The 57,006-nt window shown below is 70.8% G+C and carries 49 protein-coding genes and 1 pseudogene (2 of these 50 only partly in view); 22 read left to right on the top strand and 28 right to left on the bottom strand.

Features of this window, described 5'->3' with window-relative positions; all coding sequences use genetic code 11:
• On the top strand, positions 1–161 hold the final stretch of the coding sequence (locus KS03_RS13080; protein ID WP_015876606.1) for a lactonase family protein. Its footprint begins 1,045 nt before the window's first position; 161 of the gene's 1,206 nt are visible here — the last part of the coding sequence; the start codon falls outside the window, past its left edge; its stop codon occupies positions 159–161.
• A gap of 218 nt (positions 162–379) precedes the next feature.
• On the opposite strand, the gene KS03_RS13075 is transcribed toward KS03_RS13080, so the two are convergent.
• Entirely contained in the window at positions 380–4,996 is a 4,617-nt protein-coding gene (locus KS03_RS13075; RefSeq protein WP_015876605.1) for a DNA translocase FtsK, read from the bottom strand.
• Positions 4,997–5,139: 143 nt separating this feature from the next.
• Complete coding sequence (locus tag KS03_RS13070; protein WP_015876604.1) at positions 5,140–5,715, bottom strand: META domain-containing protein; 576 nt, start codon at positions 5,713–5,715, stop codon at positions 5,140–5,142.
• A gap of 199 nt (positions 5,716–5,914) precedes the next feature.
• Between KS03_RS13070 and purT the strand changes: the two genes are divergently transcribed.
• The 4 genes from purT (at position 5,915) to KS03_RS13050 (ending at position 9,528) form a co-directional block, all read left to right on the top strand.
• The gene (gene purT, locus KS03_RS13065) at positions 5,915–7,129 is read left to right on the top strand and encodes a formate-dependent phosphoribosylglycinamide formyltransferase (protein ID WP_015876603.1); all 1,215 of its coding nucleotides are present in this window, start codon (positions 5,915–5,917) and stop codon (positions 7,127–7,129) included.
• Between the two features lie 96 nt (positions 7,130–7,225).
• Positions 7,226–7,387: a DUF6726 family protein gene (locus KS03_RS32280; RefSeq protein ID WP_015876602.1), complete on the top strand. Its 162-nt coding sequence runs from the start codon at positions 7,226–7,228 to the stop codon at positions 7,385–7,387.
• Positions 7,388–7,480: 93 nt separating this feature from the next.
• Complete coding sequence (locus tag KS03_RS13055) at positions 7,481–7,867, top strand: MliC family protein (protein ID WP_015876601.1); 387 nt, start codon at positions 7,481–7,483, stop codon at positions 7,865–7,867.
• 218 nt (positions 7,868–8,085) lie between these two features.
• Positions 8,086–9,528, top strand: a complete 1,443-nt coding sequence (locus tag KS03_RS13050; protein WP_015876600.1) for a DEAD/DEAH box helicase — start codon at positions 8,086–8,088, stop codon at positions 9,526–9,528.
• A gap of 174 nt (positions 9,529–9,702) precedes the next feature.
• Here KS03_RS13050 and gluQRS read toward each other — a convergent pair whose 3' ends face one another.
• Positions 9,703–10,617: a tRNA glutamyl-Q(34) synthetase GluQRS gene (gene gluQRS / locus KS03_RS13045; RefSeq protein ID WP_015876599.1), complete on the bottom strand. Its 915-nt coding sequence runs from the start codon at positions 10,615–10,617 to the stop codon at positions 9,703–9,705.
• Positions 10,614–11,498, bottom strand: a complete 885-nt coding sequence (locus KS03_RS13040) for a sulfurtransferase (protein WP_015876598.1) — start codon at positions 11,496–11,498, stop codon at positions 10,614–10,616. The genes gluQRS and KS03_RS13040 overlap by 4 nt, the downstream gene beginning before the upstream one ends.
• A 243-nt stretch (positions 11,499–11,741) precedes the next feature.
• Between KS03_RS13040 and dnaE the strand changes: the two genes are divergently transcribed.
• On the top strand, positions 11,742–15,290 hold the full coding sequence (gene dnaE, locus KS03_RS13035) for a DNA polymerase III subunit alpha (RefSeq protein ID WP_015876597.1): 3,549 nt from the start codon (positions 11,742–11,744) through the stop codon (positions 15,288–15,290).
• A gap of 87 nt (positions 15,291–15,377) precedes the next feature.
• Entirely contained in the window at positions 15,378–16,562 is a 1,185-nt protein-coding gene (locus KS03_RS13030; RefSeq protein ID WP_015876596.1) for a glycosyltransferase family 9 protein, read from the top strand.
• A gap of 81 nt (positions 16,563–16,643) precedes the next feature.
• Here KS03_RS13030 and KS03_RS13025 read toward each other — a convergent pair whose 3' ends face one another.
• From KS03_RS13025 to KS03_RS13015, 3 genes are all read right to left on the bottom strand, one after another.
• Entirely contained in the window at positions 16,644–17,924 is a 1,281-nt protein-coding gene (locus KS03_RS13025) for an O-antigen ligase family protein (RefSeq protein WP_015876595.1), read from the bottom strand.
• Between the two features lie 206 nt (positions 17,925–18,130).
• A complete protein-coding gene (locus KS03_RS13020; RefSeq protein WP_015876594.1) occupies positions 18,131–18,973 on the bottom strand; it encodes a glycosyltransferase family 2 protein in 843 nt (280 codons plus the stop codon).
• A gap of 121 nt (positions 18,974–19,094) precedes the next feature.
• On the bottom strand, positions 19,095–19,859 hold the full coding sequence (locus KS03_RS13015) for a glycosyltransferase family 2 protein (protein WP_015876593.1): 765 nt from the start codon (positions 19,857–19,859) through the stop codon (positions 19,095–19,097).
• A 201-nt stretch (positions 19,860–20,060) separates the two neighbouring features.
• Here KS03_RS13015 and msbA point away from each other — a divergent pair, with 201 nt between their 5' ends.
• Both msbA and KS03_RS13005 read left to right on the top strand, forming a co-directional pair.
• Positions 20,061–21,845 carry a lipid A export permease/ATP-binding protein MsbA gene (msbA, locus tag KS03_RS13010; protein WP_026051529.1) on the top strand — a complete coding sequence of 595 codons (1,785 nt, stop codon included), beginning with the start codon at positions 20,061–20,063 and terminating at the stop codon, positions 21,843–21,845.
• A gap of 142 nt (positions 21,846–21,987) precedes the next feature.
• Positions 21,988–22,401 (top strand): RcnB family protein, encoded by a 414-nt coding sequence (locus tag KS03_RS13005; RefSeq protein WP_015876591.1) that lies wholly within the window; start codon positions 21,988–21,990, stop codon positions 22,399–22,401.
• A gap of 223 nt (positions 22,402–22,624) precedes the next feature.
• Here the strand turns inward: KS03_RS13005 and KS03_RS13000 are convergent, their stop codons facing one another.
• From KS03_RS13000 to upp, 14 genes are all read right to left on the bottom strand, one after another.
• Positions 22,625–23,206, bottom strand: coding sequence for an FUSC family protein (locus KS03_RS13000; protein ID WP_015876590.1), 582 nt, complete (start codon positions 23,204–23,206; stop codon positions 22,625–22,627).
• 11 nt (positions 23,207–23,217) lie between these two features.
• On the bottom strand, positions 23,218–24,519 hold the full coding sequence (locus tag KS03_RS12995) for an MFS transporter (protein WP_015876589.1): 1,302 nt from the start codon (positions 24,517–24,519) through the stop codon (positions 23,218–23,220).
• On the bottom strand, positions 24,516–25,493 hold the full coding sequence (locus KS03_RS12990) for a PRC-barrel domain-containing protein (RefSeq protein ID WP_015876588.1): 978 nt from the start codon (positions 25,491–25,493) through the stop codon (positions 24,516–24,518). The genes KS03_RS12995 and KS03_RS12990 overlap by 4 nt, the downstream gene beginning before the upstream one ends.
• A 201-nt stretch (positions 25,494–25,694) precedes the next feature.
• Positions 25,695–26,024 carry a cold-shock protein gene (locus KS03_RS12985; protein ID WP_015876587.1) on the bottom strand — a complete coding sequence of 110 codons (330 nt, stop codon included), beginning with the start codon at positions 26,022–26,024 and terminating at the stop codon, positions 25,695–25,697.
• A gap of 262 nt (positions 26,025–26,286) precedes the next feature.
• Positions 26,287–26,589, bottom strand: coding sequence for a hypothetical protein (locus tag KS03_RS12980; RefSeq protein WP_015876586.1), 303 nt, complete (start codon positions 26,587–26,589; stop codon positions 26,287–26,289).
• Between the two features lie 269 nt (positions 26,590–26,858).
• Positions 26,859–28,328, bottom strand: a complete 1,470-nt coding sequence (gene rng, locus KS03_RS12975) for a ribonuclease G (protein WP_015876585.1) — start codon at positions 28,326–28,328, stop codon at positions 26,859–26,861.
• 7 nt (positions 28,329–28,335) lie between these two features.
• The gene (locus KS03_RS12970) at positions 28,336–28,977 is read right to left on the bottom strand and encodes a Maf family protein (protein ID WP_015876584.1); all 642 of its coding nucleotides are present in this window, start codon (positions 28,975–28,977) and stop codon (positions 28,336–28,338) included.
• A 40-nt stretch (positions 28,978–29,017) separates the two neighbouring features.
• Entirely contained in the window at positions 29,018–29,488 is a 471-nt protein-coding gene (rlmH, locus tag KS03_RS12965) for a 23S rRNA (pseudouridine(1915)-N(3))-methyltransferase RlmH (protein WP_015876583.1), read from the bottom strand.
• 47 nt (positions 29,489–29,535) lie between these two features.
• Positions 29,536–29,976, bottom strand: a complete 441-nt coding sequence (gene rsfS, locus KS03_RS12960; RefSeq protein WP_015876582.1) for a ribosome silencing factor — start codon at positions 29,974–29,976, stop codon at positions 29,536–29,538.
• A gap of 1 nt (position 29,977) precedes the next feature.
• Positions 29,978–30,739, bottom strand: a complete 762-nt coding sequence (locus tag KS03_RS12955; RefSeq protein WP_015876581.1) for a nicotinate-nucleotide adenylyltransferase — start codon at positions 30,737–30,739, stop codon at positions 29,978–29,980.
• Positions 30,730–31,653: an oxygen-dependent coproporphyrinogen oxidase gene (hemF, locus tag KS03_RS12950; protein ID WP_015876580.1), complete on the bottom strand. Its 924-nt coding sequence runs from the start codon at positions 31,651–31,653 to the stop codon at positions 30,730–30,732. Before hemF ends, KS03_RS12955 begins: the two co-directional genes overlap by 10 nt.
• Before the next feature lie 163 nt (positions 31,654–31,816).
• Positions 31,817–33,094, bottom strand: coding sequence for a phosphoribosylamine--glycine ligase (purD, locus tag KS03_RS12945; RefSeq protein ID WP_015876579.1), 1,278 nt, complete (start codon positions 33,092–33,094; stop codon positions 31,817–31,819).
• 107 nt (positions 33,095–33,201) lie between these two features.
• The gene (locus KS03_RS12940) at positions 33,202–33,930 is read right to left on the bottom strand and encodes a YebC/PmpR family DNA-binding transcriptional regulator (RefSeq protein ID WP_015876578.1); all 729 of its coding nucleotides are present in this window, start codon (positions 33,928–33,930) and stop codon (positions 33,202–33,204) included.
• Positions 33,931–34,213: 283 nt separating this feature from the next.
• Positions 34,214–34,864 carry a uracil phosphoribosyltransferase gene (gene upp / locus KS03_RS12935; RefSeq protein ID WP_015876577.1) on the bottom strand — a complete coding sequence of 217 codons (651 nt, stop codon included), beginning with the start codon at positions 34,862–34,864 and terminating at the stop codon, positions 34,214–34,216.
• A 223-nt stretch (positions 34,865–35,087) separates the two neighbouring features.
• Here upp and KS03_RS12930 point away from each other — a divergent pair, with 223 nt between their 5' ends.
• Complete coding sequence (locus tag KS03_RS12930) at positions 35,088–35,867, top strand: SDR family oxidoreductase (RefSeq protein ID WP_015876576.1); 780 nt, start codon at positions 35,088–35,090, stop codon at positions 35,865–35,867.
• Positions 35,868–35,996: 129 nt separating this feature from the next.
• Positions 35,997–36,380: a methylglyoxal synthase gene (locus tag KS03_RS12925; protein ID WP_015876575.1), complete on the top strand. Its 384-nt coding sequence runs from the start codon at positions 35,997–35,999 to the stop codon at positions 36,378–36,380.
• A gap of 40 nt (positions 36,381–36,420) precedes the next feature.
• Here KS03_RS12925 and KS03_RS12920 read toward each other — a convergent pair whose 3' ends face one another.
• The gene (locus tag KS03_RS12920; RefSeq protein ID WP_015876574.1) at positions 36,421–36,822 is read right to left on the bottom strand and encodes a hypothetical protein; all 402 of its coding nucleotides are present in this window, start codon (positions 36,820–36,822) and stop codon (positions 36,421–36,423) included.
• 259 nt (positions 36,823–37,081) lie between these two features.
• Here KS03_RS12920 and KS03_RS12915 point away from each other — a divergent pair, with 259 nt between their 5' ends.
• The 11 genes from KS03_RS12915 (at position 37,082) to KS03_RS12860 (ending at position 51,071) form a co-directional block, all read left to right on the top strand.
• Positions 37,082–38,056 (top strand): quinone oxidoreductase family protein, encoded by a 975-nt coding sequence (locus KS03_RS12915; protein WP_015876573.1) that lies wholly within the window; start codon positions 37,082–37,084, stop codon positions 38,054–38,056.
• Between the two features lie 275 nt (positions 38,057–38,331).
• Positions 38,332–38,424: a K(+)-transporting ATPase subunit F gene (gene kdpF, locus KS03_RS12905; RefSeq protein WP_035981539.1), complete on the top strand. Its 93-nt coding sequence runs from the start codon at positions 38,332–38,334 to the stop codon at positions 38,422–38,424.
• Entirely contained in the window at positions 38,421–40,229 is a 1,809-nt protein-coding gene (kdpA, locus tag KS03_RS12900) for a potassium-transporting ATPase subunit KdpA (RefSeq protein ID WP_015876571.1), read from the top strand. The genes kdpF and kdpA overlap by 4 nt, the downstream gene beginning before the upstream one ends.
• Before the next feature lie 98 nt (positions 40,230–40,327).
• Positions 40,328–42,412 carry a potassium-transporting ATPase subunit KdpB gene (gene kdpB, locus KS03_RS12895; protein WP_015876570.1) on the top strand — a complete coding sequence of 695 codons (2,085 nt, stop codon included), beginning with the start codon at positions 40,328–40,330 and terminating at the stop codon, positions 42,410–42,412.
• Between the two features lie 13 nt (positions 42,413–42,425).
• The gene (gene kdpC, locus KS03_RS12890; protein WP_015876569.1) at positions 42,426–43,007 is read left to right on the top strand and encodes a potassium-transporting ATPase subunit KdpC; all 582 of its coding nucleotides are present in this window, start codon (positions 42,426–42,428) and stop codon (positions 43,005–43,007) included.
• A 124-nt stretch (positions 43,008–43,131) separates the two neighbouring features.
• The gene (locus tag KS03_RS12885; protein ID WP_015876568.1) at positions 43,132–46,062 is read left to right on the top strand and encodes a sensor histidine kinase; all 2,931 of its coding nucleotides are present in this window, start codon (positions 43,132–43,134) and stop codon (positions 46,060–46,062) included.
• Positions 46,055–46,753: a two-component system response regulator KdpE gene (kdpE, locus tag KS03_RS12880; RefSeq protein ID WP_015876567.1), complete on the top strand. Its 699-nt coding sequence runs from the start codon at positions 46,055–46,057 to the stop codon at positions 46,751–46,753. Before KS03_RS12885 ends, kdpE begins: the two co-directional genes overlap by 8 nt.
• Positions 46,754–46,914: 161 nt before the next feature.
• A complete protein-coding gene (locus tag KS03_RS12875; RefSeq protein ID WP_015876566.1) occupies positions 46,915–47,235 on the top strand; it encodes a DMT family transporter in 321 nt (106 codons plus the stop codon).
• A 194-nt stretch (positions 47,236–47,429) separates the two neighbouring features.
• A complete protein-coding gene (locus KS03_RS12870) occupies positions 47,430–48,047 on the top strand; it encodes a DUF4126 domain-containing protein (RefSeq protein ID WP_015876565.1) in 618 nt (205 codons plus the stop codon).
• 83 nt (positions 48,048–48,130) lie between these two features.
• A complete protein-coding gene (locus KS03_RS12865; RefSeq protein ID WP_230674412.1) occupies positions 48,131–50,614 on the top strand; it encodes an ABC transporter permease in 2,484 nt (827 codons plus the stop codon).
• A gap of 40 nt (positions 50,615–50,654) precedes the next feature.
• Complete coding sequence (locus KS03_RS12860; RefSeq protein WP_015876563.1) at positions 50,655–51,071, top strand: group II truncated hemoglobin; 417 nt, start codon at positions 50,655–50,657, stop codon at positions 51,069–51,071.
• A 34-nt stretch (positions 51,072–51,105) separates the two neighbouring features.
• Here KS03_RS12860 and KS03_RS12855 read toward each other — a convergent pair whose 3' ends face one another.
• From KS03_RS12855 to KS03_RS12830, 6 genes and pseudogenes are all read right to left on the bottom strand, one after another.
• The gene (locus tag KS03_RS12855; RefSeq protein ID WP_015876562.1) at positions 51,106–52,971 is read right to left on the bottom strand and encodes an ArnT family glycosyltransferase; all 1,866 of its coding nucleotides are present in this window, start codon (positions 52,969–52,971) and stop codon (positions 51,106–51,108) included.
• Positions 52,972–53,328: 357 nt separating this feature from the next.
• Positions 53,329–53,907: pseudogene (locus tag KS03_RS29940) on the bottom strand (SDR family NAD(P)-dependent oxidoreductase).
• A 76-nt stretch (positions 53,908–53,983) separates the two neighbouring features.
• Positions 53,984–54,568, bottom strand: a complete 585-nt coding sequence (locus KS03_RS12845; RefSeq protein ID WP_015876561.1) for an LOG family protein — start codon at positions 54,566–54,568, stop codon at positions 53,984–53,986.
• A complete protein-coding gene (locus KS03_RS12840; protein WP_015876560.1) occupies positions 54,565–55,278 on the bottom strand; it encodes a TetR/AcrR family transcriptional regulator in 714 nt (237 codons plus the stop codon). Before KS03_RS12840 ends, KS03_RS12845 begins: the two co-directional genes overlap by 4 nt.
• Before the next feature lie 195 nt (positions 55,279–55,473).
• A complete protein-coding gene (locus KS03_RS12835; protein ID WP_015876559.1) occupies positions 55,474–56,031 on the bottom strand; it encodes a diacylglycerol kinase in 558 nt (185 codons plus the stop codon).
• An 8-nt stretch (positions 56,032–56,039) separates the two neighbouring features.
• Positions 56,040–57,006, bottom strand: the 3' portion of a protein-coding gene (locus tag KS03_RS12830; RefSeq protein ID WP_015876558.1) for a glycosyltransferase family 4 protein. The gene runs 68 nt beyond the window's last position; only the last 967 of its 1,035 coding nucleotides appear in the window; its start codon lies beyond the right edge, outside the window — the gene reads right to left on this strand; the stop codon is at positions 56,040–56,042.

Here is a 57,006-nt window from a genome sequence, read left to right as displayed (position 1 = left end):
TGATCGATCCGACCGGCAAGTGGCTGATCGTCGGCAACCAGGACAGCGGCAGCTTCTACGTGTTTCGCCGCGACATCGCGAGCGGGCGGCTCGACCCCGAGGCGCGCAAGGTCGCGCTGAGCCGGCCGGTCGACTTCAAGCTGGTGCCGGTGCAGCCGTGACGGCGCGCTGAGCGGCGGATGGTGCGCGCCGGCCCCCGGGAGGCTGGCCACTGCGGTGGCCGGCCTTTTTTATCGACCGCGGCGGCGCCGAAAAGGTTGCGGCGGCAAGCTCCGGACGCCTTGCCGGGGCCCGCGCCCGGGGCGGGGCAGGCGCGCCGCTGCAGCAATTTCGGTGCCTCGGCCGGGCGCGCGCGAACTCGCGCCGGCCGTCTCGCGGCTCATTCCGGCAGCGGCGGGGCGAGCACCTCACGGCTGCCGTTGATGCCCATCGGCGAGACGAGTCCCGCCGTTTCCATCTGCTCCACCAGGCGCGCGGCACGGTTGTAGCCGATGCGCAGCTGGCGCTGCACCGACGAGATCGACGCGCGCCGCGTGCGCACCACGAAGGCCACCGCTTCGTCGTAGAGCGGATCGGCCTCGGCGTCGGGCGCGTCGCCGAACAGGTCCTGCGGGCCGCCGCCTTCCGGCTGCGGGCCGTCGAGGATGCCTTCCTCGTATTGCGGCTCGCCGAACTGCTTCAGGTATTCGACGATGCGGTGGACCTCCTCGTCGGCCACGAACGCGCCGTGCACGCGCTGCGGATAGCCGGTGCCGGGCGGCAGGAACAGCATGTCGCCCTGGCCGAGCAGCGACTCGGCGCCCATCTGGTCGAGGATGGTGCGCGAGTCGATCTTCGACGACACCTGGAACGCCACGCGAGTCGGGATGTTGGCCTTGATGAGGCCGGTGATCACGTCGACCGACGGGCGCTGGGTGGCGAGGATCAGGTGGATGCCGGCCGCGCGCGCCTTCTGCGCGAGCCGCGCGATCAGTTCCTCGATCTTCTTGCCGGCCACCATCATCAGGTCGGCCAGTTCGTCGATCACCACCACGATCAGCGGCAGCGGCGAGAGCGGCTCGGGGTCCTCGGGCGTGAGCGAGAACGGGTTGCCGATCTTCTTTTCCTTGGCGGCCGCGTCGCGCAGCTTCTGGTTGAAGCTCGCGAGGTTGCGCACGCCCACCGCCGACATCAGCCGGTAGCGCTTCTCCATCTCGCCGACACACCAGTTCAGCGCGTTCGCGGCGAGCTTCATGTCGGTGACGACGGGCGCGAGCAGATGCGGAATGCCTTCGTAGACGGACAGTTCCAGCATCTTCGGGTCGATCATGATCAGGCGCACTTCCTCGGGCGTTGCCTTGTAGAGCAGCGAGGCGATCATCGCGTTGATCGCGACCGACTTGCCCGAGCCGGTGGTGCCGGCCACCAGCATGTGCGGCGCCTTGGCCAGGTCGGTGACCACCGGATTGCCGACGATGTCCTTGCCCATCGCGATCGTCAGCTGCGAGGCCGAGTGCTGGTACTGGCGCGAGGCGAGGATTTCGGACAGGCGGATCATCTGGCGCTTCGCGTTCGGCAGTTCGAGGCCCATGCAGGTCTTGCCGGGAATCGTCTCGACCACGCGGATCGAGGTCAGGCCGAGGCCGCGCGAGAGATCCTTCATGAGCCCGACGATCTGGCTGCCGCGCACGCCCAGTGCCGGCTCGATCTCGAAGCGCGTGATCACCGGGCCGGCCGACGCGCCGACCACCGTCACCGGCACCTTGAATTCCTGCAGGCGCTGCTCGATCACCTGGCCAGTCTGGGCGAGGTCTGCCTCGGAGATCGTTTCGATGTCGCCGGACGCCGGCTCGAGCAGATCGAGCGGCGGCAGTTCGACGTTCGAGGCGGCCGGGGCGCGGAATTCGAAGGCATTCGGCGCGGGCTGGCGCGCAGCGGCCTGCGGCACGGGCGGCGGCACGGCGATGGCCGGCTCGGGCTGCGCCGCGGGCGGCGGCGCGAAGCCGGGCGGCAGGCCGGGCGCCGCGGGCGGCGCTGCCGGCTCGTGCGCGGGTTCGTGCGCCGAGGCGGCAGCGCTGGCGTCGAACCGGGCCGGCATGACGGGGGCGAGGTGCGCGGGCGCGGGGGGGCGCGTCGCGACGAGCGGAGTGCTCAGAGTCTGCGCGGCCGCGGCGTCGGGCAGCGGCGTGCCGGCGGGCGGGCCGGCCGCGCCGCCCAGGAAGGTCGTCGGTGTCAGCGCGCCGGCCAGCGTGGCCACGCCGGGGAACGGTGCCGGGGTGGCGCCGGCTGCGTCGGCTGCGGTGCCGCCCGCCGCCGGCGGGCTTGCCGGCGCGGGTGCGGGCGCCGCGGCGCTGCCCGCGGCTGCCGTCGGCGCTGCCGCCATCCCTGCGGGCGCAGCCTGGGGCGCCGGCGTCACGACGATGGGGAGGGCTTCCCAGGGCGCAACGGCGCTGGCCGTCGGCGCTGCCGCGGCAGGCGTTGCCAGCGCCGTGGCCTCGTCGACCGCGGTGCTGCCGGGCTTGGGGGCCGGCAGCGGGGGCTGCGCTTGCGGGTTCGCCGGTTGCGCGATCGGGGCGGCCGTCGATGCAAGGGCTACGCCGAATGTCGGCACGGCTTTTCTCGCAGGCGCGGTTGCGGACGCATCGATACCGGATGCGGCCGCGCTTGACGAAGACGACAGGCCGACGCCCTTGGCGTCGCCGCCGGCCGCGGTTTCGACGCTCGACGAGGTCGGGGCCGGCGCGGTGGCGGCGAACGTCGAACCGCCCGGCACGGCCGGCGGGATCGGCGCGTTCGGCGCGGCGGGCGCGGCCGGTGGCATGGAGGCGGCGGCCGGAAACGTCCGAGTCGGGCCGTCCGGGCCGGCTGCCGGCATGGCCGTCGAGGCGCCGAAATCCGTCTTGTCGGGCGTAGCGGCGGACGTGGCGAACGCAGCCGGCACGATCGCACCGAGGGAGCCGGCCGCCGACGTCGCGGCGGCGGCCGGCTCCCAGCTCGTGGGGGCCGCCGGGCCGGTCGCGATCGGGGCGGGCGCCGGCGTTGCGGGCCCGCTGGTCAGGGCCGGCGTCGCGCCGCCCGACGATCGGGGCGGCGTGGTGGCGTTCGCCGCGAGCGGCGCCGGACTCGTGGCAGGGCCGGCCGCGGCCGTTGCTTGCGCTGCCGCCGCGGTGCCGGATGGGCTCGCGAGCGGCGCCGTCGGCGCGCAACTGGCCGGGGCGGCGGCCGATCCGCTGGCCGCGCTGGCCGTGCCCGCCGAGTGGGGCGCGGCGGCCGCGCCGGAGGGCGCCGCCCCGGCCGCAAGCGGTGACGGTGACGCGCTCGCGCCGCTCGCCGGTGCGCCGTCATTTTCCGCTCCCGTGCCGGCCGCCTCCTGCGTCGCGGAATCCAGGTGGCCGGGCAAAGGCTGCGCAGCGGGGGCGTTCGCGGCCGGCGCGCCGAACGTGACGGGCACCGCCCGCACCGGGGCGACATCCTGCCCGGCGGCGGCGGCCGGCCGGGCCGCCGCCACAGCGGAATCCGGCAGCGGGATACCCGCTGCGTCGGCGATCGGCATGAACGTGCCGACATCGATGACCGAATCGGCATCGAGATCCGCCGCAGCCTGGTGATCGCGTCGATCGGACGGTGCCGTCGATGCCACCGTTGCCGTATCCGCATCCATCCTCATCTCGAACGCGAGCGGCGCGTCCCCGCTGGTCGGCGGCACGGCCGCGTCGCCCGCGCTGGCCGGCGCGGCGCGCGTCGTGAACATGCCGGCGGCCTGCGCACTGCCGGCCGCTGCCGCGGCAGCCGGATCGCCGGCGTGCGCCGCCACCGTCGTGCCGGCCAGCGCGGCCCATTGCGCGGTGCTCGCGTCGATCGAGCGCAGCGTGTCCTGCAGGCTCGGCGATGGCGTGACCGGTTGCGCCGGCGCCTCGTTCCAGGCGTAGAGCGGGGCGCGGGCCGGCGGCGTCGGGCGCCGCCGCATGGCCGGATTGGCGGCCTGCGCAGTGGCCGCGGGCCGTGCCGGCGCGCGCGCGGGCGCTGCCGGCGCCGTGCCGGCGCGCGTCGGCGTCGATGCGTGCGGCGCTGCGGCCGATGGCGTGACGGCGGGCGGCACGAGCGGCGCCACCACCGGACGGATCGGTGCGGCGACCGGCGCCGCGCGGCGCGTGGACGGATAACGTTGCTGCAGCGTCTTCACCGCCTGCGCGGCCTGCACGGCCGACGACGCGACGTTGGGCGGCGCCGGCGGCATCGGGATCGACGACGGCACGAACGGCGGCGTGCCTGCCGGGCCGGCCGGCTTCGCGGCCTGAGCCGCCCCGGCGGCCCCGCCGGCCCGGGCGCCCGGGGCCGGGCGGCCCGCCGGGTTGAGCCATCCCGCCGGTGCCGACGGCTCGACCATCTGGCGTGGCGACGCGCTCGGCGCGCGCCAGCCGCGCGGTTCCTCGCGCCGTGGTTCGCGCCGGGTTTCGCGCTTCGCGTCCGGGCGCCACAGCGTCGGCCGCGCGAAGCGTCCGTTGCGTTGCGGCGCCATCGAATTGACGGTGTTGGCGGCCGACGGCTGCACCACGTCGGCGGCGCGGCGCACGCGGCGGTCCTCGTCGCGGTGCAGCGCGCTGCGCGGCAGGTCGGCGATGCCGCGCGGCTCGTCGTCGTCGCGGCGCCCGGCACGCCCGAGGCGCACGCCGAACGACGCGTCGAGCCAGTCGTTGGTGCTGCGCCAGTCGAGCCCGAACAGCCAGGGCAGCCCGGCGACGAGCAGCGCCACCATCACGAGCGGCGTGCCGATATGGCCGAACACGCGCTCGAAGCCGGCGGCGAGCAGATGGCCGAAGGCGTCGCTGGTGTCGCTGCCCGGCAGCGCGGTGGCGAGCGTGCAGCTCGCCACGAACACGCAGGCGAAGCCGAGCCAGAGGCGGATCGAGCCGCGTCCGGTGCGGCCGCCCGGCAGCATCGTCTTCACGAGCCGCCAGATCAGGGGGATGAACCAGACGGCCGACACGCCGAACCAGCCGAAAACTACCGTATGCATACCAGGAAACGTCGAGTCACGAGGACGGGCGCCACGCGCGGCCCGTCGGGGTTAAGCGGTCGAAGCATCCGCCGCCCGCGCGCGGGCGCCACATGCCGTAGAGGCGCGCGGCCGATCGTCCGGGCGCGCATCGGCTGGCGGGATTACGGAGCGTCGCGACGCGCGAATGTCAGCGTCGCGCCGCTGTCGGTCACGAGATAGAGCTGCTGCGGGGGCTGCATCTGCACGCCGGCCCTGGCGATGTGCGCGAGCGCGTCGAGATAGGCCGGCTCGATCCGCCCCGCCGGCCCGGCGCAGGCGCGACGCGTGCCGGCGAGCGGGCCGAAGCTGAGCAGGCCGTTCTTCACCATGTAGGTGCCGGCGTAGCGGTTGCAGCCGGCGAAGCCCGAGGCGCGGCGCACGCCGTCGGCCGTCGAGAACTGCAGCCGGATCGACTGATCCGACGCCGCGCCGGCGCCGTTCGCCCCGGTGCCGCCAGGCGGCAGCTCGCGCTGCGAGCCGTCGGCGTTGCGCCAGTTCGTGAGCTCCCAGCTGGTGTCGTCGATCAGCTGGATCGCGGCCGGATTGAACGGGTCGGACGGCGGCGCGGACGCATCGGGATGGGCGGGGATCGCGCAGGCGGTCAGCGCGCAGGCGGCCAGCGCGGCTGCGCCAAACGGTGCGCGCAGCGAACCGACGAAGCGCAGGCGCGCGGACAGGGCCGCGAAGTGGATTGGCATGGCCTCGTTCCTCGAATTCATCGTGATGCTGGCAAAGGCGTAAGAGTAACGCAGTCGGCGTGCGCTGGGCGAGCCGGCCCCCGGCGCCGGAAAATCTTGCGCGAGCCTGCTCCGCCGGCGGGGCCGGGCGTGGGCGCGTGTTAACATCGCGGCTCGATTGTCATCCTCTTTTCACCCCATTTTTTCAGCGGAAAATCTCATGCAGATCGGTCAGCGGCTCGGCACGCCGCTCTCGCCTTCCGCCACGCGCGTCATGCTGCTGGGCGCGGGCGAACTCGGCAAGGAAGTCATCATCGCGTTGCAGCGGCTCGGCGTGGAGGTGATCGCCGTCGATCGCTACGCGAACGCGCCCGGCCATCAGGTCGCCCACCGCGCGCACGTGATCGACATGACCGATGCCGCCGCGCTGCGCGCGCTCGTCGACGCCGAACAGCCGCACCTGATCGTGCCCGAGATCGAGGCGATCGCCACCGACGCGCTGGCCGCGATCGAGGCGGCCGGTGTCGCCGAGGTGATCCCGACCGCGCGCGCGACGCAGCTGACGATGAATCGCGAGGGCATCCGCCGCCTCGCCGCCGAGGAGCTCGGCCTGCCGACCTCGCGCTACGCGTTCGCGCAGTCGTTCGACGCATTCCGCGCGGCGGTGGCCGCGATCGGCTGTCCGTGCGTGGTGAAGCCGGTGATGTCGTCGTCGGGCAAGGGCCAGTCGGTCGTGAAGGGCGACGCCGATCTCGAGCCGGCCTGGCAGCACGCGATGGCGGGCGGACGCGTGAACCACGGCCGCGTGATCGTGGAGGGTTTCGTCGATTTCGACTACGAGATCACGCAGCTGACCGTGCGTGCGATCGATCCGGCCAGCGGCGAGACCCGCACCTATTTCTGCGATCCGGTCGGCCATCTGCAGGTGGCGGGCGACTACGTCGAATCGTGGCAGCCCCAGCCGATGAGCGAGGTGGCGCGGGAACGTTCGCGCCAGATCGCGCACCAAGTGACGACGGCGCTCGGCGGGCGCGGCCTGTTCGGTGTCGAGCTGTTCGTGCGCGGCGACCAGGTCTGGTTTTCCGAAGTCAGCCCGCGCCCGCACGACACGGGACTCGTCACGCTCGCCTCGCAGCGGCAGTCGGAGTTCGAGCTGCACGCGCGCGCCATCCTCGGCCTACCGGTCGATCCGACCCTGGGCTCGCCGGCGGCCTCGGCCGTGATCTACGGCGGTCTCGACGAGGCCGGCATCGCCTTCGAGGGCGTGGCCGAGGCGCTTGCCGTGCCGGGCGCGGAGCTGCGCCTGTTCGGCAAGCCGGAGAGTTTCGCGAAGCGGCGCATGGGCGTGGCGGTGGCGACCGGCGCCGATATCGACGAGGCGCGCGAGCGCGCGAAACGGGCGGCGGCGGCGGTGCGGCCGGTATCGGCACGCTAGCGGCGACGCGTCCGCGGCAGGCGCCACGACGTGCCGCGCGGGCAACATGAATCACAGGCCGACGCGGCGCGCGCCGCGCGGCCGGGGAGTGGCGAAATGAAATGGATGCTTATCGCGCTGCTGTGCCTGTCGGCGTCGGGCTGCGGCCTGGCGGCGGCGCCGTGCCGGGTCGCCTCGGCCGGCCTCAAGATCGTGCCGCTGGTCGGGCACGTGGCTGCCGCGCCGACCGATGCCTGCGCGGAGGTGATCGATCCCTGAGCGTTTCGCTCGCGTCCCGCACCGTTTCGCCTGCCGGGCCCGGATCGCCTGCCGGTTGCGGACTGCCCGGCACCCATTGAGGAAGGATTCGCCATGCACCAACGCATCATCTGCACGCTCTGCCTGCTGGCCGGCCTGGCCGGCGCACGGGCGGCGCTGGCCGCGCAGCTGACGGTGGAGGAAATCGATACCGACGCACGCACCGTCGCCACCTATCGCTGCGCGAACCAGCCGAAGCCGGTGCGCGTGGCTTACTGGCTGGCCCGCAACGGCCAGAGTTTCGCGCTGGTGCCGGTCGACGGCCGGCCGATGCTGTTCGTCGATACCGTGTCGGCCTCGGGCGCGCGCTACCAGGCCGGCCGCTACACCTGGTGGACCAAGGGGCCGACCGGCAACCTGACCGACGAGATCGCGGGGCCGTCCGCGCCGCCGCTGCTCGCCGACTGCGAGGAAATCAAGGCGAAGCGCGCGCCGCGCTGACGGTCCCACCGGGCTCGTTACGCGCCAGTGCTACAATATTGCCCTTTCCGTCGGCGTCCGGCCGAACGGGGCGGCGCGCCAGCCGAATCCGGTGGCGCGGCGGCGTCGCGCGGCGCGCCGCAGCAGGTCCGTCGTCATGTCCATCCGTTGTTCGCGCGGCCGCTGCCAGTCAGCCGGGCCGCGCTGGAATCCCCGCCGCGCCACTTGAGCGAAACGCCATGTCCGATTCAGCAGTCACGCCCGTCGATGCAACTTTCGATCAGTTCGGCCTCGCGCCCGACATTCTGAAGGCCATTGCGGACCAGGGCTACACGAAGCCCACGCCGATCCAGGCGAAAGCGATTCCGGTCGTGCTGTCCGGGCGCGACGTGATGGGCGCCGCGCAGACGGGCACCGGCAAGACCGCCAGCTTTTCGCTGCCGATCATCCAGCGGCTGCTGCCGCAGGCCAACACGAGCGCCTCGCCCGCGCGCCACCCGGTGCGCGCGCTGATCCTCACGCCGACGCGCGAGCTGGCCGACCAGGTGGCCGCCAACGTCCATTCCTATGCGAAGCACACGGCGCTGCGCAGCGCCGTGGTGTTCGGCGGTGTCGACATGAACCCGCAGATGGCCGAGCTGCGGCGCGGCGTCGAGATCCTGATCGCCACCCCCGGCCGGCTGCTCGATCACGTCCAGCAGAAGACGGCGAACCTCGGGCAGGTGCAGATGCTGGTGCTCGACGAGGCCGACCGGATGCTCGACATGGGCTTTCTGCCCGACCTGCAGCGCATCCTGAACCTGCTGCCGAAGGCGCGCCAGACGCTGTTGTTCTCGGCGACGTTCTCGCCCGAAATCAAGAAGCTGGCCGCCACCTACCTGACCAACCCGCAGACCATCGAGGTCGCGCGCAGCAACGCGACCGCGACCAACGTCACGCAGATCGTCTATGACATCGCCGAGGGCGACAAGCAGGCGGCCGTGGTCAAGCTGATCCGCGATCGCGCGCTCAAGCAGGTGATCGTGTTCTGCAACAGCAAGATCGGCGCGAGCCGGCTCGCGCGCCTGCTCGAGCGCGACGGCGTGGTCGCCACGGCGATTCACGGCGACCGCTCGCAGAACGAGCGGATGCAGGCGCTCGAGGCGTTCAAGCGCGGCGAGGTGGAGGCGCTGGTGGCCACCGACGTGGCCGCGCGCGGGCTCGACATCGCCGAGCTGCCGGCCGTGATCAACTTCGACCTGCCGTTCAGCGCCGAGGACTACGTCCACCGGATCGGCCGCACCGGCCGCGCGGGCGCCTCGGGCGATGCGCTGTCGCTGTGCAGCCCGAACGAGCGCAAGCAACTCGCCGATATCGAGAAGCTGATCAAGCGCGACCTGCCGTTGCAGCCGCTCGCGATCGAGGCGCCGGTGCGCATGCGCCGCGAGCATGGCGAGCGCAGCGAGCGCGGCAGCCGCGACGAAGCGCGCGCGCCGCGCAGGGCGCATGGCGGCGAACGTGGCCATCATCATCATTCGCGTCGCGAGGCGCCGGTCGACGAGTTTTTCCTGAAGCCCTACGAGCCCTCGCCGAGCGCGCGTCAGCCGGAAGAGGCCAGCAAGCCCGCGCAGACCGAGAAGAAGTCGAAGCAGCCGCTCGCGGCCTTGCTCGGCGGTTTCGGGATGCCGCGCCGCTCCTCATAGGCGCGGCCGGGTCGCTGCGCCGGGCGCAGCGAGCGGCCCGAAGGCGGTGGCAGACGGGTGCAGGCGCGAGCCTGCGCCCGTTTTTGTTTGGCGGGTGACGAGCGGCCGGCCCGGCGCTGTCGCCTGACAGCGGCAGTCCCATGCCCGGCGGACCGGCCACGGCGAGCGCGGCGCTCAGCCCGAGCGCGCGTGCGCTCCGAAACGCGCGGCCCAGGCGGCGATCGCCGCCGGAAAGAATGCCTCGAGCGAGGCGCGTGCCGACGGCGCGAGCGGGAGCCCGAGATGATCGGCCGCCGCGGCGAGCGCGACGAGCGGCGTGCGCGTGTCGAGCGCCGTCGCGCCGGTCTGCTTGCTGAGCTTCTCGCCGTTGGCATCCACCACCACCGGCACATGCAGATAGGCGGGCGTCGGCGCGCCCAGGCAGCGTTGCAGATGGATCTGCCGCGCGGTCGAATCGAGCAGGTCCGCGCCGCGCACCACGTGCGTGATGCCCGCGTCGCGATCGTCGACCACCACGGCGAGCTGGTAGGCCCACTGGCCGTCGGCGCGCCTGAGCACGAAATCGCCGACCTCGGTGGCCAGATCCTGCGTTTGCCGGCCCTGCCAGCGGTCGTCGAACGCGATGCGTGCCGCCGCGCCGTCCGGCACGCGCAGCCGCCATGCGCGCGCCGGCTTGCCGTGCAGGCCGCTGCGGCAGGTGCCGGGATAGGCGAGCGTGGTGTGCCGCTCGTGCGCGGCGCGCAGCGAGTCGGCGATTTCCTTGCGCGTGCAGCCGCACGGGTAGACGAGACCGGCCTGCGTCAGCGCGTCGAGCGCGGCCGTGTAGGCGGCGCCGCGGCGGCTCTGCCAGACGGGCGGCTCGTCGGCCACGAGCCCGAACGCGGCAAGCGTCGAGACAATCGCGTCCGCCGCACCGGGTACCGTGCGCGGGCCGTCGACGTCCTCGATCCGCACCAGCCACGCGCCGCCATGTGCGCGGGCGTCGAGCCAGCTGGCGAGCGCGCCGACCAGCGAGCCGAAATGCAGCGGGCCGGTCGGCGACGGCGCGAAGCGGCCGCGATAGCGGCCCGGTGCGCCGGCCGGTTTCAAGCGGAGCGGGCGAGCGGTTCGGCGCCGGCGTGCGCGGCGGTGCCCGCATGGCAGGCCGGGCAGGAACGGCCCGGCACGTACAGCGGCGACTGCTGGTCCTGCGCGGACACCACGGCGCGGCAGGCGAAGCAGGTGAGGTCGGCGGTCGGCTCCAGCCGCGGGTTGAGGGCCGTGCGGTAATCGAAGACGAAGCAGTCGCCGTGGTAATGCGCGCCGCCGACTTCCTCGAAATACTTGAGGATCCCGCCCTCGAGCTGATAGACGTGGTCGATGCCGACTTCCTTCATGTGGATCGCGGCCTTCTCGCAGCGGATCCCGCCCGTGCAGAACGACACCACCGTCTTGCCCTCGAGATCGGCGCGATGCGCCTCGATCACGGCCGGGAATTCGCTGAACTTGTCGATCCGGTAATCGAGCGCGGCATCGAAGGTGCCGACGTCGACCTCGAACGCGTTGCGCGTGTCGAGCATGACCACCGGCCGGCCCTCGTCATCGTGGCCGCGATCGAGCCAGCCTTTCAGCGTGCGCGCGTCCACCGACGGCGCGCGGCCGAGTTCGGGCCGGATCGCCGGCTTCTTCATCGTGATGATCTCGCGCTTCAGGCGCACCAGCATGCGCCGGAACGGCTGCGAGTCGGACCGGCTTTCCTTGAACTGCAGGTCGGCGAACTTGCCGCCGAACAGGCGATCTTCGCGCAGATAGGCGACGAACGCGTCGGTCGCCTCGCGCGGTCCGGCGATGAACAGATTGATGCCTTCGGGTGCGAGCAGGATCGTGCCGCGCAGCCCGAGCGCCTGGCAGCGTTCGGTGACGAGCGGCCGCCATGCTTCGGGCGATTCGATCGTGACGAAGCGGTAGGCGGCGAGGTTGACGATGGACATGATGAACCAATGAAGGGCGGGCGGCATGGCTCGCGGGCGCCCTGCGCGGCGCCGCGCGCGGACGCGGCGAATGAGGGCGCGATGCCATGCGGCGGCCGCCGCGTGAATGACCGAAACCCGTATTATCCCGCAAACGCGCGCGCAAACCAGTGGCCCCGGCGCCGGCTCGCCCGTCTGGCGCACGCGGCGTTTTTTGCGCGGCGCCGGCGTTGCCCGCGCCGCGACGCGGCTACAATAACGCCCATGGCAGATCCCCGTTTCGTACATCTTCGCGTCCACTCCGAATTCTCGATTGCCGACGGCATCGTGCGCCTCGACGACATCGTCAAGGCGGCGGCGGCCGACGGTCAGGGTGCGCTCGCCCTGACCGATCTCGGCAACGCGTTCGGCCTGGTTCGCTTCTACAAGGAAGCCCGCAGCAAGGGCATCAAGCCGATTGCCGGCTGCGACGTCTGGATCACGAACCACGACGATCGCGACAAGCCCGCGCGCCTGTTGCTGCTGGTGCGTGACAAGTCCGGCTACCTGAACCTCTGCGAACTGCTGTCGAAGGCGTGGCTCACGAACCAGTACCGCGGCCGCGCCGAGATCGATCCGCAGTGGCTCGAATCGGAGCTCGGCGGCGGCCTGCTCGCGCTGTCGGGCGCCCAGCAGGGCGACATCGGCATCGCGCTCGCGGCCGGCAACAACGAGTCCGCGCGCCGTCACGCGCAGCGCTGGGCGCGCGTGTTCCCGGGCAGCTTCTACATCGAGCTGCAGCGCTACGGCCAGCCGGGCGCCGAAGCCTACATCCAGGACGCCGTCAAGCTCGCGGCCGAGCTGAAGCTGCCGGTGGTGGCCACCCACCCGCTGCAGTTCATGGAGGACGAGGATTTCACGGCGCACGAGGCGCGCGTCTGCATTTCGGAGGGCGATATCCTCGCCAATCCGCGCCGCCAGAAACGCTTCACGACCGAGCAGCGGTTCCGTACCCAGGCCGAGATGGCCGAGCTGTTCGCCGACCTGCCGTCGGCCGTGCTGAACACGGTGGAGATCGCCAAGCGCTGCAACCTGACGATCGAGCTCGGCAAGCCGAAGCTGCCGCTGTTCCCGACCCCCGACGGCATGTCGCTCGACGACTATCTCGTGCAGCTGTCGAAGGAAGGGCTCGAGAAGCGCCTCGTGCAGCTCTACCCGGACGAGGCCGAGCGCGACGCGCAGCGCGACACCTACTACCAGCGCCTCGATTTCGAGTGCGGCACGATCACGAAGATGGGCTTTCCCGGCTACTTCCTGATCGTCGCGGACTTCATCAACTGGGCCAAGAACAACGGCGTGCCGGTCGGCCCCGGCCGCGGCTCGGGCGCCGGTTCGCTGGTGGCCTATTCGCTCGGCATCACCGATCTCGACCCGCTGCGCTACAACCTGCTGTTCGAGCGCTTCCTGAACCCGGAGCGGGTTTCGATGCCCGACTTCGACATCGACTTCTGCCAGCATGGCCGCGATCGCGTGATCCAGTACGTGAAGGAGAAGTACGGCGCGGACGCGGTCTCGCAGATCGCCACGTTCGGCACGATGGCCGCGAAGGCGGCCGTGCGCGACATCGGCCGCGTGCTAGACCTCGGCTACATGTTCACCGACGGCGTCGCGAAGCTGATCCCGTTCAAGCCCGGCAAGCACGTCACAATCGCCGACGCGATGAAGGAAGAACCGCTCCTGCAGGAGCGCTACGACAACGAGGACGAAGTCCACCAACTGCTCGATCTCGCGCAGCGCGTGGAGGGCCTCACGCGTAACGTCGGCATGCATGCGGGCGGCGTGCTGATCGCGCCGGGCAAGCTCACCGATTTCTGCCCACTCTACGCGCAGGGCGACGAAGGCGGCGTGGTCAGCCAGTACGACAAGGACGACGTCGAGGCGGTCGGCCTCGTGAAGTTCGACTTCCTGGGCCTGACCACGCTGACCATCCTCGACTGGGCCGAGCGCTTCATCCGCCGGCTCGACCCGACCAAGGCCGACTGGTCGCTCGCGCAGGTGCCGCTCGACGATCCGGCCTCGTTCCAGATCCTGAAGAAGGCGAACACGGTCGCCGTGTTCCAGCTGGAAAGCCGCGGCATGCAGGGCATGCTGAAGGACGCCCAACCCGACCGCTTCGAGGACATCATCGCGCTGGTGTCGCTGTACCGCCCCGGCCCGATGGACCTGATCCCGAGCTTCTGCGCCCGCAAGCACGGGCGCGAGAAGGTGGAGTACCCGGATCCGCGCGTCGAGCCGGTCCTGAAAGAGACCTACGGCATCATGGTCTATCAGGAGCAGGTGATGCAGATGGCGCAGATCATCGGCGGCTACTCGCTCGGCGGCGCCGACCTGCTGCGCCGCGCGATGGGCAAGAAGAAGCCCGAGGAGATGGTCAAGCACCGCGAGATTTTCGCCGAGGGCGCCGCGAAGAACGGCCTCACGCGCGAGAAGTCCGACGAGATCTTCGATCTGATGGAGAAGTTCGCGGGGTACGGCTTCAACAAGTCGCATGCGGCCGCCTACGCGCTGCTCGCCTATTACACGGCCTGGCTGAAGGCGCATCATCCCGCCGAATTCATGGCGGCCAACATGACGCTCGCGATGGACGACACCGACAAGGTGAAGATCCTGTTCGACGATTGCGTCCTGAACGGCATCAAGGTGCTGCCGCCCGACATCAACCAGTCCGAATACCGTTTCGAGCCGGTGGGCGAGGCCGACGGCAAGCGCTCGAAGACCATCCGCTACGGGCTCGGCGCCGTGAAGGGCAGCGGCCAGAACGCGATCGAGGAAATCCTGCGCGCCCGGCGCGAGGGCGGCCCGTTCAAGGACCTGTTCGATTTCTGCGAGCGCATCGACCGCCGCATGGTCAACCGCCGTACCGTCGAGGCGCTGATCCGCGCCGGCGCGTTCGATTCGCTGACGCCGAACCGCGCGCAACTGCTCGCCTCGGTGCCGCTCGCGATGGAGGCGGCCGAGCAGGCCGCCGCAAACGCCATGCAGGCGGGCCTGTTCGACATGGGCGCCGAGTCGCCGCACGCCCATGCGCTGGTCGACGAGCCGGCCTGGGACGACAAGCGCCGCCTGCAGGAAGAGAAGGGCGCGCTCGGCTTCTATCTGTCGGGGCACCTGTTCGACGCCTATCGCGCGGAAGTGCGCCGCTTCGCGCGCATGAAGCTCGGCGAGCTCAAGGAGGGGCGCGACAAGCTGGTGGCCGGTGTGATCGCGTCGCTGCGCACCCAGATGACGCAGCGCGGCAAGATGATCATCGCGCTGCTCGACGATGGCACCGGGCAGTGCGAGATCACCGTGTTCAACGAGCAGTTCGACGCCAACCGCGGGCTGTTCAAGGAAGACGAGCTGCTGATCGTGCAGGGGCAGGCGCGCAACGATGCCTTCACGGGCGGCATCCGCTTCACGGCCGACACGGTGATGGATCTCGAGCGCGCGCGCAGCCGCTACGCGCAGGCGGTGCGCATGAGAATGAACGGCAATGCCGACGCCGGCGCGTTGCGCCGCGTGCTCGAGCCGCACGTCGCCAAGCCGGAAGCCGAACCGGCCGCGCCGCCGCCCGCCGCCGCGCGCGGCGGACGCGAGGGCCGCGAGGGCCGCGAGGGCGGGCGGCGCGCGCCGCCGCCGATGCCGAACGGGCTCGTCGTGCAGATTCTCTACAACAACGCCCGCGCGCAGGGTGAGATGCGGCTCGGCGAGGCGTGGCGCGTCAAGCCCAGCGACGCGCTGCTGGCCGATCTGCGCGCGACCTTCGGCGATGGTTCGGTCGAAATCGCGTACTGAACCGCTGCGGTGCCGCGCCCGCGCGCGCGGCACCGCGCCATCTCGCATCGTGCGAGCTTCGTGAGCCCCCACCACCGAACGACTGCCTTGGCTGCCCTGTTTCCCGATCATCCGCCCCGCAGCATTCTCGTCGTCGCGACGCGGCGGATCGGCGACGTCCTGCTGACGACGCCGATCGTCCGCTCGCTGAAGGCGCACTGGCCCGACACGCCGATCGACATGCTGGTGTTTCGCGGCACCGAAGGCGTGCTGGAAGGCAATCCCGACATCCGCAACGTGCTCGTGGTCGCGCAGCGCGCCAAGCTCGGCGAACGCCTGCGTGACGCGGCGCGCCTCTGGCGCCGCTACGATCTGGCCTGCGCGGCGCTCAGTTCCGACCGGCCGCGTTATTACACCTGGTTCGCCGGCCGGCGCCGCGTCGGGCTGGTCGATCCGAACCGTGTCGGCATCGGGCCGCGTCTGCTGCTGAACCGGATCGCCCTCAACGATCACGAGCATGAGCACACGGTAGCCAGCACGCTTGCGCTGGCGCCGCAGATCGGCATCGAGCCGGTGCCCGAGGTGGTGGCGCCGGGCCTCGGCGACGATCCCATGCGGCGCGCCCGCTTCGATGCGCTGCTGGCCGCCTCGCCCGCCGTCGCGGCGGGGCGGCCGCTCGTCGTGCTGCATCCGTACCCGATGTTCGCGTACAAGCAATGGCGCCGCGACGGCTGGGTCGAGCTGATCGACTGGCTGCGCGGGCTCGGCCATGCCGTTGCGCTGAGCGGCGGGCCGGCCGACCACGAGCGTGAATATGCCGAACGCGTCGCGCGCGATGCCGGCGGCGACGTGCTGAATCTGGTGGGACGCCTGTCGTTCGGCGAGAGTGCCGAGCTGGTGCGGCGCGCGAAGCTGTTCATCGGACCCGATACCGGCGCGACGCACGTGGCCGCCGCGACCGGCACGCCCGTCATCGCGCTGTTCGGGCCGTCCGACCCGGTGCGCTGGGGGCCGTGGCCGCAGCGCTGGCAGGGCGGCGGCAAGCCTTGGCCGCTGGTCGGCTCGGCGCGCCGCGGCAACGTCTATCTGCTGCAGGGCGAGGGCAGTTGCGTGCCGTGCCGCCAGGAAGGTTGCGAACGCAATGTCGCGAGCTACAGCGACTGCCTGATGCAGATGTCGACCGCCCGCGTCGCGACGGTCGCGGCCCAGATGCTCGGCTTGCCGGCCGAGGCCGCGCGCGCGGCGCCCTCGACGGTGATCGACACGACGGGGCTGGTGCGCCCGCGAGCCTGAGCGCGGCCCCGGCGCTCGCATTCCCGCGCCTCGCCCCTCCTGCCTTGGCTGGCTTCCCGGCCGTCCCGCGCGGGGCGCCGCTTACGCGCGCGCCGTCGCGGTGTGCTGCGCCGTGCCGTCCGTCCGCCATCCGCAGCCGATCAGGATCCCGGCCAGCAGCACCAGCATGTGCCCTTCGGCGAAGTCGAGCAGCAGCGAATTCGCCAGGCTGCCGATCGCGAAGATCGCCAGCCAGCAGAGCAGCAGATGCCGCGAGCGCGCGTCGAGCGTCCGGCTGCCGGTGCCGATCCGCACCAGCAGGTTGACGAACAGCACGAGGCCGAGCGTGCCGAGCTGCACGGCCATCAGCAGGTATTCGTTGTGCGGATTCTCGGTCAGCGTGGCATCGGCGAGCGTCTTGCCGGCCGACAGTTTCTGGAATTCGACGCCGAGGCCGCCCGCACCGTAGCCGATGAGCGGCCGGGCCGCGTATAAGTGGAGCGCGCGCTTGTACCAGTCCAGGCGCAGGCCGCTCGAGGTCACCGCGTCGCTCTGTTCGTACTGCTTGATCTCGGTGCTCACCTGCATCAGGCGTCCGCCGTGCAGCGTGGCCAGCGTGGCGCCGAGCGCGGCCGCCACCGCCACGAACAGCGCGACGGTCAGCGCGGCCAGCCGCGGCGAGCGCCGGCGCGCCGCGCCGAACGTGCGCAGCCCGATCACGGCGATCAGCAGCAGCGCGATCAGCTGTCCGGTGCGGCCCTGCAGCATCACGAACACGTCCACGAGCGAGAGCGCGGCGATCGCGCCGAACACGAGCCGCGCCCGCGTCGAGCCGGCCGCGAGCATCATGTCGGCCGCCTGATAGAACAGCAGTGCGCCGAACATCCCCGCCGCGATGTGGTTCTTGAACACCCAGGCGCGCGACAGCGGCAGCTCGATCCGGTGCGCCGGTCCGATCGCGGTCAGGCCGAGGTAGTTGGTGGTGGACAGCAGCAGGATCAGGACCAGCGTCGAGAACAGGCTCCAGCGCGTGATCGCGCGCCAGTTCGGCGTCGCGTTGCGGAACACCTGGATCGCGAACGGCACTATCAGCAGCTTGTCGTATTTCATCACCCACTCCCAGGCCGCGCGGGGCGGCGCGACCGAGTAGGCGATGCTCGCCGTCAGCGCCGCGAGCAACAGCAGCGCGGCGAGCGCGGCCGGCTGGCGCAGCAGCTTCGGCAGGCCTCGCCAGAATTCGGGCGCGCTCAGCGCCGCCACCGCGAACAGCGCGCAAAAGACGTTGGTGAGCGCGGTGGAGACGGGCACCATGCACAGCGCGGCGACGGCGAGCACGCGAGCGGCCGTCAGGCGCCGGGAAACGGGCGGGGCAAACGATGACATCGGCAGGGGATCAACGAGATTGAAAGGGGCCCGCCCTGGCGCGATCGGCCGCGAATACGGCGCGCGCCCTGGCGACGACGTGCGGAGTATACGCGACCGACCGGCGGGCGAGCCAAATCGGCGAGCGACACGGGCGTAGCGCGGTGCTGTGTTGCCGCCGCGCAACCCCCGCCGTGCGGGCAGCGGGCGGTGCTCGGACCGACGCCTCAGGAGAGCGCGCGCTTGATCCGCGAACGCAGCAGCGCGCGCTTGAGACGCCCTTCGACGGCCGGCTCGTCGAGCGCGAGCGTGGTGCCGAGCGGCTGGCCGCGGCGCAGGTAGAAGCGGTCGAAGGTCGCCTGCGTCATGCCCCACTTGTTGAGGAACTGGCGGCGGCCGTCGTTCTTGACCACCTTGCCCGTGCTTTTCTGCTGGAAGTGATAGACGAGGCTGTCGCCGACGCCGATGAAGATCCGGCAGCCGGCGTCCCACATCTTCATCGACAGATCGTTGTCGCTGCTCATGCCCGGGCTCAGCTCGCTGCTGTAGCCGCCCACGCGGTGCCACCAGTCGCGGCGCACCAGCGTCGGCGGCCAGGTGGCGCCGAGCCAGTCGGCGCGCCGCAGGCCCGGGGTGGCGGCCGCGAGCGCGTCGAGATCGAGCGCCGCCGCGTCGCGGCCGAAGTCGCGCACCACCACGCAGGGGTTGCCGGTATCGACCGGTTCGACCATCGTGCCCGACAGCATGAACAGATCGGTCGGCATGGCCGCGGCGCGTTCGACGAGCGCGGTGTCCCAGCCGGGGCAGACCGCCATGTCGTCGTTCATGTAGACCACGTAGTCGCGCGTGGCGCGCGCCGCCGCGAGGTTGACCGCGTGACAGATGCCGATGTTGGCGGGCGACGCGGTGTGCTCGATGCCCGCCTGCCTGACCCAGTCGAGCGTGCCGTCCGAGCCGTCGTTGACGTGGACGATGATCTGATGCTCGTAAGCGGAATGGCGGCGCAGGCTCGCGACCACGCATTGCAGATACGGCAGGTTGTTCCAGGTCGGGATGATGATGGAGAACATGGTGATCGGCTTCGGAAACGGAGGACGGGAGACCCGGGTGAACGGCGCGGCCCGATGCGCGTGACGGTGGCCCGCATTGTACCCGGGCCGCTTGCCTCGCTTTCACGGGCGGCGCGGCGCGTCAGGCGTGCGGCCCGCGGCGTGCCTGCGCCCCGAGCTTGAGAAACCGGTAATAGACGGTTTCCGCGTTGAACACCGCGATCATGAAGCCGGCGCGGCCGTCGAGGAAGCCGCGCCGCAGCAGATAGGTGCGCACGAAGGCCCACAGGCCGCGCCCGAGCGCCTTGCCGAAGCCGCCGCGCTGGCCGGCCGCGTGGCGCTGCCGCGCGCCCGCGCTCGAGTAGCTGTCGAGCTTGCGCAGCACCGTTTCGAAATCCTCGTAGGAGTAGTGCAGCAGCTTGCCCGTCAGCCGTGCGGTCGGGCCGTCGTAGATCAGCCGCTCGTGCACCAGATCGTCGGAGAAGCGCGCGGTGCCGCGCCGGAACAGGCGCGCGATCCAGTCCGGATACCAGCCGCTGTGGCGAATCCAGGTGCCGCAGAAGCTCGACAGCCGGTCGAGCGCGTAGATGTCGGCGGCGGGCGCGCGGATCGCGGCGCGGATCGACGCGGCCAGCTCCGGCGTGACGACTTCGTCGGTGTCGAGCGAGAGGATCCAGTCGGTGGACAGCTGCGCGATCGCGCGATTCTTTTGCGGGCCGAAACCGGGCCATTCGCGCTCGATCAGGACGCGCGCACCGTGCGCACGCGCGATCTCGACGGTCGCATCGGTGCTGCCGCCGTCCACCACGACGACTTCGTCGGCGAAACCGAGTGCGGCGAGACAGTCGGGCAGGCGGGCGGCGGCGTTCAGCGCGATCAGCGCCACGCCTAGGGTGGGTTCGGCCATGCGAGGAAACGATGAGCGGGGCAGGAGGTGCGCGAGAGTATACCCGTCCGCTTGCGCGGCGGCGGTGCGCGGCCGGCCGGCCTGAGGTGGCACGGAGGGCAGGCGCTATAATGTTCCGCCATTTTGACGTGCGACGCCTCGCCGTCGGGCACCGTGCCGCGTCGCCATCCGGCATCGCGCCACCCTGGAGAAAGATTGTCCTTGGAAACACAGAACACACTCCGCAAGTCGATCGGCCCGGGCGCGGCCACTTCGCCGCGGGCGGTGCTGCGGCGCCTGTGGCCCTACATCAAGCCGCTGGTCGGCATCCTCGCGCTGGCGATCCTCTCGATGGGCATCGTCGCCGCGACCGAGGCGGGGATTCCGGCGCTGCTCAAGCCGCTGCTCGACCGCGGGTTCGGCGCGCACAGCAACGAGAAGGCGAAGTGGCTGGTGCCGGCCGCGATCATCGGGCTGGCCCTGGTGCGCGGCTTCGCGCAATACGCCTCGAACTACCTGCTCAACTACGTTTCGAACCGCGTCCTGCTGAAGCTGCGCCTGGAGATGTTCGAGCGCATGATCCACACCAGCGCGTCGTTCTTCATGCGGGAAACGGCCAGCACCGTGATCAACGCGGTCGTGTTCGAGGTCAACCAGATCCTCGGCGTGCTGACCGGGGTGATGGTCACGCTGGTGCGTGACTCGATGACGGTGCTGTTCCTGCTCGCCTATCTGTTCTACCTGAACTGGCGGCTCACGCTGATCGTCGCGGTGATCCTGCCGGGGATCGGCTGGCTCGTCAGCAAGATCAACCGGCGCCTGCGCCGCCTGAACCGCGAGCATCAGACGCTCACCAACGAGCTGTCGTACATCGTCGAGGAGACCGTAGGCGGCTACAAGGTGGTGAAGATCCACAACGGCGAAGCCTACGAGATCAACCGCTTCACGGAGATGAGCAAGCGCCTGCGCGGCTACGCGATGCGCATGACCATCTCGGGCGGGCTCGCGCAGCCGATCACGCAGTTCCTCGCCTCGATCGCGCTGGCGATCGTGATCACCATCGCCGTCGTGCAGTCGGCCAACGATCAGACCACGGTGGGCGGCTTCGTCGCGTTCGTCACGTCCATGCTGCTGGTGATCTCGCCGCTCAAGCACCTGATCGACGTGAACCAGCCGCTGCAGCGCGGCATGACCGCGGCCGAGCTGATCTTCGGCTTGATCGACGAGCCGGTCGAGCCGAAGGGCGGCGGGCGGCGCATCGCGCATGCGCGCGGCGAGGTCGAATACCGCAACGTGTCGTTCGACTACGGCGCGAGCGAGCGGCCGACGCTCGACCGCATCGCGTTCAAGGTCGCGCCGGGCGAGATGGTGGCGCTGGCCGGCCCGTCGGGCGGCGGCAAGTCGACGCTCGTGAACCTGCTGCCGCGCTTCTTCGATCCGACCGGCGGAGCGATCCTCGTCGACGGCGTGCCGGTCGGCGACTACGACGTCCACGACCTGCGCGACCAGATCGCGATGGTCAGCCAGGACGTCGTGCTGTTCAACGACACGATCGCCGCGAACGTCGCCTATGGCGTCACGCCCGATCGCGAGCGCGTGCAGGCCGCGCTCGAGGCCGCGAACCTGGCCGACACGGTGGCGGCGATGCCGAACGGGATCGACACGCTGGTCGGCGGCAACGGCATGCGCCTGTCGGGCGGCCAGCGCCAGCGGCTCGCGATCGCGCGCGCGATCTACAAGGACGCACCGATCCTGATCCTCGACGAGGCCACCTCGGCGCTCGACTCGGAGTCCGAGCGCCACGTGCAGGCCGCGCTCGAGCGGCTGATGGAAGGGCGCACCACGCTCGTGATCGCGCACCGGCTCTCGACCATCGAGCGCGCGGACCGGATTCTCGTGCTCGAGGCCGGCCGGATCGCCGAGGAGGGCAGTCACGAGGAACTGCTGCGCCGCGGCGGGCTCTACGCGCATCTGCACCGGATCCAGTTCCAGCAGCAGGCGGCCTGAAGGGGCCGCCGCCCGCCCGGCGGGGCAGGGCGCGACTCGCGCCCGACGATGCGCGTCGCGATGGGCTCGCGGCGGTCCGCATGCTAGTCTCGTCGAGCCGGCCGCCGGATCGGCCGGCTAATCTGGATCTGGGGGAAAACACATGAAGACGTCTCGCTTGCTGCTCGCGTTGCTGCTGGCCGGTTCGCTCGGATCGCCGCTCGCCTTCGCGCAGCAGCCGCCGCCTGGCGGCGACCACGGCCCCGGCCCGGGCGGTCCCGAGGGGCCGGGAGGGCCGGCTCATCACCATCCGCCGCGTCTCGGCCATGGCGGCCCGGCCGGCCATCCGCCGGGCGGGCCGCGCGCCGAGCCGCCCGGCGGCTTCATCGAAGGCCATCGCGACTGGCGCCGCGGCGACCGGCTTCCGCGCGAATACTGGGACCGTCAATACGTCATCGACGACTGGCGCGACTACCATCTCGCGCCGCCGCCGCGCGGCTACCACTGGGTCGGCGTCGGCGGCGACTATCTGCTGGTGCAGATCGGGAACGGCTTGGTGCTGCGGGTCGGCCCGTGAGGCAGGGCGGCGGGCGGCGCCCGCCGGGGTCGCTGCCGGCCTGAACGCCGTCGCCGCCAAGCCGGTACGCCAAAGCCCTGCCCGCGTCAGCGGGCGGGTTGGCACCGACAAGCGCATGCTGCGTGTCGGGCGGCGCGAGGGCGGCCTGGACGGTGCGGGCGGTTCGGACCGTGGAGACGGGCCGCGCGGCGGTGTCGCCTCGGGCGCGGCGCGCGGGCGATGCTCAGGCGTCGGGTCGCCCGCGCCCGCGCCACTGCCGCTCGAGCCAGGCCAGCAGCGCGCAGACCACCAGCGCACAGACCGTGCCGAGCGTGACCTCGCCTAGCCGGATCAGCGGAATGTCCCACAGCGGGCCGTTGCTGGGAAACAGCAGCACGATGGTGGCGGTCACGCCGCCCAGGCGTGCCGCGCTGCCTACGTCGAGGCACCAGCAGGCCATGATCGTCGCCGTGATCGCCGCGGCGTAGACGAGCAGTTGCGCGGGGAAAGTCGAGCTGCCGAGCGCGGCGCCGGCGAAGCCGAGCACGCCGCCCACCATCGCGCCGACGAACTGGTCGCGCGACAGCTTCACCGTGTCCGAGTAATGATGCTGGGTGACCGCGATGGCCGTCACCGCGGCCCAGACCGCCTGCCCCGAATGCAGCGCGTGGCCGATGCCGTAGGCGAGGCACGCGCCGCACACGGCCCGCAGCGCCATCATCGCGCCCTGCATGACGCGCTCGCGCAGCGACATGCCCTTGAACAGCGCGAGCAGCGATTGCTGGATGTCGCGGCGCGTGTCGTCGAGCGTGCGGATCGGGTCCATCGTGCGTCGCGTCAGGCGGCCCGCGGCGGCTTGCCGGCAGCGTCGCTGGAGCCAGCCGAATCGGGCGCGTCGGGCGGGGTGTCCGGCTGGTTCTCACCGAGCCCGGCGTCGCGCGTCTCCGGCATCGCCAGTGCCACCAGCAGCACGGCGAGCGCGCCTGCCGCCGCGAGTCCGAAGAAGCTCATGGTGTTGCCGAAATGGTCGGCCGCGAAGCCGGCGAGCGAGGTGCTCAGCGTCGCGCCGATGCCGGCCGCGAGCCCGAACAGGCCGATGCAGAGGTTGTAGCGGCCCTTGCCGCCCGCCACGTCGGCGGCGATCAGCGGCAGCATCACGCCGAACACGGCCGCACTGATGCCGTCGAGCATCTGCACCGGCACCAGCAGGTACGGGCTGCTGACGCCCGCGAACAGCAGCGCGCGTACCGGCAGCGCCGAGAAGCCGAGCAGCAGGATCGGCCGGCGCCCCCAGCGCTGCGCGGAGCGGCCCACCCAGGGCGAGAGCATCGCCACGATCGCCTGCGGGACGATGATGCAGGCCGCGATCACGAGCTGCACGTTGTCGCCCATGCCAGCCGTCACTTCGCCGGCCGCGAGGTTCAGCATCGCCGCATTCGACAGGTGGAACAGCACCACGCAGGCGGCGAACACCAGCATGCGCCGGTCGCGCAGCAGATCGAGGATCGTCTCTCGCGGCTCGCCGTCGGCGCTCGCCTCGCGCGGGCGGTTGCCCGGCGGCGGCGCGACCGTGTGGGTCGGCTGGATCATCGAGAGCGCGACCAGCGCCGGCAGCGCGAGCGCGGCCGTCAACCAGAACACCGCGCGCGCCGACACGTATTCGCCCGTCAGCCCCATCAGGCCCGCGGCCACCGCGCTGCCGATCGAGGCCCAGCGCGCGTTGCGGCCGAGCCGGTCGCCAAGGTTCGCGCGGCCCACCAGCGAGAACGAGATCGCCGCCATCGCGGGCACCAGCATGCAGCTCGCGAAGCCGTGGAACACCTCGGCCGCGATCACCGGCACGATGGTCGGGCTGGCGGCGAGCAGCACCGCCGACAGGATGATCGCCATGATCGCCCAGGCCGCGGCGCCCTTCTTGTTCTTCAGCGCGTCGACGGCGGCACCGCCCGGCACCTGGCTGACCATCGCGCTGATGGTGCCGATCGACAGCACCAGGCCGATCTCGCCCTGCGTCCACTTGTGCGAGGCGAGATAGGAGGCGATGAAGGGGCCGAAGCCCGTCTGCACGTTCGCGACGAAGAAGTTGACCCAGTCGAGGGCGCGCAGGCTGCGGGTGCTGACCGTATTGGTTCCCGTCATCGGCTGGTTCCCGCGCTGGACGCCTGGCTCGCCGGCGGCGACACGGCGATCACCGGTTTGTCGGCCGCATAGGGCGGCGCCGCCTTCAGCTGCGCCTCGGAGAGGTCGAGCAGCGCGCGCAGCGACTTGTCCTTCGGCACGAAGCGCAGCGCCGACCAGCTCGCGGCGATGGTGCGCCGGTCCGGACTCACGAGGCCGCCCAGGTCGAGCACGACCGCCTGTGGCTGCCCATCGCGACCGATCAGCACGTCGACGATGCGGCCGACCGCGCTGCCGTTGCTGCGCTCGACGTCGGCGTCGACCATCGCGATGGTTCCCGGCGCCTCGCCTGCATGCGAGGCGCCGCTCAGCGACACCGCCTTCGGACGGTCGGCAACCGGCAGCGTGCCGGACGGCACGTCGAGCAGGATCGGCTGGTCGCGGCCGCCCGGCGTGAAGCGGAACAGCCGCCACGGAAAGCTGACCTTGCGGTCGCCGACGCCGAGGAAGCCTTGCAGGTTGACGATCATGCGGTCCGGCTTGCCGCTCGTGTCCGCGATCATGTCCACGGCCCGGCCGATCATCTTGCCGTCGCGGCGGCGCACCTCGCTGTCGAGCAGCGAGTGCACCTGGTTGCGCTCGATCGTGCGGGTCTGGATCAGCGGCGGGGGCGGGGGCGGCGGCGGTGGTGGCGGCGGCGGCGCTGCCGGGCGCTTGACCACGCGCGGGCGCGGCGCCTCGTGGCGCGGCTTTTTCTGGGTGTCGGTGTCCTCGGGGGCCTCGACCTCGGAGGCGGGCTCCGGCATGGCGACCGGCAGCCCCTCCTCGTCGAGCGTCTCGACCGCCGCGTCGACGATCGGCGCGGGCCGCTGCGGCGCCTGGAACAGCGCGCAACCCGACAGCGCAAGCGTGGCGGCTAGCGCGGTGAGGAGAGGCGCCGCGGAGGCGACGAATTTCGGGAAACGGATTGCTAGACGCGTAAGGCCGCCGCTCATCAACTGGGACTCCATGGGCCGGCGCAGGCCGCGGATGCGGTGCTGCGGCGATTGATGGCCGATGCCGCCGACGGCATCGCAGGGTCAGAGTGTACCCTGTGTGTGCGCCGCGTCGACGAAATCGACGCCGCCGCCTGCTTGTGCCGATCCGGCGACCGGCGCGCGATGTGGCGGCGGTGCGCCGCCGGCTGCCTCATCGGCTCATTTCGGCGGCAGCGTCCGCACGAATGCGAGCGCCGCATCGAGCAGGCGCCGCCGCAGCGCATCCTGCGCGCAGCGTTGCGGCGAGACCCAGACCCAGCCCGTCATCGGCCGGCCGCCGTTGCGCATCGGCTCGATGCCCGGCATGGCCACCGCCCAGCCGTCGTTGCCCTTGCCGAGCCGCACCAGCATGCCGTCGTGGCGTGCCGCGCAGAGCAGGTTGCCGTCGGCAAGCCAGGCCCAGCCGCCGAACATGGCGCGGCCCGTGATCCACGCCTCGTCGCGCAGTTCGTCGTTCAGCACTTCTTCGAGGCCGAGATCGCGTGTCATGCGGGCTCCTTCAAGGGCGGCGAGCCGCTGATGGCAGGAGAGGGCGCGCGGCTCACGCTGGTGCGGTGCCGGTTCGGCAGCGGCCGGCGCCGCTGCCGCGCACGGCGGATCGCGCCGCCGGCGGTGCGCGGCCTCGGCGTCGTCGCGCGGATGCCAGGTCGCATCGAACCCGAAGCCGTCCAGCTCGACGGGCCGCGGCAGCAGGTCGAGCCGGGCGGCGGCGCGGTGCCGGGGCGTGCCATTCGGGCGGTATCAGGCCGTGTCAGGCGCCCGGTCCGGCGAGCGACTGCACCGACAGGCTGGGATGCGAGCCCTCGACGATCATGGCGCCGATGCGCTTTGCGTCGCTTGCGGCTTCGTCTACCGAGGCGAAGCTTTCCTCGCCGTTCGGATGGAACGGCACCGTCTGGCCGGGCAGGCCGGCGCTGGCGCCGGGGCGGCAGAGATAGGCGACGTAGGTGTAGCGGTTCGCGACGGCGCGCGCGGGCTGGACGGTGACGTGGATCTCGTAGCCCTCGCAGGGGATCGGATCGAGCTGGATCGGGACCTCGGTTGCTGCCGGCATGATGGCCTCCGTGTCGCCGCGGACGGCGCGCGGGTCGCGCGCCGGGGCGGTGGGCGTGTGCTTCGGCCTGTATTGTAGGTGAGGCGGGGCGGCGGGCGCGACGCGGCGATTGCAATCGTTTGTTTGGACGCCGCTGCCTGGGAAAACGCGCTCGGCATTCGATAATGTGCCGGGATCTTGTTCGCTGCGGCTCATCGGAGTCGACCGCCCACGGGCGACATCGGCGCGCTGGCGACGCGGGCAGCGCCGCGCGGGCCAGTCATCCCTCTCTACATCAGCACGATATCGTACTGCTCCTGGCTCAAATTCGATTCCACCTGCAGCGACACCGGCTTGCCGATGAAATCGATCAGCATCGCCAGATGCTGCGACTCCTCGTCGAGAAACAGGTCGATCACCTGCTGCGAGGCGATCACGCGAAACTCGCGCGGATTGAACTGCCGCGATTCGCGCAGGATCTCGCGCAGCACGTCGTAGCAAACCGTTCGCGGCGTCTTCACCTGCCCCTTGCCCATGCATACCGGACAGGGCTCGCACAGCACGTGCGCGAGCGATTCGCGCGTGCGCTTGCGCGTCATCTCCACCAGTCCCAGCTGCGAGAAGCCGTTCACCGTAACGCGCGTGCGGTCACGCGAGAGCGCCTTCTTCAGCTCGCCCAGCACGGCCTCGCGATGCTCGGCGTTCTCCATGTCGATGAAGTCGATGATGATGATGCCGCCCAGGTTGCGCAGCCGCAGCTGGCGCGCGATCGTGTGCGCGGCCTCGAGGTTGGTCTTGAAGATCGTGTCGTCGAAGTTGCGCGCGCCGACGTAGCCGCCGGTGTTGACGTCGATCGTCGTCATCGCCTCGGTCTGGTCGATCATCAGGTAGCCGCCCGACTTCAGGTCCACGCGCCGCGACAGCGCGCGCTGGATCTCGGCCTCGATGTTGTAGAGATCGAACAGCGGCCGCTCGCCGGTGTAGTGATGCAGCCGCGCGCTGACGGCCGGCGTGAACTCGGTGGCGAAGTTCGAGAGCCGCGCGAAGGTCTCGCGCGAATCGACCTGGATCTTGCTCGTGTCGTCGTTGGCGAAATCGCGCAGCACGCGCTGCGCGAGATCGAGGTCCTGGTAGAGCAGGCTGGTGGCCGGCAGCCGCTGCGCCTGCGCGACGATGGTGGTCCAGGTCTTGCGCAGGTAGGCGACGTCGGCGCCGAGCTCCTCGGCGGTGGCGTCCTCGGCGATGGTCCGCACGATGTAGCCGCCTTTCTCCTCGGGGGGGATCACGGCGGTCAGCCGCGCGCGCACGGCCTCGCGCTCGGCCTCGCTCTCGATCTTCTGCGAGATGCCGATGTGCGGCTCCTGCGGCAGGTAGACGAGCGTGCGCCCGGCGATGCTGACCTGGGTCGACAGCCGCGCGCCCTTGGTGCCGATCGGGTCCTTGATCACCTGCACCATTAGCGTCTGGCCTTCGAACACGGTCTTCTCGATCGGCGGGTGCGGCACGCTCGCGTGCGGGTCGCCGGGCGGCCGCGGCTGCCAGATGTCGGCCACGTGCAGGAACGCGGCACGCTCGAGGCCGATGTCGATGAAGGCCGACTGCATGCCCGGCAGCACGCGCACCACCTTGCCGAGATAGATGTTGCCGACGCGCCCGCGCGAGAGCGTGCGCTCGACGTGAAGCTCCTGTACCGCGCCTTGCTGCACGAGCGCGACCCGCGTTTCCTGTGGCGTGATGTTGATCAGGATTTCTTCGTTCATGGTGGGCTCAGAAGGCGACGCGCGCCGCGCGCAGCAGCGCGGCGGTCTCAAAAAGGGGCAGACCCATGATACCCGAATGCGATCCGTCGATCCGCTCGACGAACTCCGCCGCGCGGCCCTGGATCGCGTAGGCGCCGGCCTTGCCGAACGGCTCGCCGCTGGCCACGTAGCGCGCCAGCGCGTCGGCGGAGACCGGCCCGAATTGCACGATGGAGCGCGACAGCGCGGGCATCAGCGGTTTGCCGCCGGCATCGACCACCGCCAGCGCGGTCAGCACCTCGTGCTGGCGGCCGACCAGGCGGGCGAGCATCGAGAGCGCGTCGTCGGCGGAGGCAGGCTTGCCGAGAATCGCGCCGTCCACCGCGACGGTGGTGTCGGCCACCAGCACGGGCGCGACCGGCAGCGCGCTGGTCACGAGCCGCGCGCGCGCCGCATCGGCCTTGGCGGCGCATACGCGCACCACGTAGTCCTCGGGCGACTCGCCGGGCAGCTCGGCCTCGAGCGCCTCGGCGTCCTCGTCGGGGCGCGGCAGCAGCAGCTCGAAGCTCACGCCGAGCTGGCGCAGCAGCTCCTGCCGGCGCGGGCTCTGCGAGGCGAGATAGACGAACGGATAGGTCGAGTCGGGCAGGAGGCGGTCGGACATCGTCATGGTTCTCGGTGGCCGCATGACGAGTCGCGAACGCGGCGCGTCATGCTCGGTGGTAGGGATGATTCTGCGTGATGCTCCACGCGCGGTAAAGCTGCTCGGCCAGCAGCACGCGCACCATGCCGTGCGGCAGCGTGAGGCTGGAGATCCGCAGCAGCAGATCGGCGCGCGCCTTCAGCTCCGGGTCGAGCCCGTCGGCGCCGCCGATCACGAATGCCACGTCGTGGCCGTCCTGCTGCCAGCCGGGCAGCGCCTGCGCGAGCTGCATCGAGGTCCAGTCGCGGCCGCGCTCGTCGAGCGCGACGACACGCGCGTGCTTCGGCAGCGCGGCCTCGATCCGCGTCTTCTCGGCCGCCATCACGCTCTCGGCGCTGCGGCCGCCCGAGCGCAGCTCGGGCTTGATCTCGCGCAGCTCGAGCCGCAGCTCGGGCGGCATCCGCTTCGCGTATTCGTCGAAACCGGTGGACACCCAGCCGGGCATCTTGTGGCCGACCGCGACGATTTGCAGCTTCATGGCGTGACGTCAGCGCGTGACAGCGGCGGGTAGCGGCGCGGCCGTGCTCAACGGCGCCGCGCGGGCGTCTTGCGGGCGAGCGGGGCGTTGTCCTCGTCGCCGCCGTCGTCGTCCCCGGCGGCGCGTGCGATGCCGCTCGCGCTGCCGCCGAGCTTGACGCGCACCGGCTTGTCGCCCCAGATCTCCTCGAGGTTGTAGTACTGGCGCAGCGCGGGCTGCAGGATGTGGACCACGGCGTCGCCGCAGTCGACCAGCACCCATTCGCCGGTGTCCTCGCCCTCGGAGCTGACGACGTCGCCGCCGGCGGCCTTGACCTGCTCGCGCACGTTCGAGGCGAGCGCCTTGGTCTGGCGGTTCGAGGTGCCGCTCGCGACGATCACGCGATCGAACAGCTCGGTCAGGTGGGTGGTGTTGAACACCTTGATGTCTTGTGCCTTGACGTCTTCGAGGGCGTCGACGATCACACGCTGCAGTTTGCGAATATCCATGTCAGGGATGGTAGAGACGATGTTGAAGAATGTAGTTCCAGACGGCGGCGGGCACGTGTTCGGCTTCCGCGTCGGGTACCTCGGCGCGGCGCGCGATGCACTCGCGCAGATGCGTGCGGATGTCGGTCGCGGCGATGTCGAAGGCGAGCGTGGTATCCACCAGCACGTGGCCGGCGGGGCTCGCCTGCAGCACGGCGGCCTCGGCGCGGCGCGACGCGATCTCGGCGGCCACCGCGGGCGGGGCGGCCGACAGGTCGAAGCCGGGGCGGGTGGCGATGCACACGTGCGCGAGCGAGAACAGCAGCCGCCAGTCGCGCCAGGTGTCGAGCCGCACCAGTTGGTCGGCGCCGATCACGAGCGACAGCGAGGCGGCGGGGCCGACCCGCTCGCGCCAGCGCGCGAGCGTCTCGGCCGTGTAGGTCGGGCCGTCGTGCTCGATCTCGTCGGTGGCCACGGTCACGGTCACGCCGGGCAGGTCGAGCGACGGCGCGGCGGCGCGCGTCATCGCGAGCCGGTGCTCGGCGGCCGACACGTCGCGCTTCTGGTACGGCTGGCCGGCCGGCAGCAGCACGAGCTCGGTCAGCGCGAGCTCGCCGGCGAAGCGCCGCGCGAGCGCCAGATGGCCGTCGTGAATCGGGTCGAACGTGCCGCCGAGGATGCCGATGCGGCGCGCCAGCGGGGTCGGTCGGGCTTGCGTGTCCAGATCGCGTTCCTTCGGGTCGAAGCCGGCGCCAGCGGGCGCCGGCGGGCGGCTCACAGCCATTCGCGCGGCACCAGGAATTCGCCGAGGCGCGCCTCGGGCGTGCCCGGCTCGGGCTGCCAGTCGTAGCGCCAGCTCGCGGCGGGCGGCATCGACATCAGGATCGACTCGGTGCGCCCGCCGCTTTGCAGGCCGAACAGCGTGCCGCGGTCGAACACCAGGTTGAATTCGACGTAGCGGCCGCGCCGGTAAGCCTGGAAGTCGCGCTCGCGCTCGCCATACGGCGTGTCGCGGTGGCGTTCGACGATCGGCAGATAGGCGCCCAAGAAGGCGTCGCCGACGCTTTGCATCAACGCGAACGAGCGCTCGAAGCCCGGCTCCGACAGATCGTCGAAGAAGATTCCGCCGATGCCGCGCGTCTCGTTGCGGTGCTTGAGGAAGAAATACTCGTCGCACCACGCTTTGTAGCGCGGATAGAGCTCGGCGCCGAACGGTGCGAGCGCGTCGCGGCAAGCGCGGTGGAAGTGGCGCGCGTCGTCCTCGTCGGGATAGAACGGCGTCAGGTCCATGCCGCCGCCGAACCAGAACACCGGCGCCTCGCCGGCCTTGGTCGCCACGAACATGCGCACGTTCATGTGGACGGTGGGGCAGTACGGATTGCGCGGATGCAGCACCAGCGACACGCCGAGCGCCTCGAAGCCGCGCCCCGCGAGCTGCGGGCGCGCCGCGCTCGCGGACGGCGGCAGCGCGTCGCCGGCCACGGCCGAGAAGCCGATCCCGGCACGCTCGAAGAACCGGCCGTTCTCGAGAATGCGCGTGCAGCCGCCGCCGCGCAGGCGCTCCTCGGGCCCGCGCTGCCAGGCGTGGCTGGCGAGCGGGATGCCGTCGAATGCGCCGAGCGCGTCGGCGATGCGGGTTTGCAGCGCCTCGAGGTAGGCGCGCACACGGTTGACGTCGAAATTCGAATCGCTGGTCATGGGGTCGGAAAGAGGGCGCGCTGATGTCTGCTGGCTCGGTCGGCTCCGGCTCGGGCCGATTGCCGCGATTGTAGACCTTTCGGCCGGCGCGCCCGGCTTGCGGGCGCACCTTGAAAAATGCCGCCCGGGCGCACGCGGGCGCGCCGGGCGGCGGCTCGGCGCCTCAACCCTGCTTGCGGGCGAGCGCGCGGTGGCCGATGTCGCGGCGATACTGCATGCCCTCGAAGTTGATCTGGTTGATCGCATCGTAGGCCGCCTGCTGCGCGCCGCGTACCGAATCGGACAGCCCGACCACGCACAGCACGCGGCCGCCCGAGGTGACGAGCTTGTCGCCGTCGAACCTGGTGCCGGCGTGGAACGTCACCGCGTGCGCGGTTTCCTCGGGCACGCCGTTGATCCGGTCGCCCTTGCGCGGCGTGTCGGGGTAGCCGTGCGCGGCCAGCACCACGCCGAGCGCGGTGCGGCGGTCCCAGTCGAGCTCGACGGTGTCGAGCGTGCCGGCGATCGCCTGCTCGACCACCTTCGAGAAGTCGCTCTTCAGGCGCGCCATGATCGGCTGCGTTTCCGGGTCGCCCATCCGGCAATTGAACTCGAGCGTGCGCGGATTGCCGTCCTTGTCGATCATCAGGCCCGCATACAGGAAGCCGGTGAAGCGGATGCCGTCGTTCTCCATGCCGCGCACGGTCGGCATGATGATCTCGCGCATCACGCGCGCATGCATCTGCGGCGTGATGATCGGGGCCGGCGAATAGGCGCCCATGCCGCCCGTGTTGGGGCCGCGGTCGCCGTCGAGCAGGCGCTTGTGGTCCTGGCTCGAGGCCAGCGCGAGCGCGTGCTTGCCGTCCACCATCACGATGAAGCTGGCTTCCTCGCCGTCGAGGAATTCCTCGATCACGACGCGCGCGCCGGCATCGCCGAGCTTGTTGCCCGACAGCATCATGTCGACCGCCTCGTGCGCTTCTTCCAGCGACATCGCCACCACCACACCCTTGCCGGCCGCGAGGCCGTCGGCCTTGACCACGATCGGCGCGCCCTTGGCGTCGAGATAGGCGTGCGCGGCGGCCGCGTCGGTGAAGGTTTCGTATTCGGCGGTCGGAATGCCGTGGCGCTTCATGAACGCCTTGGCGAAGTCCTTCGAGCTTTCGAGCTGGGCGGCTTCGCGGGTCGGGCCGAACACTTTCAGGCCGCGCGAGCGGAAATGGTTGACGATGCCGGCGGCCAGCGGTGCTTCCGGGCCGACCAGCGTGAACGCCACCTGCTCGGCCTCGGCGAAATCGGCCAGGTCGTCGAGCGAGCTCAGTTCGATGTTCTTCAGGCGCGCGTCCTGCGCGGTGCCGCCGTTGCCGGGTGCAACGTAGACGGTCTGGACGCGCGGCGACTGGGCGAGTTTCCAGGCGAGCGCGTGTTCGCGGCCGCCGGAACCGACGACGAGTAGTTTCATGGGATTCCCCGCAGGCTAGAAAATGGGGCGGCCGGCGCGCCTTGGGCGGGCCGGCCGCGAAACCTGACGCCGGCCGCCCTTCACCCGAAAGACGGACCGGCGCGCGTTCATTCGTCGACGATGACCGCGTTCGTGTAGACCTCCTGGACGTCGTCGAGGTCTTCGAGCACGTCGAGCAGCTTCTGCATCTTCACGGCGTCGTCGCCCGTGAATTCCACTTCGTTCTGCGGCTTCATCGTCACTTCGGCGAGTTCGGCCTTGAAGCCGGCCGCCTCCAGCGCGTCCTTGACCTGCGAGAACGCCTGCCAGTCGCAGAGCACCTCGATGCTGCCGTCCTCGTTGGTGTTCACGTCGTCGGCGCCGGCCTCGAGCGCGGCCTCCATCAGCGCGTCCTCGGAGGTGCCGGGCGCGAACAGGAACTGGCCGACGTGGTCGAACATGAACGCCACCGAGCCGTCGGTGCCCATGTTGCCGCCGTATTTCGAGAACGCATGACGCACTTCCGCGACGGTGCGCACGCGGTTGTCGGTCATGGTGTCGACGATGATCGCCGCCCCGCCGATGCCGTAGCCCTCGTAGCGGATTTCCTCGTAGTTGGCGCCGTCCGCGCCGCCCACGCCGCGCTCGATGGCGCGCTTGACGTTGTCCTTCGGCATGTTCGCGTCGGCGGCCTTGTCGACCGCCAGGCGCAGGCGCGGGTTCGAGTTCGCGTCGCCGCCGCCCAGGCGTGCCGCCACCTGGATTTCCTTGATCAGGCGCGTCCAGACCTTGCCGCGCTTGGCGTCGGCCGCTGCCTTCTTATGCTTGATGTTGGCCCATTTGGAATGACCAGCCATACCAGTTCTCCGTCGCCCGCGCCGTGCGGCGGGCGTGTCTTAAGCGATGGGTTGCGGTGCGTTGTGGCGCCGTGCCGCGAGAAGTCGTTGGTTCGCGTGTCGTCCCGCTCGCGCGGCAACCGGTGCCGGGGGCGGGGCCGGCCCGTCGGGGGCCGGAAACGCGAAGCACGCGATTTTACCATGCGACGAAGCGCGCACCGGACCGGTGCCGGCGCTCACGCGCTGCCAGGCGGGGCCGGGCGGCGCGGCGCCGCCGGCCGCTGGCGCGGCGCGTGGCCGGCGCTCAGTTCTTGGTGCCGAACAGCCGGTCGCCGGCGTCGCCGAGGCCCGGCACGATGTAGGCGTGGTCGTTCAGGTGCGAATCGAGCGAGGCCACGTAGACCTTCACGTCCGGATGCGCGTCCTGGAACACCTGGATGCCTTCGGGCGCGGCCACCAGCGCCAGGAACAGGAGGCGCTCGCCCGGCACCTGGCGGCGCTTGAGCACGTCGACGGCGTGGACCGCCGAATAGCCGGTGGCGATCATCGGATCGCAGAGGATGAAGGTGCGGTCCTCCAGGTCGGGCAGGCGCACCAGGTATTCGACCGGGCGGTGGTCGTCGGCGCGATAGACGCCGATGTGGCCGACGCGCGCCGACGGCACCAGGTCGAGCAGGCCGTCCGACATGCCGATCCCGGCGCGCAGCACCGGCACGATCGCCACCTTCTTGCCCGCGATCACCGGCGCGTCGATCTCGACCAGCGGGGTTTCGACCCGTTTCGTCGTGATCGGCAGGTTGCGCGTGATCTCGTAGCCCATCAGCAGCGTGATCTCGCGCAGCAGCTCGCGGAACGTGCGCGTGGAGGTGTCCTTGTCGCGCATGTGGGTGAGTTTGTGCTGGATCAGCGGGTGATCGAGAATGAAAAGGTTCGGAAAGCGGCTGTCCTGGGTCATGAGGGGCGACGGGCGGCGGAAAAGGGATTCATCGGATTCGGCATGCCGCCTGCGGGGCGCGGCGGCATTGGCGCAAGTTTACCGAAGATGCCGGGGCGCGATCCGGATATTATCGATGTTTCGTGCGCGGGCGCGGCCTGGGCCGGCCGGATCGGCCTTGCCCGTGCGGCGCGCCGCGTTTCGGTGCGGCCTGGCCGCCCGCTCACCGCAAGGACAGACTCGAATGGATCTCGGCATCGCAGGACGGACCGCGCTCGTGTGCGCGGCCAGCAAGGGACTCGGACGCGGTTGCGCGCAGGCGCTCGCGGCCGAGGGCGTGAAGCTCGTGATCGTCGCGCGCACGCAGGCGACGCTCGACGCCGCCGCGGCGCAGATCCGCCAGACCACCGGCGCCGAGGTGACGGCGGTGGCCTGCGACATCACCACGGCCGCCGGCCGCGAGGCGGCACTCGCCGCGTGCCCGCAGCCCGACATCCTCGTGACCAACGCGGGCGGCCCGCCCCCCGGCGACTTCCGCGAGTTCTCGCGCGACGACTGGCTGCGCGCGATCGACGCGAACATGCTCACGCCGATCGAGCTGATCCGCGCCACCGTGGACGGCATGATCGCGCGCCGCTTCGGGCGCATCGTCAACATCACGAGTTCGGCCGTGAAGGCGCCGATCGACGTGCTGGCGCTGTCCAACGGCGCGCGCTCGGGGCTGACGGGCTTCATCGCCGGGCTTTCGCGCAAGGTGGCCGAGCACAACGTGACGATCAACAACCTGCTGCCGGGGCTGTTCGACACCGACCGCATCCAGACTACGCTGGCCGCCTCGGCGAAGGCGGCCGGCAAGCCGGTCGACGAGATGCGCGCGCGCCGCACGCAGGAAATTCCGGCGCGCCGGCTCGGCCGGCCCGACGAGTTCGGCGCGGCCTGCGCGTTTCTCTGCAGCGCGCACGCCGGCTACATCACCGGCCAGAACTGGCTGCTCGACGGCGGCGCCTACCCCGGCACGTTCTGATCCAGCCGGCCCGGGCCACGCGTCCGGGCCACTGGCACGGCTGCCCGCCCGCTGCGAGGGCGGGCGCGTTTCCGGGGCGGCGGCCAGCGCCGCGCGGCTCCGGCCCATTGCTTCACAGGACACTCCCGCATGAACCCACCCCGTATTGCGCTGATCGCGCACGATGCGAAGAAGGACGAAATCGTCGCGCTGGCCGGCGCCTATCGCGACACGCTGGCGCGCTGCGAGCTGGTCGCCACCGGCACCACGGGTGGCCGGATCGCGAGCGCGCACGGCCTGGAGGTGGAGCGCAAGCTGTCGGGGCCGCTCGGCGGCGACCAGCAGATCGGCGCCGAGCTGGCCTCGGGCCGCGTCCAGCTGGTGGTGTTCCTGCGCGACCCGATGACGGCGCAGCCGCACGACCCCGACATCAACGCGCTGGTGCGCGTCTGCGACGTCCACGACGTGCCGGTGGCCACCAACGTTGCGACCGCGCGCGTGCTGCTCGACGATCTGGTGAGGCGGCTGGGGTAAGGATGCGCCGGGCGTGGGGCCCGGCGCATGCCGCTCCCGATTAGTACACTTGCTGGATCAGCAGCGTGGCTTGGCCGCCGTTGTCCGAGCAGATGTCGTCCGAGACATACCCGTACAAGGTTGCAGCGCTGCTGCCGCCGACGTCCACGATGATCGGCTGCGCGCTCACCGGCACGCCCCATTTCGCAGTCAGGACGCCGCCCTGCACGGTCACGCTGGTGATCGCACAGCCACCGGGCGAGCAGGACATGTTGTTCGCCGAGAGCGACATCACGTACCGGCCCGGCGCGAGTTGAAACGTCGCAGCGGTTCCATAGGGGGCGGCGCCTGGCGAGAGCGCGCTCTGGATGCAATTCGACCGCCCGTCGACCGTGACGGACGTGGCGGCGTGCGCGGTGGACGCAAGGGCAAGCAGGAGGGTTGCGACAACGGAAATACGCATGACTCGGATCCTTTGTTGAAATTTTTTGGACTGCACGTTTGCTATCGCGCCGGCCGAAGTAGGCCGGCTCATTCATATCGGCGCGCGCAGACAGATCTTGAGCAACCAAGCCGAATAATCATTTTGTTATCTGCTGCGTGAGGCGTCGCGCCGTGTCTCGCCACGGTATGTGTCAGCAGAATGTCTTCCGACGAGCGAGAATCCTCGTCCGAGCGGCCAGACGGCCGATTCCCCTTATCTCCAACCAGGAGCAGGACGCATGCCGAAAGCAATCCGTTACGACCAGCCGGGCGGCCCGGAAGTGATGAAATGGGTCGACGTCGAGGCCGCCGAGCCGAAGGCCGGCGAAGTGCGCGTGAAGCACCACGCGGTGGGCCTCAACTACATCGACGTCTATTTTCGCAACGGGCTCTATCCGCAGCCGCTGCCCGGCGGGCTCGGCCAGGAAGGCGCGGGCGAGGTGGTGGAGGTGGGCGAGGGCGTCACGGCGCTGAAGGCGGGCGACCGCGTCGCCTACACCGGCGTGCCGCCCGGCTCGTATGCCGAGGAGCGCGTGCTGCCGGCCGACAAGCTCGTCAGGCTGCCCGATGCGATCGGCTACGAAGACGCCGCCTCGATCATGCTGCAGGGCCTCACCGTGCAATATCTGCTGCGCCGTACCTATCCGGTCAAGGCCGGCGACACGATCCTGATCCATGCAGCCGCGGGCGGCGTGGGGCTGCTGGCCTGCCAGTGGGCGAAGGCGCTCGGCGCGACGGTGATCGGCACGGTCGGCTCCGACGAGAAGGCCGAGCTGGCGAAGGCGCACGGCTGCGATCACGCGATCGTCTACACGCGCGAGAATTTCACCGAGCGCGTGAAGGCGATCACGAACGGCGCGGGCGTGCCCGTCGTGTACGACTCGATCGGCAAGGACACCTACATCGGCTCGCTCGACTGCCTTGCGCCGCTCGGCCTGTTCGTCAGCTTCGGCAACGCGTCCGGGCCGCTGCCGGCGATCGACTCGAAGGAGTTGTCCTCGCGCGGCTCGCTGTTCTTCACGCGGCCGACCTTGTTCAGCTACATCGCCAAGCGCGAGGACCTCGAACGCGGCGCGGCCGAGCTGTTCGAGGCGGTCGCCTCGGGCCAGGTGAAGACCAGCATCCGCCAGCGCTATCCGCTCGAACGCGTGGCCGACGCCCATCGCGACCTCGAGGCGCGCCGCACCACCGGCTCGACGATCCTGCTGCCGTAAGCACCGGCACCCGGCATCCGGCTCGACACGGCGGCGCTGCGGCGCCGCCGTGTTCGTTCGCGGCGCCGTGTTTACGCGTTTTTTACACCCCCCGCCCGAGCTTTGACCTGCCCTTTACGCGCGTTCCCATAACGTTGCATCCGTTCGAACAGGAACACGGAGAACACAATAATGGATGCGCTGTATGTAGGCGGTCTGGCACTCTTCACGGTGCTGATCGTCGCGCTGGTCGCGGGGTGCGACAAGCTCTCGCAAATGGGTCGCGGGGGGCGGTCATGAACTGGATGCTTTGGCTCGCGGGGCTCGCTTCCGCGCTGTTGTTCGCATATCTGGTCTACGCGCTGCTGCGCGCGGAGGACATCGAATGAACGCGAACAACCTGTTGCAGGCGGGAATCTTCATCGCCGTGCTGCTGGCGCTTGCCGTGCCGGTGGCCGGCTACCTGAGCCGCGTGATGGACGGCTCGTCGCGCGTGGTGCGCGTGTTCGGCCCGCTCGAGCGCGCGCTGTACCGCGTGGCCGGCGTGGACCCGGGCGCGGAGATGTCGTGGAAGCACTACGCGCTGGCCACCATCGCGTTCAACGTGCTCGGCATGTTCTTCCTCTATCTGTTGCTGCGCATCCAGCAATGGCTGCCGGGCAACCCGCAGCAGTTCCCGGCGATGACGGTGGACGGCGCCTTCAACACGGCGGTCAGCTTCGTCACCAACACCAACTGGCAGGACTATTCGCCCGAGCAGACGGTCAGCTATCTGACGCAGATGCTGGGCCTGACCGTGCAGAACTTCCTGTCGGCGGCCACCGGCATCGTGGTCGTGATCGCGCTGATCCGCGGCTTCGCGCGCCACACGGCCAAGACCATCGGCAACTTCTGGGTCGACATCACGCGCGTGACGCTCTACGTGCTGCTGCCGATGTCGGTGCTCGTCGCCGCGCTGCTGATGAGCCAGGGCGTGATCCAGAACTTCCGCGCCTACACCGACGTGCCGACGCTGCAGGCCTCCAGCTACGCGGCGCCGAAGCTCGACGCGCAGGGCAACCCGCTCAAGGATGCCAAGGGCAATCCGGTGACGGTCGCCACGCCGCTCACCTCGCAGACCATCGCGATGGGCCCGGTCGCCTCGCAGGAGGCGATCAAGATGCTCGGCACCAACGGCGGCGGCTTCTTCAACGGCAACTCCGCGCATCCCTACGAGAACCCGACGCCGTTCGCGAACTTCATCGAGACGCTGTCGATCCTGATCCTGCCTGCCGCGCTCTGTCTCGTGTTCGGCCGCATGATCGGCGACCGGCGCCAGGGCATCGCCGTGCTCGCGGCGATGACGCTGGCGTTCGTGGTGGCGGTCGGCGTCGAGATGGGCGCCGAGCAGCGCGCGAGCCCGGTGTTCGCGGCGCTGCACGTCGACCAGGGCGCGAGCGCGCAGCAGGCGGGCGGCAACATGGAGGGCAAGGAGACGCGGTTCGGCATCGCCCAGACCAGCCTCTTCGTGGTGGCCACCACCGCCGCCTCGTGCGGCGCCGTGGACGGCGCGCACGATTCGCTGACGCCGGTGGGCGGCCTGGTGCCGATGCTGCTGATCCAGCTCGGCGAGGTGATCTTCGGCGGGGTCGGCTCGGGGCTCTACGGGATGCTGGTGTTCGCGCTGCTGGCGGTGTTCGTGGCCGGCCTGATGATCGGCCGCACGCCCGAATACGTCGGCAAGAAGATCGAGGCCTACGAGATGAAGATGGTGTCGATCGTGGTGCTGCTCACGCCGCTGCTGGTGCTGGTGGGCACCTCGATCGCGGTGCTCTCGGCGGCCGGCCGCGCGGGGATCGCGAACCCCGGTCCGCACGGCTTCTCGGAGATCCTCTACGCGTTCAGCTCGGCCGCCAACAACAACGGCAGCGCGTTCGCCGGGCTCACCGTGAGCACGCCGTTCTACAACTGGCTGACCGCGATCGCGATGTGGTTCGGGCGCTTCGGCACGATCGTGCCGGTGCTGGCGATCGCCGGCTCGCTGGCGGCGAAGAAGCGCATCGCCGCCACCAGCGGCACGCTGCCCACCCACGGGCCGCTGTTCGTGGTGCTGCTGCTCGGCTCGGTGCTGCTGGTGGGCGCGCTCACCTACATGCCGGCGCTCGCGCTCGGCCCCGGCGTGGAGCACCTGATGCTGTTCGCCAACGCGCACTGATCGATCCGGGCCGGGCCGCGCGAGCGCGCCAGGCCCAGCCACACAGGTAACGGGAATACGGTATCCGCGCATCGTTCGCGATGCCATCGAGGATCACAATGAATCAACATTCCGCAACGCGATCGATGTTCGACCCGGCGCTGGTGCGCCCGGCGATCGTCGAATCGTTCAAGAAACTCACGCCGCGCACGCAGTTCCGCAATCCGGTGATGTTCTGCGTCTACGTCGGCAGCGTGCTCACCACCATCCTCTGGATCGCCGCGCTCGCCGGCCAGGCCGAGGCGCCGGCCGGCTTCATCCTCGCGGTCACGCTCTGGCTCTGGTTCACGGTGCTGTTCGCCAACTTCGCCGAGGCGCTCGCCGAGGGCCGCTCGAAGGCCCAGGCCGCCTCGCTGCGCAGCGCGAAGAAGGACGTGATGGCCAAGAAGCTCGGCGAGCCGCGTCGGGACGCGCCGGTGCGCGTCACCACGGCCAGCGACCTGCGCCGCGGCGACGTGGTGCTGGTCGAGGCCGGCGACACGATCCCGGCCGACGGCGAGGTGGTGGACGGCGTCGCCTCGGTCGACGAATCGGCGATCACGGGCGAATCGGCGCCGGTGATCCGCGAATCGGGCGGCGATTTCTCGTCGGTCACGGGCGGCACGCGCGTGCTGTCGGACTGGATCGTCGTGAAGGTCACGGCCAACCCGGGCGAGGCGTTCCTCGACCGGATGATCGCGATGGTGGAAGGCGCCAAGCGCCAGAAGACCCCCAACGAGATCGCGCTGACCATCCTGCTGGTCGCGCTGACGATCGTGATGCTGCTGGCCACCGCCACGCTGCTGCCGTTCTCGATCTTCTCGGTGCAGGCGATGGGCGCGGGCCACGTGGTGACCATCACGGCGCTGGTCGCGCTGCTGGTGTGCCTGATCCCGACCACCATCGGCGGGCTGCTCTCGGCGATCGGCGTGGCCGGCATGAGCCGCATGATGCAGGCCAACGTGATCGCCACCTCGGGCCGCGCGGTCGAGGCGGCCGGCGACGTCGACGTGCTGCTGCTCGACAAGACCGGCACCATCACGCTCGGCAACCGCCAGGCCTCCGAATTCGTGCCGGCCGCCGGCGTAGCCGAGGAAACGCTGGCCGACGCCGCGCAGCTCGCCTCGCTGGCCGACGAGACCCCGGAAGGCCGCAGCATCGTGGTGCTGGCCAAGACGCGCTTCAACCTGCGCCAGCGCGACATGGCCGCGCTGCGCGCCACCTTCATCGGCTTCTCGGCGCAGACCCGCATGAGCGGCGTGGACCTGCCCGAGCGCGAGATCCGCAAGGGCGCGGCCGATGCGATCCGCCAGTACGTCGAGGCGCATGGCGCGCGCTTCCCCGAGGACGTGCGGCGCGCCGTGGACGACATCGCGCGGCGCGGCAGCACCCCGCTGGTGGTGGCCGAGCGGCACGGCGACGCCACGCGCGTGCTCGGCGTGATCGAGCTGAAGGACATCGTCAAGGGCGGCATCAAGGAGCGCTTTGCCGAGCTGCGCAAGATGGGCATCAAGACCGTGATGGTGACGGGCGACAACCGGCTCACCGCCGCCGCGATCGCGGCCGAGGCCGGCGTCGACGACTTCCTCGCCGAGGCCACCCCCGAGACCAAGCTCGCGACGATTCGCGAGCACCAGTCGGCCGGGCGGCTCGTGGCGATGACGGGCGACGGCACCAACGATGCCCCGGCGCTGGCCCAGGCCGATGTCGCGGTGGCCATGAACACCGGCACGCAGGCGGCCAAGGAGGCCGGCAACATGGTCGACCTCGATTCGAATCCGACCAAGCTGATCGAGATCGTCGAGATCGGCAAGCAGATGCTGATGACGCGCGGCTCGCTGACGACGTTCTCGATCGCCAACGACGTCGCCAAGTATTTCGCGATCATTCCGGCCGCGTTCGCCACCACCTATCCGCAGCTCGACGCGCTGAACGTGATGCACCTGGCCACGCCGGCCTCGGCGATCATGTCCGCGGTGATCTTCAACGCGCTGATCATCGTGCTGCTGATTCCGCTCGCGCTCAAGGGCGTGCGCTACCGCGCGCTCGGCGCGGCCACGCTGCTGCGCCGCAACCTGCTGGTCTACGGGCTCGGCGGGATCCTGGTGCCGTTCGTCGGCATCAAGCTGATCGATATCGTGCTGGCCGCCCTCGGCTGGGTATAAAGGAAGGTTCGTCATGAAGACCCTGATTCGTCCGCTCCTCGTCCTGTTCACGGTGCTGGTCGCCGTCACGGGGCTCGCGTATCCGGCGGTGATGACCGCGTTCGGCTCGGCCGTGTTCCCGTCGCAGGCGGGCGGCAGCCTGATCGAGCTGAACGGCAAGGTGGTCGGCTCGGCGCTGATCGGCCAGCCGTTCGACGCGCCGCAATACTTCTGGGGCCGGCTCTCGGCCACCAGCCCAATGCCGTACAACGGGCAGGGTTCGAGCGCCTCGAACCTCGGCCCGACCAACCCGGCGCTGGCCGACCAGGTCAAGGGCAGGCTCGACGCGCTGAAGGCCGCCGGCACCGATCTCTCGCAGCCGGTGCCGGTGGACCTCGTGACCGCCTCGGGCAGCGGCCTCGATCCGGAGATCAGCCCCGCCGCGGCGGACTACCAGATCGCGCGCGTCGCGAAGGCGCGGGCGATGTCGGCCGACGCGGTGCGCCAGCTGGTCGACGCCCATACGCGGGGCCGCCAGTTCGGCGTGTTCGGCGAGCCGCGCGTGAACGTGCTGGAACTGAACCTCGCGCTCGACGCGAGCAAGGCAGCGCACTGAGCGGGCCCGATGGTTCGGCGCGGGGCGCCCGGTGCGCCCCGCCTTTTCTTTTTCCGGGGTTTGGCACCACAATGCAGCGACATCCCACGACGCGCCGCCCGCGACCCGCGGCGGCGCCCCTCGCATGAACCGTCCCGATCCCGACCAGCTTCTCGACAAGCTCCAGCGCGAGGAGGAGAAGCAGCAGCGCGGCCGGCTGAAGATCTTCTTCGGCGCCTCGGCCGGCGTCGGCAAGACTTACGCGATGCTGCGGGCCGCGCGCTCGCGCGCCGACGAGGGCGTCCGCGTGCTGGTCGGCATCGTCGAGACGCACGGCCGGCGCGAGACCGCGGCGCTGCTCGACGGGCTCGACCTGCTCGCGCCGCGCGTGATCGAGCATCGCGGCCGGCGGCTCGAGGAGTTCGATCTCGACGCGGCGCTCGAGCGGCGCCCGCAGCTGGTGCTGGTCGACGAGCTGGCCCACTCGAACCTGCCGGGCTCGCGCCACCTGAAGCGCTGGCAGGACGTGCACGAACTGCTCGACGCCGGCATCGACGTCTACACCACCGTCAACGTCCAGCACCTCGAAAGCCTCAACGACGTGGTCGGCGCGATCACCGGCATTCGCGTCTGGGAGACGGTGCCGGACCGCGTGTTCGACGCGGCCGACGAGGTCACGCTGGTCGACCTGCCCGCCGACGAGCTGCTCGAACGGATGCGCGACGGCAAGGTGTACCTGCCGCAGCAGGCCGAGCGTGCGGTGCGCAACTTCTTCCGCAAGGGCAACCTGATCGCGCTGCGCGAGCTCGCGCTGCGCCGTACCGCCGACCGCGTCGACGCGCAGATGCGCGAGTACCGCGCCGACCGCTCGATCGCGCGCATCTGGCAGGCGCGCGAGCGGCTGCTGGTGTGCGTCGGGCCCGGGCCGGAGGCTCCCACGCTGGTGCGCGCGGCGGCGCGCCTCGCCGCCGGCCTGAAAGCCGACTGGATCGCCGTGTACGTGGAGACGCCGCGTTCGCAGCGGCTCGACGATGCGCGGCGGCGCCGGCCGCTCGATGCGCTCAAGCTCGCGGCCGAGCTCGGCGCCGAAACCGTCACGCTCGCGGGCGGCGACGCGGTGGCCGCGCTGATCGGCTACGCGCAGGTGCGCAACGTCTCGAAGCTGGTGGCGGGCGGCTCGCCGCGCACCGGCTTCGCGCGCCGGCTCGCGCGGCCGTTTGGCGAGCGGCTCGCCGAGCGCGCCGGCGACCTCGACCTGATGCTGTTGCGCACCTCGGCGCAGGACGAGGCGCGCCGCGCGCCGTCCGACGCCGGCGCGCTGGCCTGGCGCGACGCGTTCCTGCGGCTGGCTGGCGAGCGCTCGCCGCCGCGCCACTACGCCGTGGCCGCCGCGATCTGCGCGGTGCTGACCGGCATCGCGAGCCTCGCGCAGACGCGCCTCGACCTGACCAACCTGGTGATGCTGTACCTGCTCGGCGTGGTGTTCAGCGCCGTGCGGCTCGGGCGCGGGCCGGGCGTGATGCAGTCGTTCCTGTCGGTCGCCGCGTTCGATTTCTTCTTCGTGCCGCCGCAGATGTCGCTGTCGGTGTCCGACACGCAATATCTGCTGACCTTCTTCGGCATGCTGCTGACCTCGCTCGTGATCAGCCACCTGACCTCGAGCCTGACGCGCGCGGCGGGCCTGGCCGAGCGGCGCGAGCGGCGCACCGGCGCGATGTACGCGATGGCGCGCGAGCTGGCCGCCGCACTCACGGCCGAGCAGATCGTCGAGATCGGCAGCCGCCACGTGGCCGAGGTGTTCCGCGCGCGCGTGGCGATGCTGCTGCCCGACAGCGCCGATCAGGTGCGCCAGAAGATCGAGAACCCCGACGAGGCGCTGACGCTGACGGGCGCCGCACTCGACAGCGACGTCGGGCAGTGGGTCTACGACCAGCAGAAGCCGGCCGGGCGCGGCACCGACACGCTGCCGGCCGCGCAGGCGCGCTATCTGCCGCTGAAGGCGCCGATGCGCACGCGCGGCGTGCTGGCCGTGGTCACGCAGGACGCGCGCGAGCTCGACATGCCCGAGCAGCAGCGCATGCTCGACGCGTTCGCCGCGCAGATCGCGCTCGCGCTCGAACGCGTCCATTACGTCGAGATCGCGCGCGACGCACTCGTCAGCATGGAATCCGAGCGGCTGCGCAACTCGCTGCTCTCGGCCATCTCGCACGATCTGCGCACGCCGCTCACCACCATCGTCGGCTTCTCGTCGATGCTGGCGGGCCTGCACGAGGCGGCGGGGCAGGGCGGGGCGGGTGCCGCCGGGGCGGCCGAGTCCGCCGCGAGCCGCGAACGCGAGCTGGTCGAGGCGATCCACGACGAGGCGCTGCGCATGACCGGGATCGTCACCAACCTGCTCGACATGGCGCGGCTGCAGGCCGGCAGCCTGCAATTGAAGCGCCAGTGGTCGCTGCTCGAGGAAACCGTCGGCGCCGCGCTCGGTGCCTGCAAGCGGGTGCTGGCGCACCATCCGGTGCAGGTGCGGCTGCCGGCCGACCTGCCGCTGCTGCAGACCGACGCCGTGCTGATGGAGCGGCTGTTCGCGAACCTGTTCGAGAACGCGGCGAAGTACACGCCGGCCGGCGCCGCGCTCGTGATCGGCGCCGAGCGCATCGACGAGGACGGCGCGCCGTTCGTGCGCGTCACCGTCGACGATCACGGCCCGGGCCTGCGCGCCGGCATGGAGGCGCGCATCTTCGACAAGTTCACGCGCGGCGAGAAGGAATCGGCCACGCCCGGCATCGGGCTCGGGCTCGCCATCTGCCGTGCGATCGTCGATGCGCATGGCGGTAGAATCGGTGCGCGCAACCGGCTCGCGCCGGACGGCTCGATACTGGGTGCGCAGTTCTGGTTCACGCTGCCCGTCGATGCGCCGCCGCCCGTGCCCGAGTCCGACGAGGCCGGCGAGGCCCACGCCGAGCGGACCGCGGCGGCCGGCAGCGCGCCGGACGAGGACGGGCCAGGCGGTGCCGGCCAGACTCGTGCGCGCGTCGCCCGCGCCGCTTTCGAACCTCCGTTGAAGCCCGACCATGAGTGAACCGACGCTGACCGTCGTCCTGATCGAAGACGAAAAACAGATCCGCCGCTTCGTGCGCACCGCGCTCGAGGCCGAGGGCATCGCCGTGTTCGATGCCGAGACCGGCAAGCAGGGGCTGATCGAGACGGCCACGCGCAAGCCCGATCTGGTCATCGTCGATCTCGGGCTGCCCGACACCGACGGCCTGGACGTGATCCGCGAGCTGCGCGGCTGGTCCGAGCTGCCGGTGATCGTCCTGTCGGCGCGCACGCGCGAGGACGAGAAGGTGGCCGCGCTCGACGCCGGGGCCGACGATTACCTGACCAAGCCGTTCGGCGTGTCCGAGCTGCTGGCGCGGATTCGCGCGCACCTGCGGCGGCGCAACCTCGGCGGCGCGAACGATACGCCGTGCGTGAAGTTCGGCGCGGTCACGGTGGATCTCGCGCTGCGCGTCGTCACGCGCGCCGGCGCGCCGGTACACCTGACGCCGCTCGAATACCGCCTGCTCGCGACGCTGGTGCGCCACGCGGGCCGCGTGCTGACGCACCGGCAGCTGCTGCGCGACGTCTGGGGGCCGTCGCACGTCGAGAGCCACCACTATCTGCGGATCTACATGGCGCATCTGCGCCAGAAGCTCGAGGCCGACCCGGCGCAGCCGGAGCACATCGTCACCGAAACCGGCGTGGGCTACCGGCTGGTCGGCGCCGCCTGAGCGGCGGCCGGCTCGGCAAGCGGCAGCGATGCGGGAGCCGCGGCCGGTAACTACGGTCGGCTTTTTGTCGTGATTTTGATATAATTCGGGCCGAACCGGGACGACCCGGTCGCGTCTTTCGATTCACGGGGACGGCCCCGTCGTTCGCCATGGAGCCCCCCATGTCCTGGATCCTCCTGTTCTTCGCCGGCCTGCTCGAAATCGCCTGGGCGGCGGGCATGAAAGCGTCGGCAGGCTTTACGCGCCTCTGGCCGTCCGTATTTACCCTGGTCACGGCGCTCGGCAGCTTCGCGCTGCTCGCGCTGGCGATGCGCCAGTTGCCGCTCGGCACGGCCTACGCGGTGTGGACCGGCATCGGCATGGTCGGCGCCTTCGTGGTCGGCATCGTGCTGATGGGCGAGGCCGTCACCTTCCTGCGCGTCGCGAGCGCCCTGCTCGTCGTGCTCGGCCTGGTCGGCCTGAAAGTGAGCTCGGGCCACTGAGCCCGTGCGGCCAGCGCTCGGCGCCCCGAGCGCTGGCTCGGTGCTTTGCCGTGCGATGCCTGCTGCGGCGCGTCTATAATGGAGCGACATTTTCCCGGAACGATGCCGCCGGCAGCCCGTCGAGGCGCCGGCGGTGCGTCCGTCTCGCCGGCCGCCGCGCCGGCACGCGCGTTCGGCGCGCAAGGAGACCGCTCATGGTCGAGGCCATTTCGCTCGGCGCGGGGCTCGCTTGGGCGAGCGGGCTGCGCCTGTATCTGACGGTGCTGATCGCCGGCGTGCTCGCGCGCACCGGCCTCGTTCATCTGCCCGATACGCTGGCGGCGCTGACCTCCCCATGGGTGATCGGCGTGGCCGCGGTGCTCGCCATCGCCGAATTCCTCGCCGACAAGATTCCCGCGTTCGATTCGCTCTGGGACGCGATCCACACCTTCATCCGGATTCCGGCGGGCGCGGTGCTCGCCGCCGGCGCACTCGGCCACGCCGATCAAACCATGCTGATGACCGCCGGGCTGGCGGGTGGTACGCTGGCCGGCTCCGCCCACGTCGCGAAGGCCGGCACGCGCGCGCTGATCAACCTGTCGCCGGAGCCGGTGTCGAACTGGATCGCCTCGGCGACCGAGGACGGCCTCGTCTGCGTCGGCCTCGCGCTCGCGTTCTTCGTCCCGCTGCTGTTCCTCGCGATGATGATCGGCTTCGTCGCGTTTGCCGCGTGGGTGCTGCCGAGGCTCTGGCGCGGCGTGTCGGGCGGATTTCGCGGGATGGCGCACCAGATGGTGTCGCGCCTCAATTCACTCGGGGGCAAGCGGGATTGACGACGCAGCATGAGGGAGTTCGCGCCGCACGCGGCGCGCGTCTGGGGGCTGGTGAGCTGGCACGGCAAGCGATCCGGATGACGATGCGCGACTGGCGCGCGGGCGAGCTGACCCTGCTCGTGCTCGCGCTGGTGCTGGCGGTGGCGGCGCTGACCAGCGTGGGCTTCCTGTCCGACCGGCTGCGCCAGGGGCTCGAGCGCGACGCGCGCCAGATGCTCGGCGCCGATTTCGTGGTGCGCGGCGACCGCCCCGTCGACCCCTCGTTCGCCGCCGCCGCGCGCGCCGACGGATTGGCCACGGCGAGCACCGCGATTTTCCCGAGCATGGTCGGCGGCACCGGCGCCGGCGCGCCGTCGCGGCTCGCCGCCGTGAAGGCCGTCTCGGCCGGCTACCCGCTGCGCGGGCGGGTGGAGATCGCCGCCTCCGCCGGTGCGCCGGGCCGCCCGGCTGGCGCGATTCCCGCGCCCGGTACGGTGTGGGCCGATCCCGCGCTGCTCGACGCGCTGCATCTGAAGGTCGGCGACGCGGTGCGGGTCGGCCGGCGCCACTTCACGATCGCCGCGGCGATCACGCGCGAGCTCGACCGCGGCTTCTCGTTCGTCAATTTCTCGCCGCGTCTGATGCTGCGCGAGGACGAGCTCGCCTCCACCGGCCTGGTCGGCTACGGCAGCCGCGTCACCTACCGGCTGCTGGTGGCCGGCCCCGACGCGGCCGTGGCGCGCTTCGCGGCGTTCGCGCATCAGCGCGTGGACGGCGGCAAGCTGCGCGGCGTCGCGCTCGAATCGCTGCAGGAGGGCCAGCCGCAGGTGCGCGAGACGCTCGACCGCGCGCGCCATTTCCTGACGCTGGTCTCGCTGCTCACGGCGCTGCTCTCGGCGGTGGCGATCGCGATGGCCGCACAGCGCTACATGCGCCGCCATCTCGACGGCTGCGCCGCGATGCGCTGCCTCGGTGCCAGCCAGCGCACGCTGGCCGGGCTCTTCACGCTCGAATTCGTCGCGATCGGCGTCGCCTCCGGGCTGCTCGGCGCGGCGCTCGGCTACCTGGGCCATCTCGTGCTGCTGGCCGTGCTCGGCAGCCTGATCGATGTGGTGCTGCCGCAGCCCGGCATCGCGCCCGCGCTGGTCGGGGTGGGCGCCGGGCTGGTGCTGCTGCTCGGCTTCGCGCTGCCGCCGCTGATGCCGCTCACGCGCGTGCCGCCGGTGCGCGTGCTGCGCCGCGAGTGGGGCGGCGAGGGGCGCGCCGCCTGGCTCGGCTACGGGCTCGGCGTGGTGCTGTTCGCGGCGCTGCTGATCGCGGCGGCCGGCAACCTGATGCTCGGCCTGATCGTGGCGGGCGGCTTCGCGGGCGGCCTCGTGCTGTTCGCGACGCTGGCACGCGTGCTGTTGTTCGCGGCCGCGCGCGCGGTGCGCGACGCGCGGGTCGGGGCCGGGCTCGGCTGGCGCTACGCGATCGCCTCGCTGCATCGGCGCGGCGCGGCCAGCGCGCTGCAGATCACCGCGCTCGCGCTCGGCCTGATGTGCCTGCTGCTGATCTCGATCACGCGCGACGACCTGGTGGCCGGCTGGCGCAAATCGACGCCGCCCGACGCGCCGAACCAGTTCCTGATCGACATCCAGCCCGATCAGCGGCCCGAGGTGGTTCGTTACCTCGCCTCGCAGGGCATCGACGACGCGCCGCTCGAGCCGATGGTGCGCGGCCGCCTGATCGCGATCGACGGCCGCCCCGTGAACCCCGACAGCTACGCCGAGGCGAACACGCGCCGGCTCGTCGACCGCGAATTCAATCTGTCGTACACGACGCAGCTGCCCGACGACAACCGGATCGTGGCAGGGCGCTGGTTCGGCGTTTCCTCGCAGCCGCAGGTGTCGATCGAGGCGGGGCTCGCGAAGGCGCTCGGCGTGAAGCTCGGCGACACGCTGCGCTTCGACGTGACCGGGCTCACCGTGGAGGCGCCCGTGACCAGCATCCGCAAGCTCGACTGGGGCACCTTCCGCGTGAATTTCTTCGTGCTGATGCCGCCTGCCGCGCTGGAGGACATGCCGGCGATGTACATCACGAGCTTCCATCTGCCGCCGCGGCGCTCGCGCGTGATCGACGGGTTGATCGCTCGCCAGCCCGGCATCACGGCCATCGACGTCGCGCCGATTCTCGCGCAGGTGCAGCGCGTGCTGCTGCAGGTGGTGGGTGCCGTGCAGCTGCTGTTCGGCTTCACGCTCGCGGCGGGCATCCTGGTGCTCTACACGGCCTTGGCCGGCAGCCGCGACGAGCGTGAGCGCGAGGCGGCGCTGCTGCGCGCGCTCGGCGCGTCACGCGCGCAGATCGGCGCGGTGCAGCGCGCCGAATTCGTGATCGTTGGCACCATCGCCGGCGTGTGCGCGGCGCTCGGCGCGCTCGCGATCGGCTCGGTGCTGGCCGTCCAGGTGTTCCGTTTCGAACTCGCGCTCAATCCTTGGCTGGTGCCGGCCGGCATCGCCGCGGGCATCGTCTGCGCGGGCGCGGCGGGCTGGTGGAGCCTGCGCCGGGTGCTGGCGCGTCCGGCGCTGCGCTCGTTGCGCGATGCCTGATGCGGTATCGTTGCGCTTTTCCCGAATTCCGGTTTCCCGTATGACCGACGATGTGACCGACGACAGCGCGCAGGCGAAGCCGAGCGCGTTCGACCTGGTGGGCGGCGAGGCGCGCGTGCGCGAGCTGATCGACCGCTTCTACGACCTGATGGATCTCGAACCCGAGTTCGCGGGAATCCGCGCGCTGCATCCGGCCTCGCTCGACGGCTCGCGCGACAAGACCTTCTGGTTCCTGTGCGGCTGGCTGGGCGGCCCCGACCATTACGTGAGCCGCTTCGGCCATCCGCGGCTGCGCGCGCGGCACCTGCCGTTCCCGATCGGCTCGTCGGAGCGCGACCAGTGGCTGCGCTGCATGGCCTGGGCGATGGAGGACATCGGGCTGGCGGCGCCGCTGCGCGAGCGGCTCATGCATTCGTTCTACGATACGGCCGACTGGATGCGCAATCGACCGGGTTGAGGCGTGCGGCGGCGCGGCGCTCGCGCCGCTTGGCTCAAGGCTTGGCGCCGCCTTGCGGGGTGCGCACGTAGACGCGCAGCAGCTCCTTGTCGTCGCCGGGCCGCGCGCCCGACCAGAACGGCTGCCACTCGGCGCCGGGCTCCGGCGTGACCGCGCGCAGCCCCTGCACGATCAGCCAGGTGCAGGCCGTGTCGGCGGGGTTGGCGACCGGCCGGTGCTGGATGCCGGTGAAGTAATAGAGCATCGGCGCTTCCGACTCGCCGAGCCCGAGGCTCGCCATGCAATCGCCTTCGCTCCACTGCGGCTTGAGCTGCCGGTCGAGGCTCGCGAACACCGAGCGATAGCTCTTGGCGGCGTCGAGCCACGGCAGCAGCAGCGTGAAGATCAGCCCCCACACCAGCAGCACGCCGGTCGCCCACGATAGCGCGCCGCGCCATTTGCCGGTCGTGCGCAGCGACGGCAGCAGCCACAGCCAGCCGATCGTCAGTGCCACCGCGGCGAGCGTGAACGGCAACTCGAGCGGCGCGGTCCAGTCGAGCGGCAGCCAGCGGCCGAGCCAGCGAATCGGCTCGCGCGACGCGTGGTACGAGGTGACGATCGACCAGATGTACCAGGCGAGGCCGGCCGCCGCGCCGAACAGCACGCGGCTCAGGTAGTCCCAGCCGCGCGCGACCCGCGTCGGCAGGCGGGCCACGGCGTCCGCCGCCAACAGCGCGAGCGGCGCGATGAACGGCAGGATGTAGAGCTGGCGCGAGGTGGCGGCCATCTGCAGCACGATCATGCCGATGCCCGCGAACAGCGCGGGCAGCCCGACGGCCGGCACGCGCCAGGCACGCCAGCGGCCTGCGGCGAGCGCCCAGGCCGCGAGCGGGCCGACCGGGAAGCCGACCGTGAGCAGCGCGCGCCAGATGAACAGCGGCTTATCGTTCTCGGCGCCGAGACGCGGCACCGAAAAGCCGAAGAAGCGGCCGACGTTGTTGTCCCAGAACCAAGTCATGAACAGCGTCTCGGAGCGCAGCAGCAGCGCGATCGGCCAGATCAGCGCGAACGGCGCGAACACCAGCGCGGCCACGCCTAGCGAGCGGAAGAACGCACGGCTGCGGCAGGCCGGATACAGCACGAGCAGTGCCGCGAGCGTCGCGCCGAACACCAGTGGCACGAACAGGCCCTTGGTCATCAGCGCGATGCCGACCCCCGCGCCGAAGCCGGCCGCCGCGAAGCGGCCCGCGGGGCGCCCGCCGCAGCGGGCCGTCACGAGTTCGAGCAGCGACGAGAACGCGATCGCGGTACCGGCCATCAGCGCCACGTCGGTCATCATGTCGTGGACGTGCTTGACCACCACCAGCGTGCCCGCGCAGAGCGCAACCGGGCCGATCACGTCGAGATCAAACCAGCGCCGCGCGCCGCTCGCAATGCGCGCGGCGCGGGCCATGAAGCCGAACGCGAGCGCAGCGAACAGCGCGCTCGCCAGCCGCGCCGCGTCGTGCAGCGGCAGGTAGCGGCCGAACAGCTTGGCCAGCGCCGCCGCGGTCCAATCGTAGAGCGGCGGCTTCTCGAGGAACGGCTGGCCGGCGTTGGTCGGCACGATCAGGTCGCCGGTGTCGAGCATGTGCTGGATGATGCCGAACGTGTAGGTCTCGTCCTGCTTCCAAGGGTCGTGGCCGAGGATGCCGGGCAGCAGATACGCGCAGGCCACCGTGGCGACCAGCAGCCAGACGCGCAGCCCGGTCAGCGCGAATGCGGCTGCCTGCACGCGCGGCCAGGCGTGGTCGGCGAGCGGCATTGCGGCCTGGGTGGTGGCGCTTGTCTTGCCGGCGGGTGGGCGCTCCGAGCCTTTGGTATGACGAAAGGGGGCGGGTGCGGACGAGCGCGCACCGCCGGGAGTTGCGGGTCCCTGCATCGAAGAACGTCTCAGAAATCGGTTGCCCAGCCAGCGACTTCGGCCGGTTGGTGAGGATTGCCGTGGGGAGGCGAAACGCGGCGGATACCACGATGGCCCTAGTAAAGCACGTTTTTATTACCACTTGTTACGTAAACTGTCGTGCCAGTGTGAGAATTTTTCGAGCGTGTGCAAATTTGTCGATTGCACGTTTGCGCGCGTCGTTTTTGTGCGACAGCGCGGGAGCCGTCGACGGTGAATCGGTGGACGTGTCATGGCTTCGAGACGGCGCGAGCGGCCGGTTTCGGCGTTTCGGCGCCAGGCAGGGGCGGTGCTGACGGCGGCTCTCGGCCGGCGAACTCGTGGTGGGTATGCCGGCTAGCGGCCGTCGCCTACGTCGGCCAGCGTGCCGATCACATAGGACGGGCCGTCGCCGAGCAGCCAGACGATGGCCTCGGCCACCTCGTCGGCCCGACCCGGCCGGCCGATCGGCGTGAGCGCGCCGAGCCGTGCAGCGAGCGATGAGACGTTGACGATCGCGCGCCGCGTGCGCCGCGATCGGTGGGCGGCTACCGGGCGGCCTCGCGCGCGCAGAGGTAGGCGCCCAGCACGTTGACGTCGAACACGCGCCTGAGCCGCGCGAGGTCCATCTCGGCGAGCGGCTGCGGCGGCGCGACGATCCCGGCATGGTTGACGAGCGCGTCGAGCGGGCCGAGTTCGGCCTCGACGGCATCGAACATCGCGATCACGTCGGCCTCGACGGCCACGTCGCCGCGAATCGTGGCGGCACGCCCGCCGGCGGCGCGGATCGCCTCGGCGACGGCCGGCCGCCTGCGCGTCGCGCGCGTAGTTGACGCCGACAGCTCAGCCGCGCGCCGCGGCGAGCCGTGCGATGGCGGCCCCGATGCCGCGGCTCGCGCCCGTCACGAGGACGCTCTGGTCGAGCGGGACGGACATCGGGGCGCGGCGCCTGGGCCGGGTTGGCGGGCAAGACCCGCGCACTGGTCGGGCGCGGCGAGGAGGGCGGCGCGCCTCAGGGCGCCTCGGCCGCCGGTTGCCACTTGTCTCGCGCGGGCGGCCGATAGCGGCGCAGCTGGTCGAGCAGGCCACCGGCCGTCGTGTCGATGCAGAGCGAGTCGAGATAGGGATTGGCCATGAAGCCCTCGTCGACGGTATGCCGCAACATCGCCACGAGCGGATCGTAGAAGCCCTCGACGTTGAGCAGCGCGACCGGCTTGCGGTGGTAGCCGAGCTGCGCCCAGGTGAACACCTCGAAGAACTCCTCGAGCGTGCCGGCGCCGCCCGGCATGGCGACGAACGCGTCCGACCGGTCGGCCATCATCTTCTTGCGGTGGTGCATGTCGGGCACCACATGCAGTTCGGTCAGCCCCTGGTGGCCGACTTCCTTGTCCAGCAGCAGTTGCGGGATCACGCCGATCGCGCGTCCGCCGGCGGCCAGCACCGCGTCGGCGACGATGCCCATCAGCCCGACGCGGCCGCCGCCGTACACGAGCGTGAGTTCGGCCGCGGCCAACGCCTGGCCGAAGCCGCGCGCCGCTTCGGCATACACGCCGCGCACGCCCGAGGCCGAACCGCAATAGACGCAGACCGATTTCATGGCTTGGCGTCCTTCTGCGCGCCGCGCGGCGGCAGGTAATCATGGAATTGTCGCTTGGGCAGCTTGCCCGAGACGAGATCGTCGAAGATCTGGCGCGAACGGCCGCGCAGGTACGGCGCCATCACCGAGATCACGTGCATGCTGACCTGGTGCAGCTCGTCGCGGATCGCATCCTGGTCGTTGTACTTGCGCGGATGCATCACGTATTGATACGAGAGCCAGTAGGTCGCGATCACGCCCATGTTGGTGGCGATCACCTCGATCTCGGCCGGCGTCGCGACCAGTTCGTCGTCGGACACCAGCAGCTCGCACATCTCGCGCGCGAAACGCACCTTGTGGCTGATGATCTGCTTGAAGTGGGTTTCGAGCGTGCGGTTGCGGGCCAGCAGGTCGTTCAGGTCGCGATACAGGAACCGGTAGGTCCACATGAAATCGGCCATGTACTGCAGATAGGACCAGGTCTCGTCGATGGTCGGACGATGATCTTCGGGAAAGCGCAGCCGCCGTTCGATCTGCTGCTCGAACTGCGCGAAGATGCTGTTGATGATGTCGTCCTTGTTGCGGAAATGGTAGTACAGATTGCCTGGACTGATTTCCATTTCCTCGGCGATCGTCGTGGTCGTCACGTTCGGCTCGCCGATCTCGTTGAATAGCTTCAACGACAGCTCGAGGATCCGTTCACGCGTGCGGCGGGGAGGTTTCGCTTCCATGTGTCGTCCGGCCCTGTGTGTGCCGGACTGGGGGGCGCTGCATGAGGATGCTGCGGATTCGTCCGGCTCGGTTGGCTGTTCTATCGAGACTATCCGTCGATTATAAACGGTCGTTCGCTTTTCAGGCGTATTTCATGATCCCGGTCCGGGCACGAGCGACGGCCCCGCGACCGGGCCTCGATCGCGGGGCCGCGCTCAGCGCCCGAGCCAGTGCCGGGCCACCGGCCACAGGATGAAGCCCCAGGTCGCGAGGCAGGCGCATAGCGCGACCGTCACGGCCGCGCTGCCGAGGTCCTTGGCGCGCTTGGACAGCTCGTGGCGCTCCAGCGAGATCCGGTCGATTGCCGCTTCCACGCTGGAATTCAGCAGTTCGACGATCAGCACCAGCAGCACCGAGCCGATCAGCAGCGCGTGCGAGACGGCGTCGACCGGCACGAACGCGCCGATCGGCAGCAGGATCGCCGCGAGCGTCAGCTCCTGGCGAAACGCGCTTTCCTCGCGGATCGCCACCTGGAAGCCGTTGACCGAATGCTTGAGCGCGTACCAGGCGCGCGTGAGCCCGCGATTGCCCTTGTACGGATTCGGCGGCAGCGGCGCGAGCGGGTCGTCGGGGCCGAGCGGTTCGTGCGCGTCGGGGCCGTCGTGCGCATCGTGGGAATCGTTCTCGGCATGCGGATCGCGCGCGAACGCGGCGGCGTTCAGCGCGGGACGACGCAACGGCGAGGGCGACGGAGCGGGCGCTTTCGCGCGCATGGCTGGTTTCAAACGGCGGCGCCTTGAGGTTGGGAGCTGGCGGTTTTCGGCAGCGGCTTCAGGTGCGAGGCGAACTGCTCGGACGCGGCGCGCCACGAGAAGCGCTCGGCCCAGGCGCGCGCCTCGGCACGATCGATCTTCAGCGCTTCGAGGCAGGCCTCGCGCAGGTCCTCGTTCATCGCGCCGGCACCGCCGCCGCCAAGCACGTCGACCGGGCCCGTCACCGGGTAGGCCGCCACCGGCGTGCCGCAGGCCAGCGCCTCGAGCAGCACCAGCCCGAACGTGTCGGTCTTGCTCGGAAACACGAACACGTCGGCCGCCGCGTACACCTTGGCGAGCTCCGCCTGCGTCAGCACGCCAAGGTAATTCGCCTCAGGATAGCGTGATTTCAGTTCGGCGAGTGCCGGGCCCTCGCCCGCCACCCACTTCGAGCCGGGCAGATCGAGCTTCAGGAACGCCTCGACGTTCTTCTCGATCGCCACGCGCCCGACGTAGAGGAAGATCGGCCGCGCCGTGTTCAGCACCTTCGACTCCATCGGCTCGAAGATGTCGAGGTCGACGCCGCGCGTCCACAGCACCACGTTGTCGAAGCCGAACGCCTCCAGATCCTGCTTGACCACCGGGGTGGGCGCCATCACCGCCAGCGAGGCGCCGTGGAACCAGCGCAGGAAACGGTAGGTGGCCGACAGCGGAATGCCGAAGCGCGCCTGCACGTATTCGGGGAAGCGTGTGTGATAGGCGGTCGTAAACGGCAGCTTGTGCTTGCGCGCATAGCGGCGCGCGGCCATGCCGAGCGGGCCCTCGGTGGCGATGTGTAGCGCGTCGGGCGCGAACTCGTCGATGCGCGCGCGTAGCCGCGCATACGGGAACAGCGACAGGCGGATCTCGGGATAGGTCGGGCAGGGAATCGTGCGGAACTCGAGCGGGGTGAGCAGCTCGACGCGATGGCCGAGCGCGGTCAGTTCGCGCGAGGTG

Origin of the sequence: Burkholderia glumae LMG 2196 = ATCC 33617 (genome assembly GCF_000960995.1) — a bacterium.
Classification (GTDB): domain Bacteria; phylum Pseudomonadota; class Gammaproteobacteria; order Burkholderiales; family Burkholderiaceae; genus Burkholderia; species Burkholderia glumae.
This window is presented reverse-complemented; position numbering and strand designations above follow the sequence as displayed.

Bases quoted from the DNA above. Each gene is read 5' to 3' on its own strand.
- kdpF (WP_035981539.1), top strand. From the start codon at position 38,332: ATGAACTGGATGCTTTGGCTCGCGGGGCTCGCTTCCGCGCTGTTGTTC.
- KS03_RS12920 (WP_015876574.1), bottom strand. From the start codon at position 36,822: ATGCGTATTTCCGTTGTCGCAACCCTCCTGCTTGCCCTTGCGTCCACC.
- KS03_RS13070 (WP_015876604.1), bottom strand. From the start codon at position 5,715: ATGCCAATCCACTTCGCGGCCCTGTCCGCGCGCCTGCGCTTCGTCGGT.
- KS03_RS12940 (WP_015876578.1), bottom strand. From the start codon at position 33,930: ATGGCTGGTCATTCCAAATGGGCCAACATCAAGCATAAGAAGGCAGCG.
- KS03_RS13005 (WP_015876591.1), top strand. From the start codon at position 21,988: ATGAAGACGTCTCGCTTGCTGCTCGCGTTGCTGCTGGCCGGTTCGCTC.
- KS03_RS12875 (WP_015876566.1), top strand. From the start codon at position 46,915: ATGTCCTGGATCCTCCTGTTCTTCGCCGGCCTGCTCGAAATCGCCTGG.
- KS03_RS12855 (WP_015876562.1), bottom strand. From the start codon at position 52,971: ATGCAGGGACCCGCAACTCCCGGCGGTGCGCGCTCGTCCGCACCCGCC.
- KS03_RS12860 (WP_015876563.1), top strand. From the start codon at position 50,655: ATGACCGACGATGTGACCGACGACAGCGCGCAGGCGAAGCCGAGCGCG.
- rng (WP_015876585.1), bottom strand. From the start codon at position 28,328: ATGAACGAAGAAATCCTGATCAACATCACGCCACAGGAAACGCGGGTC.
- KS03_RS12995 (WP_015876589.1), bottom strand. From the start codon at position 24,519: ATGACGGGAACCAATACGGTCAGCACCCGCAGCCTGCGCGCCCTCGAC.
- dnaE (WP_015876597.1), top strand. From the start codon at position 11,742: ATGGCAGATCCCCGTTTCGTACATCTTCGCGTCCACTCCGAATTCTCG.
- KS03_RS32280 (WP_015876602.1), top strand. From the start codon at position 7,226: ATGAAATGGATGCTTATCGCGCTGCTGTGCCTGTCGGCGTCGGGCTGC.
- KS03_RS12870 (WP_015876565.1), top strand. From the start codon at position 47,430: ATGGTCGAGGCCATTTCGCTCGGCGCGGGGCTCGCTTGGGCGAGCGGG.
- KS03_RS12985 (WP_015876587.1), bottom strand. From the start codon at position 26,024: ATGACACGCGATCTCGGCCTCGAAGAAGTGCTGAACGACGAACTGCGC.
- purT (WP_015876603.1), top strand. From the start codon at position 5,915: ATGCAGATCGGTCAGCGGCTCGGCACGCCGCTCTCGCCTTCCGCCACG.
- KS03_RS12970 (WP_015876584.1), bottom strand. From the start codon at position 28,977: ATGACGATGTCCGACCGCCTCCTGCCCGACTCGACCTATCCGTTCGTC.
- KS03_RS13050 (WP_015876600.1), top strand. From the start codon at position 8,086: ATGTCCGATTCAGCAGTCACGCCCGTCGATGCAACTTTCGATCAGTTC.
- KS03_RS13020 (WP_015876594.1), bottom strand. From the start codon at position 18,973: ATGTTCTCCATCATCATCCCGACCTGGAACAACCTGCCGTATCTGCAA.
- KS03_RS13015 (WP_015876593.1), bottom strand. From the start codon at position 19,859: ATGGCCGAACCCACCCTAGGCGTGGCGCTGATCGCGCTGAACGCCGCC.
- upp (WP_015876577.1), bottom strand. From the start codon at position 34,864: ATGACCCAGGACAGCCGCTTTCCGAACCTTTTCATTCTCGATCACCCG.
- KS03_RS13055 (WP_015876601.1), top strand. From the start codon at position 7,481: ATGCACCAACGCATCATCTGCACGCTCTGCCTGCTGGCCGGCCTGGCC.
- KS03_RS12990 (WP_015876588.1), bottom strand. From the start codon at position 25,493: ATGAGCGGCGGCCTTACGCGTCTAGCAATCCGTTTCCCGAAATTCGTC.
- KS03_RS13025 (WP_015876595.1), bottom strand. From the start codon at position 17,924: ATGTCATCGTTTGCCCCGCCCGTTTCCCGGCGCCTGACGGCCGCTCGC.
- KS03_RS12930 (WP_015876576.1), top strand. From the start codon at position 35,088: ATGGATCTCGGCATCGCAGGACGGACCGCGCTCGTGTGCGCGGCCAGC.
- KS03_RS12845 (WP_015876561.1), bottom strand. From the start codon at position 54,568: ATGAAATCGGTCTGCGTCTATTGCGGTTCGGCCTCGGGCGTGCGCGGC.
- rlmH (WP_015876583.1), bottom strand. From the start codon at position 29,488: ATGAAGCTGCAAATCGTCGCGGTCGGCCACAAGATGCCCGGCTGGGTG.
- KS03_RS12885 (WP_015876568.1), top strand. From the start codon at position 43,132: ATGAACCGTCCCGATCCCGACCAGCTTCTCGACAAGCTCCAGCGCGAG.
- purD (WP_015876579.1), bottom strand. From the start codon at position 33,094: ATGAAACTACTCGTCGTCGGTTCCGGCGGCCGCGAACACGCGCTCGCC.
- rsfS (WP_015876582.1), bottom strand. From the start codon at position 29,976: ATGGATATTCGCAAACTGCAGCGTGTGATCGTCGACGCCCTCGAAGAC.
- KS03_RS12915 (WP_015876573.1), top strand. From the start codon at position 37,082: ATGCCGAAAGCAATCCGTTACGACCAGCCGGGCGGCCCGGAAGTGATG.
- KS03_RS12840 (WP_015876560.1), bottom strand. From the start codon at position 55,278: ATGGAAGCGAAACCTCCCCGCCGCACGCGTGAACGGATCCTCGAGCTG.
- kdpB (WP_015876570.1), top strand. From the start codon at position 40,328: ATGAATCAACATTCCGCAACGCGATCGATGTTCGACCCGGCGCTGGTG.
- kdpC (WP_015876569.1), top strand. From the start codon at position 42,426: ATGAAGACCCTGATTCGTCCGCTCCTCGTCCTGTTCACGGTGCTGGTC.
- KS03_RS12955 (WP_015876581.1), bottom strand. From the start codon at position 30,739: ATGGCTGTGAGCCGCCCGCCGGCGCCCGCTGGCGCCGGCTTCGACCCG.
- KS03_RS13040 (WP_015876598.1), bottom strand. From the start codon at position 11,498: ATGTCCATCGTCAACCTCGCCGCCTACCGCTTCGTCACGATCGAATCG.
- KS03_RS12865 (WP_230674412.1), top strand. From the start codon at position 48,131: ATGCGCGACTGGCGCGCGGGCGAGCTGACCCTGCTCGTGCTCGCGCTG.
- KS03_RS13000 (WP_015876590.1), bottom strand. From the start codon at position 23,206: ATGGACCCGATCCGCACGCTCGACGACACGCGCCGCGACATCCAGCAA.
- KS03_RS12980 (WP_015876586.1), bottom strand. From the start codon at position 26,589: ATGCCGGCAGCAACCGAGGTCCCGATCCAGCTCGATCCGATCCCCTGC.
- kdpA (WP_015876571.1), top strand. From the start codon at position 38,421: ATGAACGCGAACAACCTGTTGCAGGCGGGAATCTTCATCGCCGTGCTG.
- KS03_RS12925 (WP_015876575.1), top strand. From the start codon at position 35,997: ATGAACCCACCCCGTATTGCGCTGATCGCGCACGATGCGAAGAAGGAC.
- KS03_RS13075 (WP_015876605.1), bottom strand. From the start codon at position 4,996: ATGCATACGGTAGTTTTCGGCTGGTTCGGCGTGTCGGCCGTCTGGTTC.
- kdpE (WP_015876567.1), top strand. From the start codon at position 46,055: ATGAGTGAACCGACGCTGACCGTCGTCCTGATCGAAGACGAAAAACAG.
- KS03_RS12835 (WP_015876559.1), bottom strand. From the start codon at position 56,031: ATGCGCGCGAAAGCGCCCGCTCCGTCGCCCTCGCCGTTGCGTCGTCCC.
- hemF (WP_015876580.1), bottom strand. From the start codon at position 31,653: ATGACCAGCGATTCGAATTTCGACGTCAACCGTGTGCGCGCCTACCTC.